Origin of the sequence: Pyxidicoccus sp. MSG2, from assembly GCF_026626705.1 — a bacterium.
Taxonomy (GTDB): Bacteria; Myxococcota; Myxococcia; order Myxococcales; family Myxococcaceae; genus Myxococcus.
On record NZ_JAPNKC010000001.1, the window covers coordinates 5772121 to 5828488 of the forward strand.

General features: G+C 70.9%; 48 protein-coding genes (2 of these 48 running past the window's edge). 23 read left to right on the plus strand and 25 right to left on the minus strand.

All coding sequences use genetic code 11. The features are described 5' to 3' along the window. The 4 genes from OV427_RS22535 to OV427_RS22550 form a co-directional block, all read right to left on the minus strand. Positions 1–836 carry the beginning of an efflux RND transporter permease subunit gene (locus tag OV427_RS22535; protein WP_267858205.1) on the minus strand. Its footprint begins 2326 nt before the window's first position, so only the first 836 of its 3162 coding nucleotides appear in the window; its start codon is at positions 834–836; its stop codon lies beyond the left edge, outside the window. Positions 837–845: 9 nt separating this feature from the next. Beyond that, the gene (locus OV427_RS22540; protein WP_267858206.1) at positions 846–2036 is read right to left on the minus strand and encodes an efflux RND transporter periplasmic adaptor subunit; all 1191 of its coding nucleotides are present in this window, start codon (positions 2034–2036) and stop codon (positions 846–848) included. Beyond that, positions 2024–3547: a TolC family protein gene (locus OV427_RS22545; RefSeq protein WP_267858207.1), complete on the minus strand. Its 1524-nt coding sequence runs from the start codon at positions 3545–3547 to the stop codon at positions 2024–2026. Before OV427_RS22545 ends, OV427_RS22540 begins: the two co-directional genes overlap by 13 nt. 227 nt (positions 3548–3774) lie before the next feature. Next, on the minus strand, positions 3775–5844 hold the full coding sequence (locus OV427_RS22550) for a HEAT repeat domain-containing protein (RefSeq protein WP_267858208.1): 2070 nt from the start codon (positions 5842–5844) through the stop codon (positions 3775–3777). Positions 5845–6116: 272 nt separating this feature from the next. Here OV427_RS22550 and OV427_RS22555 point away from each other — a divergent pair, with 272 nt between their 5' ends. From OV427_RS22555 to OV427_RS22565, 3 genes are all read left to right on the plus strand, one after another. Next, a complete protein-coding gene (locus OV427_RS22555) occupies positions 6117–6509 on the plus strand; it encodes a hypothetical protein (RefSeq protein ID WP_267858209.1) in 393 nt (130 codons plus the stop codon). A gap of 460 nt (positions 6510–6969) precedes the next feature. Continuing rightward, the gene (locus OV427_RS22560) at positions 6970–7296 is read left to right on the plus strand and encodes a hypothetical protein (RefSeq protein WP_267858210.1); all 327 of its coding nucleotides are present in this window, start codon (positions 6970–6972) and stop codon (positions 7294–7296) included. A gap of 116 nt (positions 7297–7412) precedes the next feature. After that, positions 7413–8363, plus strand: a complete 951-nt coding sequence (locus OV427_RS22565; protein WP_267858211.1) for an oxidoreductase — start codon at positions 7413–7415, stop codon at positions 8361–8363. Here OV427_RS22565 and OV427_RS22570 read toward each other — a convergent pair. Together OV427_RS22570 and OV427_RS22575 are read right to left on the minus strand one after the other, a co-directional pair. Then, a complete protein-coding gene (locus OV427_RS22570) occupies positions 8353–9201 on the minus strand; it encodes a helix-turn-helix transcriptional regulator (RefSeq protein ID WP_267858212.1) in 849 nt (282 codons plus the stop codon). The genes OV427_RS22565 and OV427_RS22570 overlap by 11 nt on opposite strands. A gap of 115 nt (positions 9202–9316) precedes the next feature. Next, entirely contained in the window at positions 9317–11095 is a 1779-nt protein-coding gene (locus OV427_RS22575) for a M4 family metallopeptidase (protein WP_267858213.1), read from the minus strand. Between the two features lie 244 nt (positions 11096–11339). On the opposite strand from OV427_RS22575, the gene OV427_RS22580 reads away from it, so the two are divergent. The 3 genes from OV427_RS22580 (at position 11340) to OV427_RS22590 (ending at position 13952) form a co-directional block, all read left to right on the plus strand. Then, positions 11340–12575: an AAA family ATPase gene (locus OV427_RS22580; RefSeq protein WP_267858214.1), complete on the plus strand. Its 1236-nt coding sequence runs from the start codon at positions 11340–11342 to the stop codon at positions 12573–12575. Between the two features lie 129 nt (positions 12576–12704). Then, positions 12705–13532 carry an alpha/beta fold hydrolase gene (locus OV427_RS22585; protein ID WP_267858215.1) on the plus strand — a complete coding sequence of 276 codons (828 nt, stop codon included), beginning with the start codon at positions 12705–12707 and terminating at the stop codon, positions 13530–13532. Positions 13533–13667: 135 nt separating this feature from the next. Then, complete coding sequence (locus OV427_RS22590) at positions 13668–13952, plus strand: DUF427 domain-containing protein (protein ID WP_267858216.1); 285 nt, start codon at positions 13668–13670, stop codon at positions 13950–13952. A gap of 4 nt (positions 13953–13956) precedes the next feature. Here the strand turns inward: OV427_RS22590 and OV427_RS22595 are convergent, their stop codons facing one another. Genes OV427_RS22595 through OV427_RS22610 form a run of 4 tightly spaced genes read right to left on the minus strand, consistent with a single transcriptional unit; the run spans position 13957 to position 21446 of the window. Then, complete coding sequence (locus OV427_RS22595; RefSeq protein ID WP_267858217.1) at positions 13957–16851, minus strand: HEAT repeat domain-containing protein; 2895 nt, start codon at positions 16849–16851, stop codon at positions 13957–13959. Next, on the minus strand, positions 16844–18055 hold the full coding sequence (locus OV427_RS22600) for a VWA domain-containing protein (RefSeq protein ID WP_267858218.1): 1212 nt from the start codon (positions 18053–18055) through the stop codon (positions 16844–16846). The genes OV427_RS22595 and OV427_RS22600 overlap by 8 nt, the downstream gene beginning before the upstream one ends. Further along, the gene (locus OV427_RS22605; RefSeq protein WP_267858219.1) at positions 18052–20361 is read right to left on the minus strand and encodes a DUF5682 family protein; all 2310 of its coding nucleotides are present in this window, start codon (positions 20359–20361) and stop codon (positions 18052–18054) included. Before OV427_RS22605 ends, OV427_RS22600 begins: the two co-directional genes overlap by 4 nt. Continuing rightward, complete coding sequence (locus OV427_RS22610) at positions 20361–21446, minus strand: ATP-binding protein (RefSeq protein WP_267858220.1); 1086 nt, start codon at positions 21444–21446, stop codon at positions 20361–20363. The genes OV427_RS22605 and OV427_RS22610 overlap by 1 nt, the downstream gene beginning before the upstream one ends. A gap of 191 nt (positions 21447–21637) precedes the next feature. Here OV427_RS22610 and OV427_RS22615 point away from each other — a divergent pair, with 191 nt between their 5' ends. After that, positions 21638–22489: a hypothetical protein gene (locus tag OV427_RS22615; protein ID WP_267863465.1), complete on the plus strand. Its 852-nt coding sequence runs from the start codon at positions 21638–21640 to the stop codon at positions 22487–22489. Positions 22490–22536: 47 nt separating this feature from the next. Next, positions 22537–23058, plus strand: coding sequence for a GNAT family N-acetyltransferase (locus OV427_RS22620; protein ID WP_267858221.1), 522 nt, complete (start codon positions 22537–22539; stop codon positions 23056–23058). Positions 23059–23071: 13 nt separating this feature from the next. On the opposite strand, the gene OV427_RS22625 is transcribed toward OV427_RS22620, so the two are convergent. Both OV427_RS22625 and OV427_RS22630 read right to left on the minus strand, forming a co-directional pair. Further along, the gene (locus OV427_RS22625; protein WP_267858222.1) at positions 23072–23422 is read right to left on the minus strand and encodes a DUF3088 domain-containing protein; all 351 of its coding nucleotides are present in this window, start codon (positions 23420–23422) and stop codon (positions 23072–23074) included. Between the two features lie 60 nt (positions 23423–23482). Then, complete coding sequence (locus OV427_RS22630; protein ID WP_267858223.1) at positions 23483–24166, minus strand: alpha/beta fold hydrolase; 684 nt, start codon at positions 24164–24166, stop codon at positions 23483–23485. A 170-nt stretch (positions 24167–24336) separates the two neighbouring features. Here OV427_RS22630 and OV427_RS22635 point away from each other — a divergent pair, with 170 nt between their 5' ends. After that, on the plus strand, positions 24337–26289 hold the full coding sequence (locus OV427_RS22635) for a DUF4185 domain-containing protein (protein WP_267858224.1): 1953 nt from the start codon (positions 24337–24339) through the stop codon (positions 26287–26289). A 2-nt stretch (positions 26290–26291) separates the two neighbouring features. On the opposite strand, the gene OV427_RS22640 is transcribed toward OV427_RS22635, so the two are convergent. Then, positions 26292–28523: a hypothetical protein gene (locus OV427_RS22640; protein ID WP_267858225.1), complete on the minus strand. Its 2232-nt coding sequence runs from the start codon at positions 28521–28523 to the stop codon at positions 26292–26294. Continuing rightward, the gene (locus OV427_RS22645; RefSeq protein WP_267858226.1) at positions 28520–29278 is read right to left on the minus strand and encodes a hypothetical protein; all 759 of its coding nucleotides are present in this window, start codon (positions 29276–29278) and stop codon (positions 28520–28522) included. The genes OV427_RS22640 and OV427_RS22645 overlap by 4 nt, the downstream gene beginning before the upstream one ends. Positions 29279–29546: 268 nt before the next feature. Between OV427_RS22645 and OV427_RS22650 the strand changes: the two genes are divergently transcribed. Continuing rightward, entirely contained in the window at positions 29547–30155 is a 609-nt protein-coding gene (locus OV427_RS22650; RefSeq protein ID WP_267858227.1) for a DUF6891 domain-containing protein, read from the plus strand. Position 30156: 1 nt separating this feature from the next. Here OV427_RS22650 and OV427_RS22655 read toward each other — a convergent pair whose 3' ends face one another. Further along, positions 30157–30486, minus strand: a complete 330-nt coding sequence (locus OV427_RS22655) for a winged helix-turn-helix transcriptional regulator (RefSeq protein ID WP_240360112.1) — start codon at positions 30484–30486, stop codon at positions 30157–30159. Between the two features lie 86 nt (positions 30487–30572). Between OV427_RS22655 and OV427_RS22660 the strand changes: the two genes are divergently transcribed. Continuing rightward, complete coding sequence (locus tag OV427_RS22660) at positions 30573–31127, plus strand: carboxymuconolactone decarboxylase family protein (RefSeq protein ID WP_267858228.1); 555 nt, start codon at positions 30573–30575, stop codon at positions 31125–31127. A gap of 3 nt (positions 31128–31130) precedes the next feature. Here the strand turns inward: OV427_RS22660 and OV427_RS22665 are convergent, their stop codons facing one another. Continuing rightward, positions 31131–31922, minus strand: coding sequence for an ABC transporter ATP-binding protein (locus OV427_RS22665; RefSeq protein WP_267858229.1), 792 nt, complete (start codon positions 31920–31922; stop codon positions 31131–31133). Between the two features lie 294 nt (positions 31923–32216). Here OV427_RS22665 and OV427_RS22670 point away from each other — a divergent pair, with 294 nt between their 5' ends. After that, on the plus strand, positions 32217–33230 hold the full coding sequence (locus OV427_RS22670) for an ABC transporter ATP-binding protein (protein WP_324289981.1): 1014 nt from the start codon (positions 32217–32219) through the stop codon (positions 33228–33230). Between the two features lie 6 nt (positions 33231–33236). Here OV427_RS22670 and OV427_RS22675 read toward each other — a convergent pair whose 3' ends face one another. Both OV427_RS22675 and OV427_RS22680 read right to left on the minus strand, forming a co-directional pair. After that, positions 33237–33743, minus strand: a complete 507-nt coding sequence (locus tag OV427_RS22675) for an aminoacyl-tRNA deacylase (RefSeq protein WP_267858230.1) — start codon at positions 33741–33743, stop codon at positions 33237–33239. A gap of 19 nt (positions 33744–33762) precedes the next feature. Beyond that, positions 33763–33960 (minus strand): hypothetical protein, encoded by a 198-nt coding sequence (locus OV427_RS22680; protein WP_267858231.1) that lies wholly within the window; start codon positions 33958–33960, stop codon positions 33763–33765. A gap of 234 nt (positions 33961–34194) precedes the next feature. Here OV427_RS22680 and OV427_RS22685 point away from each other — a divergent pair, with 234 nt between their 5' ends. From OV427_RS22685 to OV427_RS22705, 5 genes are all read left to right on the plus strand, one after another. Beyond that, a complete protein-coding gene (locus OV427_RS22685; RefSeq protein WP_267858232.1) occupies positions 34195–34521 on the plus strand; it encodes a DUF2171 domain-containing protein in 327 nt (108 codons plus the stop codon). Positions 34522–34693: 172 nt separating this feature from the next. Next, on the plus strand, positions 34694–35944 hold the full coding sequence (locus OV427_RS22690; protein ID WP_267858233.1) for a Kelch repeat-containing protein: 1251 nt from the start codon (positions 34694–34696) through the stop codon (positions 35942–35944). A gap of 59 nt (positions 35945–36003) precedes the next feature. Further along, positions 36004–36369 (plus strand): hypothetical protein, encoded by a 366-nt coding sequence (locus tag OV427_RS22695; RefSeq protein ID WP_267858234.1) that lies wholly within the window; start codon positions 36004–36006, stop codon positions 36367–36369. A gap of 517 nt (positions 36370–36886) precedes the next feature. Next, on the plus strand, positions 36887–37198 hold the full coding sequence (locus OV427_RS22700; protein WP_267858235.1) for a DUF6968 family protein: 312 nt from the start codon (positions 36887–36889) through the stop codon (positions 37196–37198). Between the two features lie 60 nt (positions 37199–37258). After that, entirely contained in the window at positions 37259–38665 is a 1407-nt protein-coding gene (locus OV427_RS22705; protein WP_267858236.1) for a M24 family metallopeptidase, read from the plus strand. Between the two features lie 46 nt (positions 38666–38711). On the opposite strand, the gene OV427_RS22710 is transcribed toward OV427_RS22705, so the two are convergent. Further along, positions 38712–39896: a cytochrome-c peroxidase gene (locus OV427_RS22710; RefSeq protein ID WP_267858237.1), complete on the minus strand. Its 1185-nt coding sequence runs from the start codon at positions 39894–39896 to the stop codon at positions 38712–38714. Positions 39897–40023: 127 nt separating this feature from the next. Then, positions 40024–40434 (minus strand): hypothetical protein, encoded by a 411-nt coding sequence (locus tag OV427_RS22715; RefSeq protein ID WP_267858238.1) that lies wholly within the window; start codon positions 40432–40434, stop codon positions 40024–40026. A 453-nt stretch (positions 40435–40887) separates the two neighbouring features. Here OV427_RS22715 and OV427_RS22720 point away from each other — a divergent pair, with 453 nt between their 5' ends. Next, positions 40888–41346 (plus strand): DUF2267 domain-containing protein, encoded by a 459-nt coding sequence (locus OV427_RS22720; protein ID WP_267858239.1) that lies wholly within the window; start codon positions 40888–40890, stop codon positions 41344–41346. Between the two features lie 149 nt (positions 41347–41495). On the opposite strand, the gene OV427_RS22725 is transcribed toward OV427_RS22720, so the two are convergent. Together OV427_RS22725 and OV427_RS22730 are read right to left on the minus strand one after the other, a co-directional pair. Then, positions 41496–42164: an outer membrane beta-barrel protein gene (locus OV427_RS22725; RefSeq protein ID WP_267858240.1), complete on the minus strand. Its 669-nt coding sequence runs from the start codon at positions 42162–42164 to the stop codon at positions 41496–41498. 197 nt (positions 42165–42361) lie between these two features. After that, positions 42362–44098 (minus strand): S8 family serine peptidase, encoded by a 1737-nt coding sequence (locus OV427_RS22730; protein ID WP_267858241.1) that lies wholly within the window; start codon positions 44096–44098, stop codon positions 42362–42364. Between the two features lie 465 nt (positions 44099–44563). On the opposite strand from OV427_RS22730, the gene OV427_RS22735 reads away from it, so the two are divergent. Further along, positions 44564–47020, plus strand: a complete 2457-nt coding sequence (locus tag OV427_RS22735) for a serine/threonine protein kinase (protein ID WP_267858242.1) — start codon at positions 44564–44566, stop codon at positions 47018–47020. A gap of 35 nt (positions 47021–47055) precedes the next feature. Here OV427_RS22735 and OV427_RS22740 read toward each other — a convergent pair whose 3' ends face one another. Next, entirely contained in the window at positions 47056–47727 is a 672-nt protein-coding gene (locus OV427_RS22740) for a hypothetical protein (RefSeq protein ID WP_267858243.1), read from the minus strand. A 627-nt stretch (positions 47728–48354) separates the two neighbouring features. Here OV427_RS22740 and OV427_RS22745 point away from each other — a divergent pair. Then, complete coding sequence (locus tag OV427_RS22745; RefSeq protein WP_267858244.1) at positions 48355–52458, plus strand: two-component regulator propeller domain-containing protein; 4104 nt, start codon at positions 48355–48357, stop codon at positions 52456–52458. A 7-nt stretch (positions 52459–52465) separates the two neighbouring features. On the opposite strand, the gene OV427_RS22750 is transcribed toward OV427_RS22745, so the two are convergent. Continuing rightward, positions 52466–53440 carry a PDR/VanB family oxidoreductase gene (locus OV427_RS22750; protein ID WP_267858245.1) on the minus strand — a complete coding sequence of 325 codons (975 nt, stop codon included), beginning with the start codon at positions 53438–53440 and terminating at the stop codon, positions 52466–52468. A 436-nt stretch (positions 53441–53876) separates the two neighbouring features. Between OV427_RS22750 and OV427_RS22755 the strand changes: the two genes are divergently transcribed. From OV427_RS22755 to OV427_RS22765, 3 genes are all read left to right on the plus strand, one after another. Next, positions 53877–54524: a hemerythrin domain-containing protein gene (locus OV427_RS22755; protein WP_267858246.1), complete on the plus strand. Its 648-nt coding sequence runs from the start codon at positions 53877–53879 to the stop codon at positions 54522–54524. A 178-nt stretch (positions 54525–54702) separates the two neighbouring features. Continuing rightward, positions 54703–55461 (plus strand): SIMPL domain-containing protein, encoded by a 759-nt coding sequence (locus tag OV427_RS22760; protein ID WP_267858247.1) that lies wholly within the window; start codon positions 54703–54705, stop codon positions 55459–55461. Between the two features lie 187 nt (positions 55462–55648). Beyond that, positions 55649–56200, plus strand: a complete 552-nt coding sequence (locus OV427_RS22765; protein ID WP_267858248.1) for a hypothetical protein — start codon at positions 55649–55651, stop codon at positions 56198–56200. Positions 56201–56228: 28 nt separating this feature from the next. On the opposite strand, the gene OV427_RS22770 is transcribed toward OV427_RS22765, so the two are convergent. Further along, a protein-coding gene (locus OV427_RS22770; RefSeq protein ID WP_267858249.1) for a putative Ig domain-containing protein crosses the window boundary here: on the minus strand, positions 56229–56368 show its end. 3937 nt of this gene lie beyond the right edge of the window; 140 of the gene's 4077 nt are visible here — the last part of the coding sequence; its start codon lies beyond the right edge, outside the window — the gene reads right to left on this strand; its stop codon occupies positions 56229–56231.

The window sequence follows — 56368 nt, forward strand, 5'->3', positions numbered from 1 at the left end:
TGCCCGTAGTTCTCCGCGCCCAGCTCCGCGCGGCCCACGTCCTTGAGCCGCACCAGCGAGCCGTCCTGTCCGCGCTGCACGACAATCTGGCCGAACTGCTCCGCGGTGGTGAGCTGTCCCAGCACGCGCACGGTGAACTGGTACGTCTGGCCCGGAGGCGCGGGGTCCTGGCCCACCTGGCCCGCGCCCACCTGCACGTTCTGCGAGCGCAGCGCATTCACCACGTCCGTCGCCGCCAGCCCGCGCCGGGCCAGCTCCGTGGGGTCCAGCCACAGGCGCATGGCGAAGCGGCGCTCACCGAAGATGCGCACGTCGCCCACGCCCTTCACGCGCAGGAGCGCGTCACGGATGAAGACGTCCGCGTAGTTGCTGAGGAAGCCCGTGTCGTAGCGGTTCTCCTTGTCGAACAGGCCGAAGGCCATGAGCAGCTGCGTCTGCGCCTTGTTGACGGTGACGCCCAGCGCGTTGACCTCGGCGGGCAGCTGCGGGGATGCGGTGGCGACGCGGTTCTGCACGTCCACCGCGGCGAGGTCCAGGTTGCGCCCCGGGTCGAAGGTGACGGTGATGCTGCTCACCCCGGTGTTGCTGCTGGTGGAGGAGATGTAGCGCATCCCCTGCACGCCGTTGAGCTGGCGCTCCAGCACGGTGGTGACGGCGCTCTCCACCGTTTCCGCGGACGCGCCGATGTATGTCGCCGTCACCTGCACCACGGGCAGCGACAGGTCCGGATACTGCTCGATGGGGAGCGAGGGGATGGAGATGACGCCCACCAGCGTGATGATGATGGACACCACGCTGGAGAAGACGGGCCGGCGGATGAAGAAGTCAGTAAACATGCCGCCTCCTCACTGCGCCGGTGTCGAGCTGCCGCCCGCGTCCGTGCGCTGGGACTGTCCGTCGCCGCTGCCGCCCACGCCGTGGGAGTCCCCCTGGGCCGCGGGCTTCGCGGGCGTGGGCTGAATTGGCTGGCCGTCTCGCAGCAACTGGATGCTGCTGACCACCACCTGGGTGCCGGCGTCCAGGCCGCCCATCACCTCGTAGGCGTTGCCGGAGACCTGGCCCAGAGTCACCGGGGCGCGCCAGGCCACCGTGCCGCCGTCGCCCTGGCCCACCACGTAGACGAAGGACTGGCTGCTGATGCGCGTCACCGCGAAGGTGGGCACCTGCAAGGCGTCACGCGTCTCGTACACCACCTGCGCGCGCACGAGCTGCCCGGCTCGCAGCCCCACGGTGTTGTCGAAGACGGCCTTCACCTCGACGAGCTGGGTGGCCGGGGCGGGCGTCGCCGCGATGAAGAAGACGGGCGCGGATACCACCAGCTTGCCGTCCGCGTCGAGCACCTCCACCGGCGTGCCGCCGACCTTGATGTCACGGGCCCGCTCGACGGGCACCTCCACGGACACCTCCAGCGCGCGGCTCTGGTCCAGTTGGGTGAGCGGCGTCTGCTGCGTGACGAAGTCGCCCACCTTCACCGGGTAGTTGCCCACCACGCCCGCGAAGGGGGCGCTCACCTTGTAGAAACCGAGCTGAACCTCCTGCGCCTGGATTTGCGCCTCGATGGACCGTGCGCTGGCCTCGGCCTGCTCGGCCTGCGCCACCGCCTGGTCATAGTCCTGTTTGCTTTGCAGTCCTTCCTTCAGGAGCTGTGCGCTGCGCCTGCGGGTGCTCTCGGCGAACTCGCGCTGGGCCTCGGCGGCGGCCTTCTGGGCCTGGGCGGCGCGCAGGCCGGCGCGCTGCTGGCGGGGGTCCACCACCAGCAGCACGTCGCCCTGCTTCACCTGGGTGCCGGGACGGACGGGAATCTCCTGCACGTAGCCGGCGACCTGCGGGAAGACGGTGATGCTGCTGCGGGAGATGAGCGTGGCCTGGTACTCGCTGGTGTCGCGCACCTGTCCCGGGGCCAGCGCCTGCACCTGGACGGGCATGGCCCTGCCCGCACCGGCCTGGCCGCCCTGGGGGCCGTCCTCCGGTGAGCCCTTGCACGCCGCCAGCGCCAGGAGCATGAGCCCCGCGCTCCAAGTCCTCACCACTCGCATGACGCCTCCGCCAGGAATGCCTCGACTCGCGCCTGCTCCAGCTCGAACTCGCGGACCACCAGCGCCAGCTCCGCCTGCCGCAGTGCCGCCGCGGCATCGATGAGCTCCAGGCTGGTGCCCGTGCCCACCTCGAAGCTGCGCCGGGTGAGGCGGTCGTTCTCCTCGGCCAGGTCGCGCTCGCGCGAGGCGATGTCGCGGGCCGCTGACGCCACGTCCACCCCGCGCCGCGCCTGCGCCACCTCTACCGAGACGTTGCGCTGCAACTCCACCACGTCCTGCCGGGCCACCTCCGCCTCGGCCCGCGTCTGCCGCAGCCGGCCCTCGCGCGCGCCGCCTTCCCAGAAGGGCAGCACGAGGGTGGCGCCGATGTTCCACGCCGGCACCTCCGCGAAGTCGTCCTCCACCGTGAGGGCCACCGCGGTGCTGCCCAGCGTCAGCGTGGGCAGGTAGCTCCGCTTCACCTCCGATATCTGCAGCTCGGCCACGGTGAGCCGCGAGCGCGCCGTCGCGATGTCCGGCCGGCTGTCCAGGTCCGCCAGTCGCTGGCAGTCCTTCTTCGCGCTCAGGAGCAGCGTCTCCAGCTGGACGTCCCGCGCGAGCCCCACCGCGCTCGGAGTGCCCAGCGTCAGGCCGAGCGACTCCCGCGCCTGCCGCAGTTGCTCGTCCCCCGTCACCACCAGCGTGCGAGCGGACTCCGCGTCCTGCTGCGCGCGGACCACGTCGAGCCGGGTGCCCGCGCCCAGCTCCAGCCGACGCTGGGTCAGCGCCAGCCGCTCCAGGGCGTTGCGCAGGTTGACGCGGTTGACCTCGGCCAGCCGCTCCCGTGCGGACACCAGGACCAGCGCCTGGGCGAGCGCGCTCGTGAGCTGGCGCCGCGTCTCGGCCAGGGAGAGGGCCGCGGTGCGCCGGGACTCGTCCGCGGTGTGCAGCACGGCGAAGGCCTGGAGGTCGAGCAACGGCATCGACGCGGTCAGCGTGCCCAGGAAGGGTGGAGAGGTGGGACGCAGGCTGTCCGTTCCTCCGCTGCTCACCCCGCCGCTGACGCCTCCACTTCCGCCGCCGAGGAACGTCGTCGCGTCGGGGTTGAGCACGTTGTACTGGGTGGCCACGGTGCCGGTGAGGGTCGGCAGCAGGCCCGCGAGGGCGATGCGCCGCTGCCCCGCCGCGGACTCCACCTGGGCGAGTGCGGTGCGCAGGTCCGTGGAGCGCTGGCGCAGCAGGTCCAGCGCCTCCTTCCACGAGGACACCCGCATGGGCGCGGGGGGGATGGGCTCCAGCATCGGGTCCGACACCTGGAACTGCGCGGGTGGCGGTATGTCCCCGGGTTGCGCCTCCGGAGCGGTGCGCGGAGGCCCCGTCTGGACTCCCGGGCTCGCGGGAGCGGGGGGAGGGGGCGTGGCGGGCGCACCGGAGGTCGGCTGCCGCACGGTGCCGGGGTCCGCCTGGGCGAGCAGCATGCCGGGCAGGACGCCGGAGCGGGAGAGCAAGGCTGCGAGCAGCAGGGCATTCATGGGGGCGCGCCCAGAGGTACGAGGCGCGCATCCCGGGGACCACGTCCCCATGGGCAACCCTGCGTCTGGTGGACAAATGAAGCGCGCGGGGTGCTCAGCAGTGGATGAAGTCGCGGCTGGCAGGAGTCATGCCAGGGACGGAGTCGCGACTGTGTTGCGAATGCAACGCCGCGTCCCGGGGCGCCGGGCTCATTTCCGCCCGTGCCCGGTTGTCGACGGGGAGCGGCTCACCGCCCCTGGCGGAGCATGTTGAGCCGCTGCTTCGCGGCCTTGCTCTGCGGGTCGAAGCGCAGCGCCTCCTCCAGCCGCTCCTGGCCCTTCTGCGGCTGGCCCTGGACGACGTACAGGTCGGCGAGCCGCACGAGGGCCTCGGCGTTGTAGGGCTGGAGGTCCAGCGCGCGCTCGAACTCGCGGGTGGCGGTGCCCAGGTCCTTCCGGCGGACGGCGAGCTGGCCGAGCATGATGTGCGGCTGCACCAGTCCGGACGTCTCCGGCCGCGAGGCCAGGGACTCCAGCGTGGAGATGGCACGCGGGTCTCCGAGGCTCGCCAGCGTCAGCGCGGCGGCCTGCCGCACCCAGAGGGAGGCATCCGCGAGCAGCGGCACCAGGTCATTCGCGGCCTCGCGCGCGCCCGCCGTTCCGAGCCCGTCGATGACGTCCGAGCGCAGCAGGCTGTCGGTGGTGCCCTTGAGCGCGGCGCGCAGGGCGGGCACGGCGTCGTGCTTGAAGCGGCGGGCCAGCAGCTTCGCGGCGACCCCTCGCAGCGAGGGTGCCTCCGCCGTGTCCGCGAGCACGGCCTCCAGCGCGGGGCGGCTGGTGGCGGCCGTCTTCTCGTCGAAGGCCTCGGCCAGCGTCAGGCGGCGCTGCTGGCGCGTGGCGGCCTGGGGCCACCACTTCGTGAGCGCCTGCGACATGGCCGCGGGGGTCTCCTTGGCGTGGCAGGTGTTGCAGGCGTTGGGGATGTCGTGGTGGGTGGTGTTGTCCGGGGCGGGCACGTCGATGGCGTGGTCGGCGAACTTGTCGAGCACGCCGGAGACGACGGCCGGCATGTGGCAGGACAGACAGTCATTGGCGGCGCGGGCGGTGTGGTGCGTGTGGGCCTTGCCCTGCGCGAAGACGTCCTCGTGGCACTGCTGGCAGGTGGCGGCGCTGGCGGAGACGTGGGCGGCTGTCTTCCCCGGCTTCGGAATCTCGAGCTCGTTGGCGCCGTGTGGCTCGTGGGGGGCGGTGTGGCAGGTGAGGCAGGTGGCGCCGCCCTGGAGGTGGCAGCGGGATTGGATGAGGGCCTGGTACTCGAAGCTGGAGGTGCTGGGGCGGCCGTCGGTGAAGTAGTCGCCGGAGCGCTCATTGCCGACGAGGAGGACGATGGGCTGGTAGTGGTCGTCGTAGCGCTGGCCGGGTTGGAAGCGGTGGGCGCCGTCGAGGATGGGGAACAGCGGGCGGCGCGGGCCGTGGCACTGCGCGCACACGGCCATGGCCTGCGCGTTGTTGAGCTTCGCGGGCTGGACGATGTCCTTCGGGTCCTGCGTGTCGGCGTGGCGGGCGCCGGGGCCGTGGCAGCTCTCGCAGGCGACACCGGCGTCGGTGAAGCGCGTGTTCCAGGTGTGCGAGGCGCGGTCATAGCTCGCGTCGAGCCCGGTGACGTGACAGTCGAGGCACGCGTGCTGGGCGCTGCGGCGGAAGTTGGCCCAGAAGAAGGGGTGGTCCGGGGTGAGGGCGCCCTGCTTGGTCTCCGAGTAGTCCACCCACTCGCCCTTGCCGGTGACGTGGAAGTAGATGGGCAGCACCTGCCAGCGGCCGTCGGGGAGCATGGTGATGGGGTCCTGCATGCGCTTGCCGCCGACCACCCAGTTCACGGGGAACTCGGCGAGCTCGCCGTCCGCGCCGCGGGTGCGCATGAGGTGCTTCTCGGCGTCGCGGCGCATCCACGCTTCGCTGGAGTCGCCCTTGAAGTGCGTGTTGCGGAAGTTGCCGACGACGAACTTCGACGTGGCCGGGGAGAGCGCGCGGGAGTGCCAGTCCTTGCCCCAGGCGGCGTGCTCGTCCTCGTGGCACTCGCTACAGGCCTCGGAGCCGGCGTAGGCGCCCACGGGAGGGTGGGAGTCCTTCACGGGCGCGGGTGCGGGGCTCGCGGGGGCACTCGCCGTCACGGTGGGCGCGGGTGCGGGCGCGGCGGCGACGGGCGGGGAGGGAGGCACGGGCTCCGGGGAGGAGCGCAGGGCGATGGTGATTCCCGCGGCCGCACCGAGCACGGCGAGGACCACGAGGGCGAGCAGGGCGGGGCGAGAGGGGCGCATCGGAGTTGTCATGGGATGCTGCCCCGGGGGGCGACGCGACACAAGCAGGGCTCCTGGCCACTCCCGACGGATATGACCTGGACGGTTGCTTCGTTGCCGGAGCTCCGGTCCTCACGGCGGATGGTCAGCGCCCCATCGGGGAAGTAGCAACTGAGCACCGGGTGTGGGCCTGGGACGAAGAAACGAAGGAGTCAGGCTGGCACCGAGTGGTACGAACCTTCGTCAAGTACGGCAGCCCGAGTAACGAAATCTTGGTTGTGCGGAGGGATTCCATGACATCGTCCAGCATCTTCGAGCGCTTGCGCAAATCTCCAGGGCTGTTCCTGCCTTCCGTTGATTATGACGTGGCAGTGGCGTTCCTGCTTGGCTTCGATGCGGCGACGGAGGGCGGTTGCCTGATGGGCTTTCGTGAGTGGTTGGTGCCCCAGTTAGGAGGGGGGAACAATCTTCACTGGGCTGGGTTGGTCCTCAATCTCATGAAGCGGGAGACCGAGGTTCAGCGTTCCGAGGGAAACCATTCTGAGAAAGAGCGTGTCGAGTTCCTGCTCTCGACGCTTGATATGTTTCACCAAGAGCGCACCTCTTCGGACGGTCTTCGGGCCATCTATCTTCGTTATGAGGCATGGCTGAGAACCCAGAGTTGGTACACGCCCCCGTCGGCCTGACGGGCTCCTCCAGGGAGTCCTCGCAAGCGCGTAGAACGCGAACCAAAATAGGCACGCCGCAGTTGAATTGCGCCAGGGGCAACCCGGTCCCGCAAGGTTCGTCGGCATCCACGCCGCCAAGGTGGGTACCGGCTTCGAGGCTCTCAAGCCCATCACCGGACCGTGGACCTGCTTGCTGGTGACGACCCGCGAAGACCCGAAACAGGGTCGATTCCTATTTGCAATCTACAATGCCTTGCGCATCTTTGATCAGGGCGTGGCCTCTATTCTTTTGGTTGAAGGGCAGCCACGTGAGCACTGGACACCGCTTCGCGACTGGACGGCTTCACAGAATTGATTTCGTTGTTGGCAGCGCTCGTGCACTACCGCACCAGGCGGGTGGTGATGCGACGACTGGGGACGTGATGGACTTCTTTGACCTCTTCGGGGAATGACTGAAGGGGCAGGAGGCGACATGGGGATGACGAAGCAAATCGCCGATGAGTTCCTCGGATGGTGGATCGACCCAGCGAGCAACCCAGATTTCTCAAGGCGATTTGCCCATGGGTTCACCTACCGGAAGGAGCCAGTAGGACTGGCTGATTCAGGCGCGGTTTGGTTCATCGAACAGAAACTGCCTTGGTCCAAGGTGGATGTGAGGTCGCAAGAGGTCGAGGGAGACACGGCGCTCATCGTCATCGAGGGGGTCGACCCGGTGACGGACCTTCGCCATGAAATCAGCTGGGAGCTTGTCGTCCGGGGGGAGCGAATCGTGTCCGTGGTTGAGCGTGTTGACATCATTGGGTAGGCCCAAGTCCTTCTGTCTGGCGGAGTAGGGGCGCTCTCGAGCGTCATCCTGGTGGTCCGGGTCATAGGATGAATTCACGCCCTTTTCCGGTGGCCGCGAGCCGCTAGTTATGGGCCATGACCACGAAACAAGAGCCCCTGAATTCTGGCTATGGCGCGCGGACGACGGCGCGTGAGGTACTTGGCAACCGCAGGCTCGATGGAGCCCTCGCAGTGGTGACGGGCGGGTATGCGGGCGTCGGGCTGGAGACCACGCGCGCGCTCGCGGCCGCCGGTGCGACGGTGGTCGTCCCCGCGCGAACGCCCGACAAGGCACGCGCGGCATTGGCCGGCCTGGAGCGCGTGGAGCTGGAGCACCTCGACCTGAGCGAGCCGGCGTCGATTGACGCATTCGCCGCCCGCTTCCTGGCGTCCGGCCGCCCCCTCCACATGCTCGTGAACAACGCGGGCATCATGGCGACTCCGCTCGTGCGGGACTCGCGCGGGTTCGAGTCCCAGCTCGCGACCAACCACCTCGGCCACTTCCATCTCACGGCGCGACTCTGGCCCGCGCTGCGAAAGGCCCACGGTGCACGCGTGGTCTCCCTGTCGTCACGGGGGCACCGGCGCGCCTCAATCGACTTCGAGGACCCCCACTTCGAGCGACGCCCCTACGACAAGTGGATTGCCTACGGCCAGTCGAAGACGGCGAACGCGCTCTTCGCGCTCGCGCTCGACGCACGGGGCGAGCCGCAGCGCATCCGTGCGTTCTCCGTCCATCCAGGGGCCATCATGACGGAGCTGGTGCGGTGGATGTCCGACGAGGAGCTTCACGCCATCCGCTCCGCGAGCGCAGCGGACTTCTACAAGAACACCGAGCAGGGCGCGGCGACGAGCATCTGGTGCGCCACGAGCCCCCAGCTCGAAGGACTCGGCGGCGTCTACTGCGAGGGCGTGGACATCGCGCAGGCCGTGCCCGCCGACTTTCCCGAGCAACGCGGTGTGAGGCCGTGGGCGATGGACCCGGACCTGGCCGAGCGGCTGTGGACGAAGAGCGAGGCGTGGACCGGCGTGACGCTCACCGAGTGACGTGCCGGAACAGCTTCCGTGCTCGCGTGGTGCTCGTCCCGGGCCGTGGCGAGTAGAGCGTGACGCGGAGCTGGTGCCCGTCGGGCTCCGAGTGCATGAGCGCGACGTGCTCGAACTCGATGACGCCCAGGTCCGGGTGGTCGATGACCTTCAGGCCCTCGGGGCGCTCGACCACGTCGTGCTCGCCCCAGAAGCGCGCGAACTCCGGACTGACGCTCGCCAGCTCCTCGACGAGCGCATCGAACTCCGTCCGGTCGGCGGCGCGCGCGGCGTCGAGGCGGAAGCCCGCCACGGCCCTGCGCGCGTCGGCTTCCCAGCCCGGCATGCGTGCGCGCCGGTCCGGGTTCATGAACAACGACCACAGTCCGTTGCGTCGCTCCGGGGGCAGGAGTCCGAAGTCCCCGTAGAGGACGACCGCCGGTGCGTTCCAGGCGAGCACGTCCCACCGCCGTGTCGAGACCAGGGCCGGAAACGGGTAGTCGTCGATGACGCGCTGGAGCGCTTCACTGACCCTGGCGGGAGCGATGGCGGGACGCGCCGCCGGCCGCCCGTGCGCCAGCTCGAACAGGTGCGCCCGCTCCGTCGGCGTCAGTCGGAGCGCCCTCGCGAGGCGCTCGAGCAGCGGCTCCGACACGTGGATGTCCCGGCCCTGCTCCAGCCACGTGTACCAACTCACCCCCACGTCCGCGAGGCGGGCGACCTCCTCGCGCCGCAGGCCCGGGGTGCGCCGCCGGGTGCCGGCCGGCAGGCCCACCTCCGCCGGACGAACGCGTGCACGACGGGTGCGGAGGAACTGCGCGAGCTCGGCGCGCCGTGGAATGCGTGGCGTACTCGTCACGAGGCCGCACGTTACGTGAGCGCCGAAGGAGGCACCACGCCCACCCAAAAAGACAACCGGCGCGGCTGCCGAGGAGTGGCAGCCGCGCCGGCATGAAACACAGCCCTACCGCGAACTACTGACCGGAGCTCACCGTGTAGGTGACGCCGGAGAAGGCCGTGTAGCCCTTGATGAGGACGTAGTACGTGCCCTGCTTCGCACCGTTGATGGTGCAGGACTCCGTGGCGGTGGCGCTCCCGGAGATGCAGTCGTAGCTCGTGGTGGTGGGGGCGCTGCCGAACTTCACGTACAGGTCCGCGTCACCCGTGCCGCCCGACGTAGCGAACTTCATCGCCGTCGCGCCGGCCGGCGTGACGTGGCTGTAGGTCGTGGAGCTGCTCTTCGCGCCGGACACGTTGCTCACCGTGGAGATGACGGTCCACGTCGGAGGAGCCGCCACGCCCACCGCCGTCCAGCCCGCGTTCACCGAGGCCGCCGCGGCCGCGCCGTACAGGTCCTGCGCCGCCTGCGCCGTGGCGCCGCGCGCCTCGGAGAAGGTGCTGCTCGGGGTCAGGTACACCGTGTTCGCACGGTAGAAGATGGCCGCGCCCTTCATGATGCTCGTGAAGGCGTCCGCGTCGAGCGCCGTCACCACGGTGGTCGTCTTGCCGCGCGGGTGCGTGCCACCCGTCACCATCAGCTTGAACGCCAGGTTGGCGATACCCGAGTTCCAGTGCACGCCACCGTTGTCCGAGGTGCCGGTGTAGCGGGTCGGGTAGTAGTCATAGTCACCCGCGATGGCCGGGTCGTTCATGTAGCGGAGCGCGTCGCCCGCCGTCCCCGGCGTCCAGCACTCCTCGCCAATCTTCCAGGTGTTGGCCGAGACGGCCCCATCCCGGAACGCCTCGATGGAGGCGCCGAAGACGTCGGACATCGCCTCGTTGAGGGCGCCGGACTCACCCTGGTAGATGAGCTCGGACGACGTGTCGGTGACGGCGTGGGTCAACTCGTGGCCCACCACGTCCAGCACGGTCAGCGGGCCGGACTGCGTGCCGTCGCCGTCGCCGTAGACCATTTGCGTCCCGTTCCAGAACGCGTTCACGTAGTTGCGGCTGTAGTGCACCGACGAGATGAGGTTCGTCCCCAGGCCGTCGTAGCTGTCACGCCCGAACTTGCTGAAGTAGAAGTCGTACGTGAAGCCCGCGTTGTCGTGCGCCGCGTTCAGCGTCGCGTCGCTCGTGGCGGCCTGGCCCTCGCTGCGCGTCAGCGTGCCGGGCAGCGTCGTCCGGTTCTTGGCGGTGTACGTCTTGCGGTTGCGCTGCGTCTTGATGTTGTCGAACGACAGCGCCGTCTCGCCGGTGTGCGCGTCGACGAACACGTTCGGCATCGCGGGCTCGCCCTCGGCGGAGACCGTGTCGAGCTGCACCCGCCACGTCAGCCGGGCACCCTTGCCGGTGTTGTTGGGGAGGATCTGGAGGTCCGCCTTCGGAGCGCCCACCAGGACGCTGCCGGCGGGCATCTGGGCGACGGCGGCCTGGATGGCCCGGCTCGACCCGAGGCTGGGACGGGTGTCGACCTTCAGGTCGCGCGCCAGCCGGTCGGTGATGGAGGCGAGGCTGCCGTCCTCCTTCAGGTGGACGATGGCCTGGGCGCCGAACACCGGCACGCCGCTAACGCTCTGCGTCAACCGCTCATGGGCCTTGCCACCGCGCTCCGACAGGGTGCGCTTCGCGGCCAGCTCGCCCGTACCACCAAGGAATTCAGGCTGTTGCATCTTGACCTGACGCAGGCCCTGGCCCGTCTGGCCAAGGGTCTGCAGGTCCTCCGGGGACTGCGTGTCGGCGTCCAGGGTCTCGACGCCGCAAGCACTTCCGAGGAGCAGGGGGAGGATGGAGACAAAACGAGTCAAGCGCATGAGGGACTTCCTCCAGAACGGCCAGGTGGCCGAGCGCTTTAGTTCTCACAAAATTAAAAGTTCAGTCAAACTGTATAAGTGTAACTCACTTGCATCTATGGAACCTGAGTGATTCCGGTTATTTACGTTCGTATTAATTGACTCCCAGTCAATTCCTGTTTTCGCGGTGTGAGGGCAGGCGGGCGTGGCGGGTGGGCCTTCCCCGGGTTGACGCTGGCGGCAGGCGAGAGGAGCCTCCGGGCCGATGCTCAAGCTCCAGTGGCTCCAGGTCCACCAGTTCCGCTCCGTGCAGCCCGGGACGCGGCTGTCGTTCAGCCCGTCCCTCAACGTGCTCCTGGGAGAGAACGGCACCGGGAAGACGATGCTGCTGGAGCTGGTCGCGGCCGTCGCCAGCTCCGACTTCAGCGCCCTCAAGGCCGAGTCGTTCGACCTCGAATACGAGCTGACCTCCGACACCGGCCGCATCACCGTGCGCGTGCGCAACGAGGCGGGGGAGGGCGGCACCGGGCTCGTCATGGACCTGGTCGTCGCGCCGGGGGACATGGCGTGGCCGCTCGTCATCCACCGCGAGGGACAGCAGGTCACCGTCTCCCGCCAGGACGACACCTCGGACGTCGTCCACGAGCGCATTGCCCCCGAGGTGGGTGGGCGGCTGTGGCTCGTCCTCATGTCCGGCGGCATCGCCTGGGTGGAGAAGACGGGCGAGGGCGCCGCCGCCGTGGAGCCGCTGCTCGCCATGGCCCGCGAGGTGTCCGCCCAGGCTGGCCTGGGCCGCTTCGACGAGGGGCTCGGCTACTTCGACCAGCTGTACCAGGTGGAGCTGCGCCTCTCGCGCCGCGCGGAAGGGGTGCTCGCCACCGGCACCGGCCTCGCGTCGGAGGACCTGCTGGACGGGCTGCGCAAGGTGGCCGCCGCGCAGTGGGGCTCCGCCCGGTATGTGCTCCCCGCCGAGAGCATCCCCTTCCTCCGCGACGCCGCGCGGCTGCTCGGCTTCGTCTCCGCGGAGGCGCTCCTGGCCCCGCTGGAGTCCCAGCCCCAGGGCCGGTACGAGACGCTGTCGCTTGGCCACCTGGAGCTGGTCTTCACCGGGCCGGGTGGGAAGCGCGTCTCCGCGCGGGAGCTGGGCTACGGCCAGAAGCGCTTCGTGGCCTTCCTGCACTACCTGGCCCATGCGCGCGCCGTGGTGGTGGCCGACGAGCTGGCCCACGCCCTCCATCCCCGGCAGCTCCGCGCGGGCCTCGAGCAGCTCGGTGCCCGGCAGGCCTTCCTCACCAGCCAGAGCCCGCTCCTGCTCGACAGCCTCAAGTTCGACTCGGCCGAGCACGTGCGTGGCACCTTCGTACGTTGCCGCCGCGAGGACGGCACTGGCGTGCTCGTCTGGGAGGACCTGTCCCCCGATGCCGCCGAGGACTTCTTCACCGCGTACCGCGCCGCCTCCCAGCGCGTGGGCGAGCTGCTCCAGGCCCGCGGGCTCTGGTAGCGCCGGCAGGCGCGGGGCTCTGGTAGCGCCGCCAGGCGCGTCCGTCGCCCGGATGACGTCCCGTGCCACTTCGGGTGGCACGTCGCGTCACGGACTGGCCTATCCTTCCGGGTGGGGAGGGAACCGCCAATGCCGATGCTGTCCGTCAATGGAACCGAGCTCCACTACGAGGACACAGGGGGCTCCGGGCCGCCCATCATCTTCAGCCATGGGCTGCTGTGGAGCACCCGGCTGTATGACCCGCAGGTGGACGCGCTGCGAGGCCGCTACCGCTGCATCGCGTATGACCACCGGGGGCAGGGCCGCAGCGCGGTGCCGCCGGAGAGCGTCATCGACATGGAGACGCTGTACCTGGATGCGATTGGCCTCATCGAGAAGCTCGGCGTGAAGCCGTGCCACTTCGTGGGCCTGTCCATGGGGGGCTTCATCGGCATGCGGCTGGCGGCGCGCAGGCCGGACCTGCTGCGCTCGCTGGTGCTGCTGGAGACGTCCGCCGACCCCGAGCCCCTGGCCAACGTGCCGCGCTACACGCTGCTCAACCTCATCGCCCGGCTCGCGGGCGTGCGGCCGGTGGCGGACCCGGTGATGCGCATCATGTTCGGCAAGGGCTTCCTGAGCGACCCGAACCGCGCCGAGGAGCGGGCCCTGTGGCGTGCGCGGCTGCTGGAGAACCGCAAGGACGTCTGGCGCGCCGTCAACGGCGTCATCAAGCGCCGCGCCGTGAGCGCCGAGCTTCCCAGCATCAAGGTGCCCACGCTCGTCGTCGTGGGCGAGGAGGACGTGGCCACCGTCCCCGCGAAGGCCGAGCGCCTCCACCAGCTCATCCCCGGCTCGCGCCTGGTGCGGCTGCCGCGCGGGGGACACTCCGTCACCGTGGAGGAGCCCGCGCTCGTCAACGCCACCCTGGGCACCTTCCTCGACGCGCAGTCCGAGCAGTCCGCGGCGCAGGCGGGCTGAGCCGGAGCATGCGGTGCACACGGCCACGCGGGCCGTGGAGCACCTGACAGGACGCGCGGCGGGCGTGCTTCCGTGAGTGCGCCCCCGCGCGTTCGCCGTTATGCCGCACCTTCGAGCCTTGGAAGGAGGGTCGTCATGCCAGTGGCGAAGTGGAACGGGGTGGTGATTGCGGAGAGCCCGCGCTGCGAGAAGGTGGAAGGCAACTGCTACTTCCCGGTCGAGGCCATCCGCCGCGAGTACTTCCGCACGAGCGACACGCACACCGTCTGCCCGTGGAAGGGGACGGCGAGCTACTACGACGTCGTCGTCGACGGGCAGGTGAACAAGGACGCGGCCTGGTACTACCCGGAGCCGAAGGCCGCCGCGTCCAACATCACCGGCCACGTGGCCTTCTGGCGCGGAGTCACGGTGGAGGGCTGAGCGCCTAAGTCTTCACCCCCAGCAGCTTCTTCGCCGTGCGGGACAGCGCCTTGTCCGCGGCCACCTCGGGCACGCCCAGCATCACCTGGGCCACGTGCTTCCCGGCGCCGTGCGCGTTCTCCGCCGCGAGCTTGAGGTACACCGCGCACCGGGAGAGGAACTCCGGGTGCTCGCGCGAGGCCCTCATCCGCTGGAGCAGCTCCTCCGCCAGCGCGTCGCCGGGGAACTTCTCGAACAGGTTGCGCAGCGCCTGGCGCTCCACCGCCTCCGGGCGGATTTCCGCCAGCCGCACAGCGGGCCCGAGCATGGCGAGGCCGAACGTCTTCAGCGACTCGGACACCACGCCCGGCTTCCAGCCGTCCACGAAGGCCGCCAGCAACGTCTCCGCCCCGCGCACGTCGCCCAGCACGCCGAGGGCATACGTCGCCGTCTTCGCCTCCTCGTCGTCCCCGCCGCGCGCCTCCACGCTGGCGACGAAGCGCTCCAGCACCTCCGCGTCCCCCAGCCACGCCAGGGCCATGGCCGCGCGGTTGCGCACCTCGCGTGCCGGGTCTCCGTACAGCACCTGCCGCAGCACCGGCCACGCCACCGTCAGCCCCACGCCCTCGAGCTGGTCCACCGCCCCCCGGCGGGCCTCCTTCGTCGGCTCCGTCAGCGCCCGCTGCGTATACGCGTGGATGCGCTCACGGCGCGTCTTCAGCAGCGTCGCCACGGCCTCCGGGCCCGCCTCGCGCGCCCGCACGTCTTCCAGCACCTCACGCGCGAACAGCCGCAGGCCCGCGTCGTGCCCCTTGCGCGTGAGCGCATCCAGGAGCTGCCGCGCTTCAGTGCCGCCCAGCATTCCCAGCACGCGAATCGCCGTGCGGCGCACCATGCGGCTGTGGTGCTCGGCCAGGGCCGTCTTCGCCACTGCCAGCGCCTTGTCCCGCGAGCCCTGCGCCACCGCGCGCGCCACGAAGGCACTGGCCGCGCCGTCGCTCCAGGCCGGGTACAGCTCACCCAGCAGCGCGTCCGGCTTCATGCTCGCGTAGAAGTGCGCCGCGTGGGCCGCCGCCTCGTAGCGCGTCAGCTCGCGGCGCGCCCGCTTCAGCAGCGCCTCGCCTGGAGGCAGCGGCACCTCGGGCCTGCGCACGTGGATGCTCGGGTGCGTGGGCACCGGCTGCAGCGCGCCGCCGTCCACCTGCACCGCGCCCGCCAGCCGCACCAGGGCGATGCCGAGCACCTGATACACCTTGATGAAGTCGTCCAGCCGCTCCCCCGCGTCGGGCCTTCCGGCCAGCGTCTCCAGCAGCGCCCCCGGCTTCTCCAGCCCCAGCTCCCGCAGCCGCGCCACCAGCGGCTCCACCGCGCGCGTGGACAGCGCGGGCAACCCGTTGGCGAACTTCTCCGCCAGCTCGTCCCGCACCTCCGCCAGGGCAATGGCCGCGCGCGACGCGCCCGCCGCCCGCGCCGCGTCCGACCACCCGCTCCGGGGCACCGCCACCGGCGCCGCCGCCGGCTTCGAGCCACCCCGACGGCGCGACGTGAAGGCCTCTCCCTCCAGCCGTCCCAGGCCGCGCAACTCCAGCCCCTCCGGCGTCTCCACCACCACCGCGAGGGGGAACAGCGTGGGCAGCGCCGCCTCCAGGCCCACGTCTCCCAGCACCACCTTCAGCTTCGCGCCCTCCAGCGCCGCGGCCAGGGGTTCCTCCAGCGCCGCGTCCCCCGGGAGGAACAGGCCCCGGTCCCCGGAGTCCACCAACTGCGAGCGCTGTCCGCTGGCCAGCAGCGTCTCCACCCGGAGCGTCACCGGCAGCAGGTCCGGCGCGAAGACGTCCTTGCGGTGCTCCTGGAAGGCCGCCAGCGCGGCGCCCACGTCCGGCAGCGCCACCTCCACCAGCCGCCGCAGCGCAGCGCCGTCCAGCGGCAGCTTCCGCGCCTCATCGTCCAAATCCAGCCGGTGCGGCGCGAAGCCCGGGTACTGGCCGCCCTTCGCCCCTTCCAGCACCAGCCCCGCGTGGCTCTTCTTCGGCTCCACGCTCTTGAGGAACGCGGGGAGAATCTGCTTCTCCGCGTAGTGCTTCCCGGAAGCGAGGTCCACGAAGCGGCTCTCGCGCACGAGGAAGTTGTCCGGCGTGGTGCGCGTGGTGAAGGCGTACTCCACCAGCGTCAGTCCCTCCACCGGTGCGCGGTCCTTCTTCGTCCACGTCTTGCCAATCAGCTCCTCGACGTAGCGGTCCTCCAGTGTCTCGCCGCCCAGGTGCTTCTCCACCTTGCGCACGGTGAGCAGCATGTCCGCCACCAGGTCCGCGTACACCGGCGCCTCGAAGGTGCCCGTGCGCGCCACCGCGAGGTCCAGCAGCCCCGCCACCTCCACCGTGCGCGCCGCCAGCCGGCGCAGGCCATTGGCCCGCAGCACCTCTCCGAGCTGGCGCACCTGCTCCGGCCGGTCCGCGCCCAGCGACACCACGCCCGACAGGCCCAGCTCCCGCACCAGCGTGGACACTTGCGCCACGCCTGCCTTCATCAGGTCCGCCGCCTCGGCCTTGCCCTTCTTGACGCTCTTCTTCTTCGTGCCGTCCGAGCCGCCCGCGGGCGCCGCGTCCGTGGTGACGAAGGCCTCCGGCGCGCGGGCCCACGCCACCAGCAGCGCCGCCGCGTGTTTGCAGAAGGGCCGCGAGCGCGCCGCCATGCACGAGCAGCGTCCCTTCACCTCGCGCCCGTCGCCGAACACCAGCGACACCTTGTACGGCGAAGCCCCCGAGCCCAGCGCGTCCGCGAAGAGCCGGTTCTCATACCGGGACAGATTGGAGAGCTGCTTGCCGTCGAAGAGCTGCGCGCCCTTCGCCAGCTCCGCCCGGTCGCTGATGATTTCCGTCAGCCCTCCGAGTCCCCCCGTCAGCTTCCGCACCTCAGCCATGGCGCGACTCCTTGTCGGCCGACACGAGCGGCCCCAAATCCTGGTTGCGCATCACCCGCTCCACCACGTCCACCAGCTTGCGCGGCGTGCAGCCGAAGCACGGAATCCCCAGCGCGGTGAGCTTCTCCGCCATCGCATGGTCATACGAGGGCTTGCCCCCGTCCGACAGCGCCAGCAGGCACAGCACCTTCGCCCGCGAGTCCACGAGCTGCCGCAGCCGGGCCACCAATTCCTCGGCGTTGCCGCCCTCGTACAGGTCCGTAATCAGGATGAAGAGCGTCTTCTCCGGCCGCTGCACGTGGTTGGCCTGTGCGTACGCCACCGCGCGGTTGATGTCCGTGCCACCGCCGAGCTGCGCCGTGAAGAGCACCTCCACCGGGTCCGCCAGCATGGGCGTCATGTCCACCACCTCGGTGTCGAACAGGACGAGGCTGGTGCGCAGCACGTCCAGCGACGCGAAGATGGCCGCCATCACCGAGCTGTAGACGACGCTCTCCGCCATGGAGCCGGACTGGTCCACCACCAGCGTCACGTCCCACTCGTGGTGCCGCCGCTGGTTGGGCCAGAAGTAGAAGCGCTCCGGAATCAGCCGCTTGCGCTCCGCGTCCCAGCCCTTCAGGTTCTGCCGAATCGTGCGCTTCCAGTCCATGTTGCGCGCAATCGGCAGCGGGCTCGTCCTGTCCCGCTTCAGCGCTCCGAACACGGCCGTGCGGACGGACGCCTCCAGCTTCCTACGCAGGTCATCGACGACTTCGCGGACGATTTGCCGGGCGATGTCCTTCGCCTGGTCCGGAATCAGCCCGCGCGCGCTGACCAGCGTCGTCACGAGCTCCACGTTCTTGTCGAGGAAGGGCAGCGTCTCCGGCTCGAAGAGGAGCTGCGTCAGCCCCTTCTTCTCAATCGCATCCTTCTGGACGAGCGCAATCACGTCGTCGCGGAAGAAGCCTCGCAGCGCGCCCAGCCACTTGGGGATGTACGGCCGTGAGCCCGACGCGCTCGCGCTCTTCTCGCCGTAGACGAAGGAGAGCGCGTCATCCAGTTCCTCCAGGTCGGACTCGCCGACGCCCACCGCGCCCGCGCCGCCGGCCAGTCCTCGCAGCGACGGGCACGAGCCCGTTTTCTCCGCCGCCGGGCCCAGCGCCAACCGCCAGCGCAGCAGCGCATCCCGGTCCTTCTCCGACAGGTCCTTGGGGTCCACGCTCATAGCAGGTCGTCCAGGTCATCGAGCGCCTTGCCCAGCTCCGCGCTCATGTCCTTGAGCTTCTCCTTGTCCTTCTCTTCGAGGACGCCCTTCACCGCCTGCCCCTTCGTCCCGAGCTGCCGCAGCGCCACCACGTTCTCCATCAGGTAGCGGCGCTCCGTGGGACCCAGCGCGCCCAGTGCTCTTCTCAATACCGGTAGGGTCTGACGGAAGCGCTCGGGCTCCACGCTGGTGAGGAAGTCGTCCAGCGCTTTCACCACCTCGCGGCTCTTCACCAGCACCAGCGCATTCACGTGGAGGAAGCCCTCCAGGTATGCCGCGCCCGCCTCCGGCTCCACCGCCAGCGACAGCCGCCGCCCCACCTCCAGCGCCACATCCGACTCGGCCAGTTCCTGCGCGAGGTACAGCAGCCCCGTGGCAAGCCCCGACGTCGACGGATGCACGGCGTGGCTCTCCATCAGCCCGCGCGCCTCCGCCAACCAACCGGCCTTGTCCGCGCGAGGCTGCGCCAGCGCCACCTCGTGCAGCGTGCGCAGCGCCTCCAGCACCGGGCCCACCGCGTCCGGCGCGCAGGCACTGGCCTCGCGCACGCGCAGCAGCGCGCGGCCGAAGGTCTTCTCGCACAGCACCGCCACCGCCTCGTCGCCCACGTCGGCGTGCGCCCGGGACGTGCCGTACGCCACCAGTCCGGACAGGGCTCGCGCGGCGGAGGCGAGCGACGGCAAATCGGAGTCCGTGGCCGCGTGCGCATCACAGGCCCGCAGGGCCGCCGCCACCGTCTGCGAGCAGCCGGTAATCACAGACTCCAGCAACACGTTCGCCGCGTCGGCGGTGGACTTCGCCTCGGTCAGGCGCTCCTGGAGGATGCGTGTCGTCACCGCCTCCAGCGTGTCGCCGAGGACGATCTTCTCTATCAGCGCCACGTCCGTGGACGGCGTCCACTGCGCCTGCCAGGACTCGCGCACGCGGGTGAGCGCGGAGTAGCCCCCGGCCTCCTGCGGCGGTGCACCTCGCTGCTGCCCCGCGCCCTGGAGCGCCGCGTATGGAATCCCCGCCACGCGCAGCCGGTGCAGGAAGACGGAGGAGCCCACCTCCACGTCGTTGTTCAGCCGCAGGGAGAACGTCTCCGGACTGTCCGAGCGCGGCAGGCGGCGCGCGTCCACCTCGCGCCAGAACTCCGCCTGGAGCGAGTTCTGCCCGATGCGGCTCGCCACCCGGCCCACCTGGTGGCCGATGACGCTCTTCCACAGGAAGCCGTCCACGTGCGTCGCGTCCCCGCGGCACAGCGTGGCCACCGTGGCCTCGCGCAATTCGTCCAGGCCCGGAGCGCTCTTCTCCCGCATGTCCGCCAGCGTCAGCGCCAGCCGGTACGCCTCCAGCACGTCCGACAGCGACGCGGTGAAGCCTCGCGTGCGCAGGTGCCCCGCGAAGTCGATGAGCACCTCCAGCGTCGCGCGCCGGAAGTCGCACTTCGCCTCGTGGGCCTTCTGGTAGAAGTGCGGCGCCCGGTTGCCCGCGCCATACCCGAGCTGCTCCGCCAGCCGGGGGAAGCTGTACGGAATCACCGTCACCGCGCAGGGCACGCCCTTGGGCAGCTTCGCCTCCAGCGCCTCGTCCACGTCGCCCGCGATGAAGGCCGCCACGTGCGCGGCGCCCGCCACCACCGCCACCTTCTCCGGCGGCACACCGCTGGCCACCACCTCCAGCACCTTGCGCGCCATGAAGGCGTCGCGCCAGCGGTGGTAGTCATTCCTCGGGCCCGCGTTCAACACGTCCGCCCAGGCCAGCAGCACCGGCCGGAAGCCCTCGGGCGTCCAGTCCGGCGCCTCGAACATCGCCTCCCACAGCTCCTCGAAGGAACGGTAGCCGCGCTCCTTGGCGAAGCGCTCCGAGATGGGCTCCTCGGGCTCGTGGGTGACGGCCGTGGCGGCGGACTCCGTCTCGACGCCGGGCTCCTCGGCGTCCTCGCGGTCCACTTCCAGGCTGACGCCGACGGGGATGTCGATGAACTCCGCGCGGGCCTTGTTCGACTTCGCCCAGCGCAGCGCCGCGTACTCGGGCGAGTACTCCGCGAAGGGCCACAGCGCCGAGCGCGGCGTGCCGTCCGTCCGGTAGCCCAGAATCGCCACCGGCGGCTTCGTCGCCTCGTCGCACAGCACGTCCACGAGGCCCGTCGCGTCGCACGGGCCTTCCACCAGGATGACTTCCGGCCGGACACGCGCCAACCATTTGCCAAGCACCGCCGTGGTGCGCGGCGAGTGGTGGCGCACCGGGAACAGGTGCACCTTGGAGAGCAGGGCGAGGTCCATCAGCCCCTCAAGAGCTTCTTGCTCGCGGTGTACAGCTCCTTCCACGCGCCCGTGCGGCTCTTGGCCACCGTCTCCATGTACTCGCGCAGGGCCTTCACGTCGTCCTCCTGCTCCTTCACCACCGCGCCCACCAGCGACGCCGCCAGCTCGTGCGGCGTCACCTTCCCGCCGCCGAACTGCTCCGCGAGGATGGAGCTGTTGAACAGCACGCTGATGGCCTCCGCCGTGGACAGCACCGCGCCCGGCGTGCGCACCTTCGTCTTCCCGTCCTTCGTCACGCCCTTGCGCAATTCCTGGAAGAGCGTCAGCAACAGCCGCGACAGCTCCTCCGGCGGCGGCACGCCGACCTGGTAGTCATTGCGCAGCTCGGCCTCGCGCCTGGTGACGATTTGAATCTCCTGCTCCAGGTCCTCCACCACCGGCACGGTGACGAAGTTGAAGCGGCGCTTGAGCGCGGCGCTCATCTCGTTCACCCCGCGGTCTCTCGTGTTCGCGGTGGCGATGAGGTTGAAGCCCCGCTGCGCGCTCACCACGTCGCCCAGCTCCGGAATGGAGACCTGCTTCTCCGAGAGGATGGAGATGAGCGCGTCCTGAATCTCCGGCGACGTGCGCGTCACCTCCTCGAAGCGGGCGAACTTGCCCGCCTTCATCGCGCGCAACACGGGGGAGGGGACCAGCGCCTCCGGTGACGGGCCCTGCGCCAGCAGCAGCGCGTAGTTCCACGAGTACTTGAGGTGGTCCTCGCTGGTGCCCGCCGTGCCCTGGACGATGAGGGCCGAGGTGCCGCTGACGGCCGCGGAGAGGTGCTCGGACAGCCAGCTCTTCGCGGTACCGGGCTCGCCCACCAGCATCAGCGCGCGGTCGGAGGCGAGCGTGGCGATGCACACCTGGATGAGGCCCTTGTCACCGACGTACTTGGGCGTAATCGGCACGCCTCCGACGGGCTTGGGGCTCCCGAGGATGTACATCTCCACCGCGCGCGGCGAGAGCGACCAACCCGGTGGGCGGGGCTTGTCGTCGTGGGCGGCGAGGGCTTCGAGCTCGGTCTTGTACTTCGCTTCGGCGGGCAGGCGGATGTCCGGCATGCAGGGAACGCTATCCGCCCGGTCTGACACACGGCAATCCGTGGAGTGGCCTCGCGGGTGGGATGAAAGACAACCCTGGAGGTGACGTCACGCGTCTGTCTCCAGCGCTGTCAGGCCCTCGGGATTCGCGGCGTCAACGGCTGCCCCGCCGCAGGATGTGAACCCCGTCGAAGGAGGTCTTCTTGGCCCTCGTGATGGCGATGTTCTACGTGCTCCGTCCCACGCAGGCGCTTCTCCAGTGGTTGGAAGAGCAGCAGATTCCCTGGTGGGTGTGGTCGGTCCAGCCCCGTGTCTGGAGCCAGATGGGAGAGGACGACCATGTCTACCCGGGCCAGGAGGAGAACGCCCAGACCTTTCTCAAGCTCGCCATCCTCGCCCACTTCCAGTGGGAGCTGGAGTGCGCCATTCGGTCTGGCATGACGGAGCCGGTGGACTACTACGCGGTGACGCGGCGGGTGCTCACGGGGCTGCTCGGCCCACCGCCGCTGACCGTGGAGGTCTTCGACCGCTGGTGGTCCCTGGAGCGCGCCGACGGAATGAACAGCGTCGAGTCCACCCTGGCCCACACGCCCGTCGCCACGCTGCGCAAGGTGCGCGGCCCGGAGAAAGTCAGTCCCGCGGTGATGGCCCATTCATGCACCAGGAGGTGCAACCGCCCAGTGGGGGAATGGTGGAGGGACGCCATCGAAGAGCGCGAGGAGCACCTGCCCTGCCTCCAACTCGCCGTGACGTGGATTCTGGCACGCCTCGCGGAGATGACGCCGCACAGGACCTGTGCCATCCGGACGCAGGCCCTTTCGCTTGATGCGCCCGTCGAGGAGGTACTCCACGTGTCGGGCTGGACGCTGCAAGGCCGCCCCTACATGCTGCACGAGGGCATCAGGCTCAGACTCCATGAATACGACCGGTACTCCAATGCGTGGATCTTCACGTACCAGGTGGTCGAGGGAGAGCGCCGGCCCGTGTCGAAGGGCACCGCATCCCTCCAGCTCGAGAAGAAAGAGGACGGCTGGACGGTCCGCTCCGGCACCCTGGAGCCTTGAAGAATTGCCTGTGGCGCGCGGGTCCGCGTCTGCGCAGATTACCGGCCATGATTCGGACCTATCCACGCACGGTGACGACCGAGCGGCTGCTGCTCCGCCCCTTCCGCGAGAGCGAAGTGGAGGTCATCCTCGCCCTCCACGGGGACCCGGAGACCAACCGGTTCAACCCCAGCGGGCCCATGCGCACCCTGGACGACGCGCGAGAGCGGCTGGCGCTGTGGCTGGGCGACTGGTCCCAGCAGGGCGTGGGGTACTGGGCGGTGGAGCGGCTCGAAGCCCCTGGCGTCGTCGTGGGCGTCGGCGGCGTGCGCCACAAGGAGCTCGAGGGACAGACGGTGCTGAACCTCGCCTACCGCTTCGCTCCCGAGGCGTGGGGCACGGGGTATGCGACGGAGGTGTCCCGCGTCGCGCTGGAGCAGGCGCGCAAGCACATCCCCGAGGTCCCCTTGGTGGCCATCATCAACCAGGTGAATGCGCCGTCCATCCGCGTGGCGGAGCGGCTCGGGATGCGGCTGGACAGGGTTATCGACTACCTCGGCGTCCCGAGCCGCGTGTACATGCCCGGGTGAGCCTCACCGCGCCTCACGGGTGCGGCGAGGCGATGCCGAAGCGCGCGGAGAGCCATCGGGCGATGGCCGCCTTGCCGGAGATGAACCGCCGCCCCTCGTGGGTGCCCGTCGCGCAGCCGTGGTCGTTCGAGCCCTCGCCGAGCACCAGCAGCGGGAGCCACTGGTTGTGCTCGCCCACCAGCTCCACCACCGCGGTGCGGGGCCGGGGCCAGGGGATGCGGCGCACGTCCAGCGCGCTCGCGGCCTGCGGGTAGTAGTTCAGCACTCCCTCCAGTTGTGCGCAGTGCTCGCAGTAGAAGCGCTGGCCGGGGTATGCCGGGTCCTCGAAGCCGGGAGACAACAGAAACAAGGTGTCGGATGGCATGGTCACCGAGCTAAGCCTCGTTCAGTCCGGGAGCCAGGGCAAATCGACCACGGGCGCCCCTCAATGAACAGCGAGCAGGCGCCGCACCGCCGCCGCGATGGCATCCGGACGATCTCTGGGAATGTGATGGCCCGTCCGCTCGACGACCTCGACTTCGCCGGGCGCACCTCCGGTGACGAGCTTGATTTGCGAGGCCAGGTTCTCCTCCCAGCCCGGCTCGCCGCGGTGGTCCGCGACGAGCGCGAGAACCGGCACGCCGTGTGGAAGCTCCACGGACGTGGCATCTCGGAAGCTGCGGACCCAGTCGATGTGCTGCCGCTCCGACACCGGAGCGGCCTGCGCCGGGTCGAACAGGTCCTCATGCACGGAGTCCACGAAGACGGCGCCGGCCAGTGCGTCGGGCTCGGTGGCCGAGGCCACGCGCACCACGAGCCCGCCATACGAGTGCCCCACGAGCACCCAGCGCTTTGCCTGTCCCTTCAGTGCGTCGAGCAGCAGCCGCGTGTCGCTGCCAGCGGTGCGAGGCCCCGAGTGCGGTGGCTCCCACGCGCACGTCCGCACATCCGGGTCCAGGGCCGCGCGCACCGCGTCCCAGTCCGCCGCGCCCCGCGATGCGCCCGCGATGAAGACCACCGCGGGCTCCCCCGCGTTGCGACAGTCGAGGTGCCCCACGTCGGTGGCGGGCGCTGGACGGACGGTGGAGCAAGCGGAGAGCAGGAGCAGGGCGGGGAGGAATCGGCGCATCGGATGAGTCTATGGGTTCATTCCCGCCCGTCTGTGAACGGACAGCTCGCGCCTTCGCGCGCTGTGCCCGGAGGGGGCTCCCGATGTTGATTCTGGTATGTCTCGGAAGACATGGATTCCTGTTCTGGACTCCAGTTTGAACCGACATGCCCGAGAGGCGGACCCGAGCGATGAGACGCACGACGCGCTGGAAGTGGACCCTGCTGCTGCTCGCCTTCACGGGGAGCGCCCACGCGGTGACGCCGACGGGCGTGACGAAGGTGTCGCGCGTCACCGGGGCGACGCCGGCCGGGGAGTCCATTCCGAATCCCAACCAGACGCACACCAACTACGAGGTGTACGGGACGGACCTCGGCATCATCTGGGACAAGGGCGGCGGTGAGGTCTTCCTGGTGTTCGGCGACACGTTCGGCGTGGGGTGGTGCGGCAACGGCGGCTGTGGCGGCGGCTGGCGCAGCAACGTGCTGGCCCGTTCCTCCGATACGACGCTGTCGAACGGACTCACGTTCACCACGATGATTCAGGACGCCACCCGGCACGCGAAGGAAATCCTGCCGTCGAAGAAGGTGAACAACGACGAGATGACGGTCATCCCCACGGCCGGCGTCACCGTGGGCTCGCGGCACTACCTCCACTACATGTCCGTGAACCACTGGGGCGAGGCGGGCCTCTGGTACACGAACTACTCGGGCATCGCGTACTCGGACGACAACGGGCAGAACTGGGTGAAGCACCCGAGCGCGCGATGGCAGAACAACGCCTCCTGGACGAACAACTTCCAGATGGCCGCCTTCGTGAAGAATGGCGGGTTCGTCTACATGTACGCGACGCCGAACGGGCGCCGCGGCAACGTGCACCTGGCGCGGGTTCCCGAGGGCTCGCTGCTGGATATCAACGCGTATCGCTACTGGGATGGGAATGGCTGGTCCGCGTCCCAGGCCGCGGCGCGGCCCGTCGCCATCGGCATCGCGAGTGAGCTGTCCGTCTCGTACAACGCGGCGCTCGGCCGGTTCCTGATGACGTACCTGAACGAGCATCGGCAGGCCATCGTCCTTCGTGACGCCGGCACGCCCACGGGGCCGTGGAGCGGGGAGAAGGTGCTCGCCAGTGGCAGTGCGTTCCCCGGGCTCTACAACGCGTTCATCCACCCGTGGGGGAGCACCGCCAACGAGCTGTACTTCGTCATGTCCCAGTGGACGCCGTACAACACGTTCCTGATGCGGGCGACGCTGACGGGTGACTCGGAAGGGGACAACCTGCTCTCCGAGCCCGGCTTCGAGACGCAGGCGGCGACGCCGGTGATGGCGCCCTGGTGGGTGGAGGGCGGTGGTGGCGTGGACCGCAACCTGGGCGGCGCGCGGACGGGACAGGACAACGGCTTCGTGCGCGCCAGCAGCGGCTGGAATGTGCTGAAGCAGGGTGTCGTGGTGCAGCCGTATACGGACTACACGCTGCGGGGCTGGGTGCGCACGTCCGCGAACAACACGGAGGCGTACTTCGGAGCGAGGGGACCGGGCAACGGGCCCATCCTGGGCGAGCGGCCCTTCGGCTCGCTGCCGGGGTACACGGAGCAGGTCGTGAGCTTCAACTCCGGAGCGAACTCCGTGGTGGAGGTGTACAGCGGACTGTGGGCGAACGGGGACACGTGGCTCCAGCTCGATGACGTGAGCCTGCGCAAGGGGGCCAACCTCGTCGGCCACGCGGGCTTCGAGCAGCAGCCGTCCGCGAGCGCGACGTCACCCTGGTACGCCGAGGGCAATGCGGGCATCGACCGGGGCCTGGGGTACTCCCGGACGGGGGCGAACAACGCGTGGGCGCGGAACACGGACGGGTGGAATGCCATCAAGCAGGAGGTCGGCGTGACGCCGAATACGAGCTACACGCTCACTGGCTGGGTGAAGACGGCCGGGGCGCACACCGAAGGCTATTTCGGTGCGCGCATGCTGCGTGGTGGCCCCATCCTGAACGAGGTCCAGTTCGCGCAGCCGCTGGGCAGCTACACGCAGCTGACGGTGACGTTCAACTCCGGAGCGAACCACAGCGTGGAGCTGTTCGCGGGGATGTGGGGCCACGGCACGGACACCTGGATTCAGGTGGATGACGTGAGCCTGACGCGGAACTGAGGTCAGTACACGCGGGTGGCCTTCTTCGCCCAGGGGCTCTTCTTGTAGTGCTCGTGCAGGTAGCGGAAGGCCTCCTTGGCTTCCGCCGTGCCCTGGCGGCAGCCGCGCCGGCTGGCCCTCACGACGCGGAAGAGCGCCTTGGGCGAGCGCGGGTCCTCGGGATGCGCCTTCGCCCAGTCGAGCGCCACGCGCGCGAAGTACGGCACCGAGTCCCCCGCGTCGATGAGCGCCTTCCACTCGGCGGCGGAGGTCTTCTGCTCCGCCTCGCTCGCGAAGGGGAAGGGTTGCACGGGCTCGCCCGCCTTGGGCGCGCACCACCAGTTCGTTCCGGACACGTCCAGCGTCAGGTCGAACTTCGGGTCGTCCGTCGCCAGCCGGGACACCCAGGGCCCCAGCCGCGCCGACACCGCGGGCAGCCCCATGAGCAACATCTGCGCCTCGAACCGACGCTCCTCGGGCGTCGGCTTTCCGTCGATGGCGAGCAACTCCGCCTTCGCCGCGGGCTCCTTCGCGGCGAGCGACTTCGCCGTGGCCCGCATCGTCTCGTCGTCGCCCACCACGGTGGCGCGGGCGAAGGCCGTCCAGCCCACCCACCGGTGCAGGGCCGGGGACAGGGCGTCGCTCGCGGCCAGTTCGGCCATCCGACGCGTCGTCAGCCGGGGCTCCAGGATGGGGAGGACCTCCTCACCGAAGGACACCGGCCGCGCATCGGGCGGCATGTCCACCGCGTCGCTGAAGCTCTCCATGGACTGGATGCCGGCGAGCCGCCGCGTCGAGTTGCGGAACAGCTCCTCCCAGCTCCGCGCCGTCGCGAAGCGCTCCTCGCGCAGCAGGTTGTCGGTGGACACCTGCTCCCTCGTCAGCTCCAGCGGCACCGTCGCGAGCCGCGCCTGTGCCCCCTTCACGTCCCCCCGCTCGCGCAGCAGGTGCGCGGAGCGGTACGCCAGCGTCACCCCGGCCGGTGAGGCGACAGGCACCTTCGCCGCGTCCGCAAGCAGCGCCGCCAGTCCCGCGGAGTCCGGCCGCGCCTTGAGCAGCGCGGTGACGAGCCACGGCACGTGCGCCGACTTCTTCCAGCGGGCCACGGCCGTGTCGTACGCCTGGAGGCGCGCGTCCTCCTCCGACTGTCCGGGCTTCGTGATTCCCCGCGTGGCGACGAGCCACTCGGACAGCTCCGCCGCGGGAGCGGGGAGCCCCGTGCAGCGCTCCGCCTGCCAGCCCACCAGGTCCAGGTCGCCCAGCTCCGCGCCGAGCGACGAGCCCGTGCCCGGCTGGAGCACGCGCGAGAGCAGCTCGCAGCCCCAGGTGTCCGGCCGCAGGCGCACGCGCACCAGGCTCTGCAGGCGCCGCGCGGGCCCGTGCACCTGCGCCCACTTCGGCGTGGCCAGGACCTTGTCGATGACCTTGTCCGCTTCGGTGAGCCGCGCGACGAACTCGGGGTCCGTGGCCGGGTCACCGAGGAAGGAAGCTTCCTTCCGCCCGAAGAGCGCCTGGCGCACGCGGCTGCGCGCCACGAGGTACGCACCGAGCGCCTGGTACGGCGAGTCCGCCGACTGGGAGATGCCCTGGAAGGCCTCGGCCGCCCCGTCGTAGTTGCCGCAGTAGAAGGAGGCGGCGGCTTCCTGGTAGGCGTGCTCGGCGGTGCGGCGGGCCTTCTGCGCGGGCTTCAGGCCCTCGTCGAGCTTCGGCTCCAACTCCTGCACCACGCCGCACGCACTGAAGACGGCGTCCTGGTTGCTCACCCACTCTTCCACCAGCGACGGGTGCTCCTTCCACTCGCGCGCGAGCGTGCGCGCGGTGTCCGCGGCCTTCAGGAAGGCATCGCCCTGGATGCGCGCGTACTGGGCATAGTCGGTCTCCCCCACGGCGTGCGGCGCGGAGGGCGGTAGCGCGGGAGCCACCTCCGCCCGGACGGCGAGCCAGAGCTTCAGCTCCTCCTCCGTGCCGGGAAGCGACACGTCGCCCTGCTTGCGCGACCACATGTCCACGAGGTGTCGCTGCTCGTCCGCCGTGGTGGGCACGCCCATCATCGAGCGGTACGCATAGGCGAGGTACATGTGCCGGTACGTCTCGCGCAGCACGCCCAGGCGCCCCGCGGCGAAGGACGTGAAGGGCCGGTCGGGATGGGTGCGGTGGACGTGGATGGGCGAGCCATCGTCGGTGGCACAGGCCTCCGCGGAGGACGGAGGCACGAGGAGCGCGAGGCCGAGCGCGGCCGGGAGCAGAATCTTCATGGCTTCATTCCCACCACCGCTCGCGCGAACGCATCGGGCGTCCACGGGCGGGGGCTGAAGAGGTAGAGGGTGGAGACGCCGGGAGGCACGGGCTGCCACTCGTCGAGCGCGAGGCCCACGCTTCCCTTGCACGGCAGTGGCAGCCCGCGCGCGAAGCGGGCGCGGAAGGCGGGGGCCTCGGCGCCCATGCGGAAGAGCTGGGGCACCACCTCGTCCACCGGCGCGCGCGTGAGCCAGCTTCCCGCAACGCACCAGGAGGCCAGCCCGGTGATGGACAGGGGCAGGGCCGGAGGCAGCAGCCGGCGCGTCTCCTGGAGCAGCGTGACGTAGGCGTCCTGCTCCGACTCGCGCGCGTCGAAGTCGAGCTGCAACGCCGTCACGTCGGGGCGGTGCGCGAGGGTGGCGAGGCGCTCGGCCAGGGCGCGAAGGCGCTCGGGGGAAAAGTCCGCGAGCGAGGCTCCCGGGTGCATCTCCAGGCGCACGGTGGCCTTCAGCGAGACTCCCGGTGGCAGGTGCAGCGGCTGGCGGCGCGGGTGCACGAGCACGTCCGTCCCGGTCAGCTCCAGCGTCGCCAGCAAGAAGGCCACGTCCACGGCCTGGCCCGCGAGGAAGCGGAGGTCCTCCGGCCGCTCCCAGGCCCAGAGGACGACGCGCGGGGGCTCGGCGGCGGGCGTGCAGGCCAGGAGGGTGCACAGCAGCAGCGCGGCCCGGTGGCCATGGCGTGGCGGGGCGGCCTCGGAGTCCTTCGGGCGCATGGCGGTTGTCGGGCCACATCCGTCGACGGCCCGGGCTGTTCGGCGCGGCAGGATGGCCTCGGGCGGTAGGGGATGCGCTGGGAACATTGAGTGGATGCCGGACGCCGGTGGCCCGGCGGCACGACGGCATTCTGCAATGCCAGCGCCAGGGATTCATCCCGGGGCGGGTCAGGGTGTCCTGGGGTATGCGCGCCCCGGTCTCGCGGTGCGGGTCCGGGCAGCGGCGTGGACGCGCCCGGACACGGGCGCCCGGAATAGAGTCCCGCGCATGAGCGACGATGATTCCCGGAAGCATCTGTTCGCCCGCGTCGAGTGTGCGGTGCGCGGCGGCTTCGAGGACGAGGAAGAGCTCCTCGAGAGCCTGGAGCAGTGGGTGGAGGACGAGCTGGGCGAGAGCAGCGGCGTGCTGACCGAGCAGTTGCAAGACCACGCCCGGAAGCTGCTCCAGGAGCAGCGCGTCCGGGAGGCGGGCTGGAGCGAGCCGACGCTGAATGATGCCATCGACAGCGCCTTCGACGAGCTGAACCAGCGTGGCATCGTCGCGCTGGAGAACGCGGGCTACACGATGTCCGACGGCTGGTCCGACGTGAATGAGGTCGCCAGCTACCAGGACACTCCGCCGCGCGGGGCCGTCTTCTACCACGGGCAGGATTTGGAGCGCGGCGTCGCGGGCCAGGGGCTGATGCTGGCCTTCGGCGCCTACGAGAACAACTCCGCGAAGCACGCGGCGGCGAGCCTCGCCATCGGCCGCGAGGTGTGTGAAGTGCTCGGGCGCCATGGGGTGAAGACGGAGTGGAACGGCTCCGTGGAGGAGCGCATCCAGATTCCCCCCTTCGAGTGGCGCAAGCGCCGGTGGAGCGAGCTGGCCCGGGCGTAGCTCAGCCGCGCTTCGCCCAACGCTCCGCCCAGTCCACGAGCGGGAGGAAGCGCTCCAGCAGCTCCCGTCCGAGCGGGGTGAGCACGTAGCCCTCGGCCTCGTCGAGCGTCACCAGGTCGCTGTCGCGCAGCTCCTTGAGACGCGTGTTGAGGACCGAGGGGCTCACGTCGCCGCAGGCCTCGCGCAGGGCGCGGAAGGTGAGGGCGTCCCCCCGCAGCTCCCAGACGATGCGCAGCGCCCACCGCCGGCCGAGCAGGTCCAGCAACACCATGACCGGCCGGCCGGTGCGGGAGCCTCGGGCGGCGGAGCCGGGTCTGGGCGTTCGTGCCACGGTGTCTCCCTTGCGCTACGGAAAGCGTAGCGTTAGAAGGTGGGTGCTACGGAATACGTAGCATCCCGAAGACGAGGAGGCGAGACATGAACGGGGCCCGAATCGCGCCCATGGAGCCGCCGTACTCCGAGGCCGTCACCGCCGCGCTCGCGCGAATCATGCCGGAGGGGGTGCCGCCCCTCGGGCTCTTCCGAACGCTGGCGAAGAACGAGAGGGTCTTCAGCCGGCTGATGGCGGGCGGGCTGCTGGACAAGGGCAGCGTGAGCCTGCGCGAGCGGGAGCTGGTCATCGACCGGACGTGCTGGCGCTGCGGCTCCGAGTACGAGTGGGGCGTCCACGTGGCCTTCTTTGGCGAGCGCGTGCGCCTGACGCCCGAGGAGGTCCACGGCCTGTGCACGGAGGACGTGGAGGCCACGCCGTTCAGCCCGCGCGAGCGGCTGCTGCTGCGGCTCTGCGACGCGCTGCACGCGAGCGCCACCGTGCCGGACGCGCTCTGGACGGAGCTGGCGCGCGAGTGGAGCGAGGCGCAGTTGTTGGAGTTGCTCGTGCTGGCGGGCTACTACCACGCCATCTCGTTCGTCACGAACGCGCTGCGCCTGCCGCTGGAGTCCTTCGCCGCGCGCTTCCCCGGCCCGCCGTGACGCTCAGGCCTGGGACTTGCTCTTCGCGCGGCGCTGCAGCCAGTTCTTGATGAAGGCCTTCACCTCGGGGTGCTGGGACTCGCGGAACTTGTCCGGGGGGCCGTATTCGACGATGAGGCCCTCGTGCATGAGGGCGAGGGCGTCGGCCATGCCGAAGGCGGACGCCACGTCCGGCGTAATCACCAGTGAGGTGGCGCCGAGCTGCTGCTTGCCGGTGAAGATGATTTCGTTGACGGCGGCGGTGGTGAGCGGGTCCAGACCGGCCGTGGGGTCGTCGTAGAGGAGGATTTTCGGCTGGAGGATGGTGGCGCGCGCGAAGCCCACGCGCTTCTGCATGCCGCCGGACAGCTCGCCCGGGAAGCGCGTGGTGGCGTGCGACAGGCCCACCTTGGCCAGCGTCTTGTCCACCGTCTCCTTGATTTCCGCCTCGGACATCTTCGTGCGCTCGCGCAGCGGGAACGCCACGTTGTCGTAGACGTTGAGCGAGTCGAAGAGGGCGTTGGCCTGGAAGAGGATGCCCTGCTTGCGGCGCATGTTGTTCAGCGCCGTCTCATCCATCTGCGCCAGGTCCTGGCCCTCCACCAGCACCGCGCCCTTGTCCGGCTTGAGCAGGCCCATGATGTGCTTCATCAGCACCGTCTTGCCCGAGCCGGATACGCCCATCAGCACGCAGGTGGTGCCCTCGGGGACGACGAGGCTGACGCCTCGCAGCGCCTCGGTGGCGCCGAAGGACTTGTGGATGTCCCTGACCTCGATGGCCGGGGGACGCGCCGGCTCGCCGCTCGTGTTGCTCATGGCGGCTCCACCATAGTGCGCGGGGCTTCCCTCCGCTGCCCCAATCCCTTCGTTCTCGGGAGGGCGTACCCCGGGTGCGCGGCGTCTCCGGCGGCTGTGTGGGGGATGCACTCCGGTGTCCGGGCGGCGTCCCCAGGCGTGTCTGTGGGGGGCGCGGGATGTCCGCGGGTGCACGGCGGCGTGACGGAGTGCTTGCCGTGCAGGCAGGGGAAGGGATGCTCCGAGCCATGCGGACGTCGATACGGTGTGACGCGCGGTGGGCCCGGGGTCCGGGCACCGGGGAGGTCTAGCCGCGTGGCAACGGTGACCCTGCAGGACGTGCGCAAGGTGTACCGGGGCGGAGTGGCCGCGGTGAAGGGCGTGACGCTGGACATCGCGGACGGCGAGTTCGTGTCGCTGGTGGGGCCGTCGGGCTGCGGCAAGTCCACGACGCTGAACCTCATCGCCGGGCTGGAGGAGCTGTCGGGCGGGACGCTGCGCATCGACGGCACGGTGGTGAATGGGATGTCGCCGCGCGAGCGCGACATCGCCATGGTGTTCCAGAGCTACGCGCTCTATCCGCACATGGACGTGGCGAAGAACCTGGCCTTTCCGCTGGAGGTGGCGGGGCTGGGGCGCGCGGACATCGACGCGCGGGTGCGCGAGGTGGCGGCGGTGCTGGGGTTGGAGGCGCTCCTGGCGCGGAGGCCGAAGGAGCTGTCGGGTGGGCAGCGGCAGCGCGTGGCGCTGGGGCGCGCGCTGGTGCGCAGGCCGAAGGTGTTCCTGTTCGACGAGCCGCTGTCCAACCTGGACGCGGCGCTGCGCGCGCAGATGCGTGGGGAAATCAAGAAGCTGCACGAGCAGCTCAAGGCGACGTTCATCTACGTCACGCATGACCAGGCCGAGGCGATGACGCTGTCGGACCGGGTGGTGGTGATGCACCAGGGCGAGGTGCACCAGGTGGCGCCGCCGCGAGAGCTGTATGACGCGCCGGCGAACCTGTTCGTGGCGGGCTTCTTCGGCTCGCCGCGAATCAACCTGGTGAAGCCGGGCACGCTGGGCCGGCCGGACGTGGACGTGGTGCTGGGCCTGCGCCCCGAGCACCTGGAGGTAGGGCAGGGCGCGGCGCCGGCAGGAGCGCTGGAGGGCCGCGTGTACCTGGTGGAGCCGATGGGCGCGGAGAGCTGGGTGACGGTGGAGGTGGCCGGCGAGCGCATGGTGGCGCGCGCGGCCGGAGACTTCCGTGCGCCCACCGGCAGTCCCGTGTGGCTGCGCTACGACGCGGCGAGGTTGCGACGGTTCGATGCGAAGTCGAGTCGGGCGATGTGAGCGGCGCTACGCGTGCAGCTCCGCCGGTGCGTACGCCAGCTCCCTCGGACGGTCCCTGACGATGTGCCCGAGCAGCGGCTCCTCCAGTTGGAGGAAGTCCTCGAAGCGCAGCTCGATGGCCTCCGTGTGCGAGCCCGCGCGGAACAACAGTCGCCCGGCGTGGCGCAGGTGCTCGTCCACCACCACGGGCAGGCCGTAGAGCTGGCCGAAGGGGGGCTCGGCGCCCGGCTCGCACTGCGGGAAGAGGTCGACGAATTCCGACTCCTCCGCCAGCCGCAGCCTGCGGACTCCGAGCATCTCCGCGACGCGGCCCAGGTCCACGGTGTCCGGCGCGCTCACCACACAGAGCCACAGCCGGTCCGACGCGTGGATGATGACCGTCTTCGCCACCTGGAAGCCCGTGACGTGCAGCGACGCCGCGAGTGACTGCGCGCGGAGGGCCCGGAAGTGCGACCGCCGCTCGAAGGGGACGCGGTGGCGCTGGAGATACTCGATGATGGAGTCCGGAATCATGCGAGCCGCTGCGCCGGACTCAGGCGTAGACCTGATTCCCTTCGAGCGTCATCTCCAGACGCCGTGTGAGCTGTTCCATCCGGTCGTACCGCTCTCGCAGCATGTCGCGATACGCGCGCTGGTCGGCATGGGCAATCTCGTCCAGGAGCACGCGCAGCGCCGAGTCCAGCGCCTGCTTCAGCTCGCGCGCCTCTACCGCGGACAGTTCCAACAGCATGAAGCACCTCCTGCGGCGAACGTTAGGCACCGACGCGAGTGCCGGCCCCGCGTGCCCGCACGGGGCCCACGTTGCCCGTCTGCCTGACGCCGCATCCCTCTCCGCTTCCTCGTTGGAGCAGTGGAGCGCTCCTCCGGCCGTCTCCCCCGACGGTGCCGCCCGCCGCGCGAGCCCTCACTGTTCTTCTCATGAGGGCCCGGAGGGTCCGGGTGCCACGAGCACGAGGAGGCCCAGATGGTTCAGGTCGGGGATGTGCGCGAGGGGATGACGGTGCGGACCGCGGACGGGCGCGTCGTGGGGCGTGTGGCCGCGATAGGAGACATCCACTTCGAGCTGGAGCAGGGGCTCGTGCCCATTCCGCGGCGCGACTACCTGGTGGAGTACGGCGACGTGGACTTCATCCGCGACCAGGACGTGTACCTGGCGAACGCGGACCACCCGCTGCTCACGCTCGAGGAGGACGACGACGGCAGTGCCCTGCCACCCCGCCACTGCCAGGGCATGGACGCCGAGCCCGTGAATGCCGCCTCCGACATGGAGGTGGAGCCCGTCCGGCACTGACTGATGCGCTGCGCCAGCGCCCCTGGCCCAGGCCCCCGTCACGAACCCGCTTTGCTGGAATTCCGACCCGCGGGGCGGTGTAAGCGTCGGGAATCACTCAGGTGGGATAGCCCAGAAATGTCAGACCGTCAGGCTAAACGAGTCCTCTTCGACCAGCCATCCGGGTGGGCTCATGCGACGGTTCTCGACATCCTGCGTTACCGCGGCGCTCTTCGCGCTGGTGTTCTCGTGCAGCTCTGATCCACGTGCCGAAGAGGGGCACGTGGACGCGGCCGCGCGGCCGCTGGCGTTGGCCACGCCGCGCAAGCTGCTGCCGTTCGTCTCGCTGGCGGATGGGCGGGTACTGGCCGTGGGAGGGCATGACGGCAATCGCACGCTCGCGAGCTGCGAGGTGTTCGAGCCGGGGTCGGGCCTGTGGCACGTGACGGGTTCCCTGCGCACGGCGCGGCGCAACCACGCGGCGGTGCGGCTGGCGGACGGGCGCGTGCTGGCGGTGGGCGGCACGCACGGCGCGGCGATGGGCGCGCTCGCGAGCGCCGAGGTGTACGACCCGGCCACGGGCGCGTGGACGGACACGGCATCGATGGCCGAGGCGCGCAATGACCCGGCGATGGTGCTGCTGCCGGACGGGCGCGTGCTGGTTGCGGGAGGCACGGACGTGGACCGGCGGCCGCTGCGCTCGGCGGAGCTGTACGACGCGGTGACGGGCACGTGGAGCGCGGCGGAGGCGTCCGGCTTCGCGCGCGGCGGTGCGCGGACGGCGGTGCTGCTGGCCAACGGCAAGGCGCTCTTCGCGAGCGGCCTGCAGGCGGAGCTGTACGACGCGGCGACGGGCCACTGGGAGAAGGCGGGGCCGGCGGGTGGCGCGGCGGGGACGCACCGGTTGGCGCACACGGTGACGCTGCTGCCGGACGGGCGCGTGCTGGTGGTGGGCGGCACGACGGCGCGCGCGGCGGGCACGGCGGAGGTGTACGCGCCGGACACGGGCGAGTGGACGCTGGTGGCGGCGCCGGCGGTGCCTCGCGAGCACCACGCGGCGGTGGTGACGGCGGACGGCGCGGTATGGGTGCTGGGTGGCGAGCACTACACGACGGGGGCACTCGCGTCGGTGGAGCGCTTCGAGCCAGCGACGGGGACGTGGGCGTCGGTGCCGGCGCTGGTGGAGCCGCGCGGGAAGCTGGCCGCGGTGGTGCTGCCGGACGGCGCGGTGCTGGTGATGGGCGGTGGAAACGAGGTGGAGGGGATGCTGTCCGTGAGCGAGCGGTACGTGCCGGGCGGATGCGTGCCGACGGTGTGCTCGGCGCGCGAGGGGATGTGCGGGCCGGTGGCGGATGGCTGTGGTGGGACGCTCGACTGCGGGCCGTGCGGCGCGGAGGTCTGCGGGGCGGGGGAGTGCCGCGCGGAGGGGTCGGGCGTGCCGTGAGCGGGCGGGCATGCGGCGCCGTGGATGACGGCGGCGCCGCGCCCGGGTGAGATGCGGGCATGAGGCGATTCCTGGTGGTGGGCGTGCTGCTCGCGGGCTGCGGAGGCTCGGAGGAGCCGCAACTCAGTTACACCGAGCTGGCGGAGCGCACGGCTGCGGCGATGTGCACGTACGCGGAGCGGTGTGACGGGAGCACGGGGCCTTATGAGCAGTGCGTGGCGGAGGTGCTCGCGGCGTATGCGGCGGTGGAGCCGGAGCTGAACGGTGGTGTCTCGGGAGCGAAGTCGGGCTGCGTGCAGTGCATGCGCATCCGCACCGAGGAGCTGGAGTCGGCGCTGGCGAGCGAGTGCCAGCGGGCTCCGGATGCTGCGCGGGTGAGCGCGGTGTGCGGCGTGGATGACTCGGCGTGCGCGGGGGCTCCTTGAGGTCCGTGTCCGTTTCCTGACGCGCGGTAGCTCGGCGCGCTCCTGGCTGCGGAAGAGAAGTCACTATCGTGTCCGGCAGCAACGGTCCTCGTCGGAGGCACGATGGATATGAAGCTCTGGCTTCGACGAGTCGGGCTGTTGCTCGGAGTGGCAGGTGGGGCAGTCATCCTGCTTTCCTGTGGAGCGCACCCTGTTGGCTCCCGCTCCATGCTTCGAGCGGATCATCCGCGTGGACCCGGGAGCTTCTGTGCGCTGAATCCAGAGGGATGTCCGCCTCCGGCCGCTGCTTCCGTGAAGCCTGGGGCCTTCAACCTGGACACGTGCCTCAAGGCTTGTGATGCCGGAGGCGCGGTGCTCGAGAGCTTCTGTCGGGGACTGTCGGAGGCCTGGCAGCGTGAGCTGTGTTGGGGTGCTGTTTCCGGCACGAAGGTCGCGTGCAAGAACATGTGCTACCGCGTGCATGTGTGTATGGACGATTCGGCCCGGTGTCCCGAGCGGACCGAGTGAGAGGAGCCTCATGGCTGGATGGCTGCCGCAGCTCACCTCCATTGATGACCCGATTGCCGACGACTACTGGTCCTTCGAAACGGATGAAGGGCAGAAGCGCTTCGTCCGCATCACCGTCGGCCGGCCCGTCCCGATTCCGGGAGACCCGAACGGGGATTGGTATTGCCCGCTGCTCATCGAGCACCCGCAGCATCCCGACTTCTACTCGGTCGTGGGTGTCGGCCCCGTCGATGCACTGAGGAACGCGATGCGAATCGTGGACGATGGGTTCCGCGACATGCGCAAGGTGAGCCCGCGCGCGAAGCCCCCTGCCGTTCCCTGACTTTCACGTCCCGTGCGTCACAGCGGCACCGCGCCCCGGCCCGTGACAGACTGCGCGCCCATGCGCACCCGGACCCTGCTCGTTGCTCCGCTGCTCCTGTCCACCGCCTGTGCCACCGCCCCCGCCGCATCGCCGGGGGAGCCGCTGGCCGTCGCCGCCACCCGCGCCCCCGCGCCGGAGCGCCCCTTCGGCACCCTGCGCGAGCAGGCCCAGCGTCAGCAGGCCTGGCTCAACGAGCGCATGGAGAAGGCCCTCCCCCAGCTCATGCGCCAGTACGGCATCGAGCTGTGGGTCGTTCCCATGCGCGAGTACAACGAGGACCCCGTCTTCACCGCGCTGTCCGCCCCCACCACCTTCGCCGCCCGCCGCCGCACCATCTACGTCTTCCACGACCGCGGCCCGGAGAAGGGCGTGGAGCGGCTGGCCCTCGGCGGCGGCTCGCAGGGCGGCGTCTTCACCCCGCGCCGCGCCCAGCGTCAGGTGGACGGCGGCGGCGTCAGCCGCGAGGCCGAGCTGTGGGGCCCCGAGCAGTGGCAGGTCCTCAAGCAGGTCCTCCAGGAGCGCAACCCGAAGGTCATCGGCATCAACGTGTCCCGGACGTTCGCCTTCGCCGACGGCCTCACCCACGGCGAATACGAGGGCATGGCCGAGGCCCTCGGCCCCGATTGGGTCAAGCGCTTCAAGCCCGCGGAAGGGCTCGCCGTGGACCTCATCGCCTGGCGCTCCGCCGACGAGGCCCGCTTCTACGAGGACATGACGAAGCTCGCGTGGAACATCATCGAGCGCGCCTTCTCCAGCGACGTCATCACCCCCGGCACCACCCGCGCGCACGACGTGGAGTGGTGGATGCGGCAGCGGCTCACCGACCTGGGCCTGGACACCTGGTTCCACCCCTCCGTGGACGTGCAGCGCCAGGGCGCCACCGAGGCGGAGCTCGGCGAGGACCCCGTCATCCAGCGCGGCGACGTGCTCCACTGCGACTTCGGCATCACCGCGCTGCGGCTGAATACGGACACGCAGCACATGGGCTACGTGCTGCGCGAAGGGGAGACGGACGCCCCCGAGGGCCTCAAGGCCGCGCTCAAGGCGTCCAACCGCCTCCAGGACATCGTCTTCGAGGAGCTGCGCCCCGGCCGCACCGGCAATGAAATCCTCCGCGTCGCGCGCGAGCGGATGAAGGGCGAGGGCCTCGACGGCACCATCTACTCGCACCCCATCGGCCTGCATGGCCACGGCGCGGGGCCCTTCGTCGGCCTGTGGGACCGTCAGGAGGGCGTGCCCGGCAACGGCGACCACAAGGTCATCGCCAACCAGTGGTTCTCCATCGAGCTCCAGGCGACGAGCGCCGTGCCCGAGTGGAACGGGCAGCGCGTGCGCTCCGCGCAGGAGGAGGACATCACCATCGACGCCCAGGGGAAGGTGCACTGGGGCTGGCAGCGCCAGACGGCCTTCCACCTGGTGCGCTGAGCGGACGTCGCGGGGCTCCCACCCGGCGGGAGCCCCGGAGCCGTCGTCAGCGCGCCGCGCCGGTCATCGACTTCAGCAGCGCCACCAGCGCCTGCTTCTCCGCGTCGGTCAGGTCCAGCTTCACGATGGTGTCCGTCCTGCGCCCCGTGAAGGAGCCCGCCGGGTCACCGCCCTCGTTGTAGAAGTCGACGACGTCCTCCAGGGTGGCCTGAGCTCCGGTGTGCATGTACGGCGCCGTCAGCGCCACGTTGCGCAGCGACGGCGTGCGGAACGCCCCCTCCATCTCCTGCTGGTTCGCCTCCGCCCGCAGCGTCTTCAGCCGCACGGCGTCCGTGCCCGCCGGCGCGTCGCTGAAGGCGCTCGCGGCGTTGAACTCCCAGTCCAGCAGCGGCTCCAGCGCCGCCCACTGTCCACCCGCGCCGCTCCCCGAGTCCTCCACGCCGATGTTGTGGAACAGGTCGTCACTCAGCGACGGGCTCTTGTGGCACACCACGCACTGGCCCTTGCGCACGAAGGTCTTCAGCCCGAGGTACACCGGGTCGTTCTCCGCCGTCCCGGCTTCCGCCGCGGCGATGAAGCGCTTCACGTCCTCGTCGAAGGGCGCGTCGGTGCGCACCAGCGTCCGCTCGTACGCCGCCAGCACCTTGCCCACGTTGGCCAGCAGCGTCGGGCCCGTCTCGTCCTCCGGAAACCTCCCGAAGAGGGCCTGGTACTCACCCCGGTACTCCTCCGCCGCCAGCCGCGCGCCCACCACCGTCGCGTCCGAGTTCATCTCGTCCGGGTTCGTCAGCGGCAGCACCGCCTGGCTCCAGAGCCGGTCCGCGCGCCCGTCCCACATGAACCAGCGGCTGTAGGCCACGTTCAGCACCGTGGGCGGGTTGCGCACCGTGCGCTTGCCGCCGCAGCCCTCCGCCGTCGCCGTGTCCACCGTGCGCCCGTCGCCGCCGTGGCAGCTCTGGCACGACACCGTCCCGCAGCGCGACAGCTTCGGGTCGTGGAAGAGCAGGTCTCCCAGCCGCTCCGCCCGCGCGACGCCGTCCACCCGGTTGGTGACGTCCTTCGGGGGCTGCCGGGCCTGGGTGTGGAGGCTGCGGAGCTGGTCCAGCTCGTCGACGTTGGGAAACGCCTCCTCGGAGTCACAAGCCAGCCCCAGCCCGCCCAGGGCCAGGGCGAGCGCGGCGGTGCGCAATCGGTACGGGGTCTTCACCGGGTCGTCCTTCTTCACGTCCATGGCGGCCCCGGCCCTCGCGGTACCTCGAGCCACCCCTGGACTTCGAACCGGCAGCTTCGCGTTCCCTCCCGCGCGAATCAATCCCCGCGTCCCCCCCGACGGGAGAGGGGACGCGGACCCGGCGTCATCAGGCGCCGCAGCTCAGCGTGAAGTCCCGGTTCGAGGTGCCGTAGTCCTTCAGCTTCACCGCCGACGGGGCGGGCGTAATCGTCGGCGCGGCCCCGCTCTCACACTTCAGGCCCGAGTCCGCCGCCAGACCTACCTGCAGGTCCATCTCGCTGGGCAGGCTCGACACCGTGAACGAGCAGCGACCATTGCGGCTGGGCTTCACCATCGCCCGGCCCAGCGCGTCCGCCGGCGTGGCCGGCGACGACACCACCACCTTCAGCTGGTCGCACGCGCCGTCGGTCTTCATCCCGCTCTGCGGCAGGCTCACCACGCCCGCGACGGTGGCGTTGCCCTCGCGGCTGCCTCCGCCACCCATGGTGGCGCAACCGGTGGCGGCAAGGACGAGGGCGGCAATGGCAATCCGATACATGAATCCTCACTTCGTGGGGTAACGAGAAGGCGGCTCGGCCGCGGTACAGGCGACCTACGGCGCGGCCACCCATACAATTGCGTAGGGAATTCATTCCACTGCTTTTGTGCCACCCCACCGGTACGGGGTTTCTGGAATTCTCCAGGAATTCCGCCCGGTTCCGGACGCTGTGTCGCCCCGGTGAACACGCGCTGTATCGGAGAATCAGCCGGCTTCATTGGTCCAATCAAAGACAGACATGACACGGTGCGGGACGTCCCGGGAATGGACACACGCGTCCCACTTTCGCGAAGCCGGGAGGCCGCTTGCTCCCCCCGACGAGGCTCCGGTGGCGCTCCGGTGACGCTCCGTGACGCTCCGGTGACGCGGAGCAAACGGCCGGGACGATGGCCCTCCGCCTGCTGCCAGCCGCTGCCGCCGCCCCCACGGTGAAGGCCAGGAGAGGAGACGCGCATGTCGATGCAGAAGCAGGATCAGACGCAGTCGTGGTCGGGGCTGGGGGTGGGGACGGACCGGAAGTCCTTCCTCGACAAGGTGTCGGCGCAGATTCCGGACTACGAGGCGGAGCGCGCCGCGGAGGCGGTGTTCTGTGCGCTGTCGGAGCGGCTGCCTGGAGGCCTGGTGCGGCAGCTGCGCGAGCAGCTCTCGCCGGACGTCCGGGAGATGATGGGCGCCTGCCACCGGCACCGCGGCGAGGAGCCCGCCAACCTGGACCGCGACGACTTCTACCTCATGGTGGCCAACCACCTGAACGCCGAGCCGGAGAACGTGCGCCTCGTGCTCCACGGCGTGTTCGCCGCGCTGCACACGCAGATTGTCGAGGCCGAGGCCCGGAAGATAGAGGGCCAGCTCCCCAAGTGGCTCCAGGGCACGTGGGCTGCCGCGCGCCTGCAGATTGACCGCCCGGCCTGAGCCGTCCCGTGCCCGTCGGGGCGGGAGGGCCGGTGTCCTCCCGCCCGGCCCTCCCCGGAGTACGGCCCCCCGGAAGCAGGCGCGGGCGCCCGGAGCATGCTCGAGTCCGGACGCCCACCGTCACCCGCGGCCCCCGTGCAGGCGGGCGCTCAGTAGGTCCCTCCCACCGACAGCGTCGCCGAGTAGCGGCCGTCCCCCACGCCCGGTTGCAGGGTGCTGGGGGCGAAGTCCTGGTCGAACAGGATGTTGTAGGCGACGCGCGCGTCGGCGGTGATGAGGCCGCCCAGCTGGTAGCGCAGCCCGAGGCCCGCCGGGACGTAGCCGCTGGTGTCGTCGTTGAAGCCGAGCGCCTCGCCCCTCCTGTCGCTGCGGACGTTGTAGGTCTCCACTCCGACGCCGCTCACCACGTACGGCTGCAGCTTCGTGTCCGTCATGTTGCCCACGAGGAGGGCCTGGCCGCCATTGCGGACGAGGTCCGGGCCGTTGGCGATGCCGCCGCCGTCGGCCCGGTTGAAGTCGACGTCGCTCACGCCGCCGCTGTAGCCCAGCTCGACTCCGAAATAGGGCGAGGGGCGGTAGCCCAGCGTGGCGCCATAGGACAGGCCGGGGTTGATGGTCGGTGCCAGCTGCCCGGTGTAGCCCTCCGCGCCACCGCCCAGCATGGCGTAGATGCCGGTGTCGGCCCGGTTCGTCCGGGTGTCCACCTGCACGGTCTCCAGCTCGACGCTCTGCGCGGACGGCCGGTAATCCTCCTGGGCTCGCGCCGCGCCACCCCAGAGCGCCGCCGCGCACAACCCGCTCAGCACGAATGCCTTCATCGCTCGGACTCCTTTTTCCTTCGTCCGAAAGGCAACGTGCTCCGCGTGGGTAGTCCCGGCAACGTCCCGGCGCCGGGGGATGCGCCCGTCCTTCCCTCCCCGCGGGGCGGGGCGGCCCCTCGGGCACTCCATGCGCCCGGCCTTCCCACCCCGCGGGGCGGGAAGGCCTCATCCCGAGGGCGGCCGGAGCGCCCGGCTCACGGCAGCTGCGACATCGAGTCCAGCGCGGCCTTCGCCTGCACCAGTCCCTCGCCGTAGTCCGTGTCGCGGTCCTTGGTGCCCAGGTCCTCCGCGGTATCCAGCAGGGCATTCTTGACCTGCTCCGGCGTGGCGGTCGGGTGGGCGCTGAAGAGCAGCGCGGCGATGCCGCTCACGTGCGGCGCGGCCATGGACGTCCCGGACATGTACGTGTAGTCCGCCCGGTTCACGTCGATGCGCACGGGGTAGTCGAACCGCTGGTCCAGCATGGTGCTGCCCCCGCTGTTGATGGTGACCGCCGGCACCCACGTGCCGCCCTGGGGCAGCGAGAGAATCTGCGCGCCATCCTCCACGTCATCGGTGGAGAAGATGACGGCCCTCGCGCCCTGCCTCATCACGTTGACCATGGCCTGCGCCGCGGAGACGCGGCCGGGGCGCACGTAGGCGATGAAGCCGCTGCACACGCTGCCCGCGCACGAGTCCATCGTCTCCGCCGCGCCGCAGTCCACCAGCTTCTGGTTGTACTCGCCCGGGGGCGCGTACAGCAGCGCGCGAGACAGCATGTCCGTGCCGTCCGCCTCCATTTTGGATAGGGTGCCCCAGCCGCGGGGGAAGGTGGACAGCACGTCCACGCCCGGTGCCACCAGGTCCAGGTCGCCGCCGCCGGCGGAGAACCGCGCCCGCCGGTCCTGCGCGTCCACCGCGCCCACCGCCAGCACGGACGGGTCCGACGCGGGGTAGGACACCACCTGGCTGCCGTCGTTGCCGGACGCGGCCACCACCAGCATCCCGCCGGTGTACGCCGCCTTGAAGGCCTGCAGCGTGGTGCGCGAGGCGAAGCCGCCGCCCAGTGACAGCGAGGCCACCTTCGCCCCCTGGCTCGAGCAGTACTCCAGCGCCGCCAGCACATAGCTCATCTGCGTGCTGCCGTAGACGTCCAGCACCCGGGCGATGACCAGCTCCACCTCCGGCGCCACGCCGATGAGGCCGCGGCCCCGCGGCAGCTCGATGCCGGCCTCGGCGCCTCCGCCCGCCCGCGCGGCGATGATGCCCGCCACGTGCGTGCCATGGCCGGTGCCCCACGCCTTGAGACTCCCGTCCCAGGGCTCGTCGTCACCGTCCAGGAAGTCGTGTCCCGCCACCACCGCGCCCCGCAGCTCCGGGTGCTCCAGGTCCAGCCCGCTGTCGATGATGCACACCCGCACGCCCCGGCCCGTGGGGCGCCCCGGGTCCGGCTGTTCGTCTCCGTCCAGGTCCCATACCTGGTTCGCCTGCACCCGGAGCAGCCCCGCGGTGTACTCGCTGGAGATGCTGCCCTTCACCACCGAGGAGGCGAGGGTCCGCGCCGGCATGGTGGCCGGCCCCAGCGAGTGCCAGACCTGGTCCGGCTCGATGCTCTCCACTTGCGCGTCCCTCGCCAGCGCGTCGCGCTCCTGCTCCGACAGGCGTGCGGCCACGGCGGGCACGCTGCGGTACGTGGACGTCACCCGGCCGCCCAAGCCCAACTGGTGCACCTGGGCGGCGGCCGATACGCCGCCGTCCCGGAAGCGGACGATGTACGACTTGCGGCCGTCATCCCCGGGCGTGGCCGGGGCGCCAGTCTGACCCGGCGGTGCCACTTCCAGCGCGCCCGCCGAGATATTCGGGCACACCCCGCCCTGGGCGTCCTTGTACGAAGTGTTCTCCGGCGCGCATGCCACCATCGCCACAAGCCCGACGAGTCCCCAGCGCTTCATGAGCCACTCCTTCCGTCACCGCCACCCGGCGAGACACCCACACGCAGCGGGCCGGATGCCTCCGGTCCGCTGATCGGGCATGCCTCCAGGGAGTGCATCCCCTCGCGCCTCCGCAACGGTTGCGGGAGGCCGGGGCAACGGGAGGTGTGGAGGTTCACATCCCGTCTGTTGGGGGCCGGAACCGCTGTGCCGGACCCTGCGACGCCCCTGGAACCGCGGTTACGGCTCCGCGCTCCGGCCGCCCACCCCGACCGACGGGTGGGCCCCGGACTCACTCGTGAAAAGTCTCAACGACGCGGAGCCGTGGACGTATTGGCGGTTTCACGGACAGTCTTGACGGATGGGTCTGACACCTCCCCGGGGGAGGGGCTTTCCGTTCAGGGCGCCAGCGGTGTCCAAAACCACTGGAAGTCCCCCGCCTGCTTGATTCGTCCAGTGGCGGGTGCTTCGCTGCCGGGAGAAGCCATGAGCACCGCACCTACAGAGTCCCCACGCTTCCTCGGGCGTTACGAGCTCGTCCACCCCCTGGGCCAGGGCGGCATGGGCGAAGTCTTCCTGGCGAAGATCAGCGGCGCGGCCGGCTTCGAGAAGCCGTGCATCGTCAAGACGATTCTCCCGGCGCTGCTGAAGGACCGGCAGTTCCTGGACCGCTTCCACCACGAGGCCAAGGTGCTGGTGCACCTCGTCCACTCGTCGATTGCCCAGGTGTACGACATGGGCGAGGCGGACGGCACCTACTTCATGGCGCTGGAGTACGTGGCCGGCGTGGACCTGGCGTACCTGCTGGAGCAAGCGCGGGCGCAGAACGTCCAGGTGCCGGTGCCGGTGGCGCTCTTCCTCGGCCAGCGCATGGCGGAGGGCCTGGGCTACGCGCACCGCAAGGCGGGGCCGGACGGCACGCCGCTGGGCATCGTCCACCGCGACGTGTCCCCGCACAACGTCATGGTGTCGTACGAGGGCGAGGTGAAGGTCATCGACTTCGGCCTCGCCAAGTCCGCGGCGCGCAGCAAGTACACGCTGCCGGCCACGGTGATGGGGAAGCTGGGGTACATGTCCCCGGAGCAGGTGCGCGCCGAGGCCCTGGACCACCGCAGCGACATCTACTCGGCCGGCGTGGTGGTGTGGGAGATGCTCGCGGGCCGCTCGCTGATTCCCCACGGGACGGTGGGGGAGATGATGGCGGCCATGTCGCAGCCGGTGGTGCCCTCGCTGACCGAGGCCCGGCCGGACGTGGACGCCGCGCTGGACGCCGTCGTGCGGCGCGCGCTGGAGGCGAAACCGGACGCGCGCTACGGGCGCTCGGATGAGTGGGCCCGCGCGCTCAACGGGGAATTGGTCCGCACGGGCGCGGCGGTGGGCGCCGAGGAAGTGGGCCAGTTCGTCCGCGCGCTGTGCCCGGAGGCCTTCGCCTCGCAGCGCAAGCTCATCTCCAAGGTCAGCTCGTCTTCAGGCCACCACCGCACCCCCGCGCCGAGCACGGGCACGGGCGTGTTCGGCACCGGCCCGCAGCCGCCGGCGGCGGAGGAGGATGTCTCCGGCTACGGGTCCACGATGGTGCGCAGCGGCAGCGACAGCCAGCTCGCGCGCCAGTCGGGAGGCATGGCCCGGCCCGACGCCGTGTATGCGGACGGTGACGACGCGGACCTGGGCGCCACCACGGTGCGCCAGCCCTCTGGCGCCGCGCCGGCTCCCGCGCGTGCGCCGAGTGGAAGCCAGGGCGTGCGCAAGCCGTCGCGCCCGGTGCCCGCGGTGGAGGTGGACGCGGCCGCCGCCGAGGAGGCGCTGGAGGAGCGTGCGGCCCGCAGGCGCCCGACGGGGCTCTACGCCGCCATCGCCGTGCTGCTGGTGATTGCCACCGCCGCCAGCACCGCGCTGTTCATCGGCCGGACGGGGGCTCCGGTGGCGCAGGCCCCGGCCACTCCGGTGAAGGACACGCCAGCCCCCACGGCGAACAGCGCGAGCGCGAAGGGACCCGAGGCGACGACTGGCACCTCGGGCACGGTGGCCGCGGGGACTTCGGGCACGGCCCCCAATACGGGGACCGCCGCTGCCGGGACTCCGACCGCTGGGACCGCGGACGCCGGGGCCGTGGTGGCCGCCACGGGACAGGGCGCTCCGGCGGCAGCGGCCGTGCCGTCCTCGGCGAGCGTCGCCGCTGGCAGCGTGACGCCGGGCAAGACGGAGCCGGTGGAGCCCGTGGCGCACCCGGCGCCCACGACGACGGCGAAGACCCCGGTGAAGAAGAAGCCAGCCACGCCGGCACCCGCCGCGCCGACGGTCCGGTACGTCTCTCCCTCCCTGGTGCTCAAGGTGGTCGAGGAGGGGGAGAACCACTACGTCGAGCGAGGCTTGGCCGCGGGGCTCGTCCCGGGTGCGCAGGTGATGGTGGTGGGGCCGGCGAAGAACGGCCAGCGGCCCGTGGTGGGGTCCGCCACCGTGCAGAAGCCCGCCAGGGGGCTCAAGGGGTTGAAGAAGCTTCGCAAGACATACCTCGTGCTGGAGCCAGCGGACCTCGCCTCCGCTGGAGACATCTACGTGGCCGTGCCCGAGGGCTCGGCCCCCGCTCCCGACAAGGCCGAGGGGGACACCGACACCGAGGAGCCGGACACCGCCGAGGAGCCCGTGAAGCCCGTGAGGGAGGCCCTCTATGCGGACATGTCGCTGCCGAGCGTGTTCGAGCAGGTTGCCAAAGTGGCCATCAAGGTCCGTAACCAGGGCACCACTCCATGGACCGGGTGCTCGGTGGTGATGCCCGTGCGCAGAGTGGCCTCGGTGGGCAAGATCGCGGCAAACGAGGAGCGGGCGGTTCCCGAGAGGCTATTCAGGCCCAACCAGGAAGCGAAATTCGACCTGGGCTCCAGCAAGCTGGGCATCTTCTGCAACGAAGGTGAATACACCGTGGAGAAGAAGCTGGTGAGGTAGCCAGGCTCCAGCGGAGCAGGCCGGCCCCGTGCCCCTCACTCGTTCAGCCGGTCCACGGCCACGGGACAGTCGGCCACCAGCGCCTTCGCCTCCGCGTCACCGCCGCGCGCGTTGCGCACCAGCCGGTCCAGCGAGCGCCGGCACTCCCACGTCGCATCCCGCGTGCCGTGGCAGCAGTGCCAGCCGGTCAGCGTCTTCCCCAGGTACTTCAGCGCCTCCGCCTTCGTCGGCGTGATGAGCAGCCACACCGCGCCGGCCAGCACCCCCAGCCACGGCAATTGCACGGCCACGCCCTTCAGCCGTGGGCCCGCGCCCGGCGCCACCGGCTGGGCGTGCAGGCCCAGCTTCGCGTCCAGCGGACGCCGGTGCAGCACGCCCGTCAGCAGCAACTCCACGGGCGCGGTGGCGGCCCGCGCCAGCCCGAGCGGCAGGCCCGGCGCCGCCTCTCCCCGCACCAGTCGCACGCCGGCCACCTGACGCCACAGCGTCCGGCCGGTGAGCCCACCCACCGCGGACGCGACGAGCCACGCCAGCGCCATGGCGAGCAGCAGCGTCCCCGCTGTGCGCTCCACCTCCAGCAGGCGCAGCGCGGCCCAGCCGACCAGCGCCGCCGTCGCCAGGTCCAGCAGGTCCGCCAGCCAGAGGTGCCACTGGTACCGGGACTCGGGTCTCACCGAGTCCGTCGAGAACAACGCCCCGTCGCTCATCCACCCTCTTTTCGGGAAGGGGAAGCATAGACCGGCCCGAGACGCCGGGCCGCACGGACATTCCGCCGTGACAGACGGGGAACACCTCGCGCGTGCCGCCGTGTCTCATCGGGGAGGCGCCCCGGGCGCGAGCCGCGCTGAAGCCTGAAGCCCCGGGGGCGGGGTGCCCGCGACTCCCGGACGATGCCGGCCCGCCGCCGCGTGTCCACCTTCCCCACCCTCCCCGGATGAAGGTCTCCCGGCCGCGAGCGGAGGCAGCCGAGGCGGGAGGCGCCCGGTGTGTCGTCTGGTTCGACCGGAGGACGTGCCTCGTGTCGCCTTCTCGCAGTGGCGTCAGAGGGGAACGGCTCTCATCTTGAGTCCAGCGCGATGCGGCGAAGCCTCCACCACCACCGGGGCTTCGTGCCGGCAGGCGCGGGCTCCTGGCCAGCTGGAAGCCGGGAAGGCCCCCTGAGTGGTGGGCGGTGGCGGGCGGGGCGGCAGCGGCGGGGGCGGTGGGGGGCTGTACAGGGGATGGAGGTCGCGCCCCCGCCGCTGCCGCCAAGGCTGCACCACTCAACGTTCCACCTGGGGTGAGACGTACCGCGTTTGGCCTCCCGACCGGTTCTGCCGGACACTAGGGGCCTCATGTGCATTCCGGGGTACAGACCCCACGCCGGGTGGCGTGGGCTCATCGGGCTCTTCTTCCTCGCGGGGCTCCTCCTCGCGAGGCCGGGCATGGCCCTGGACCCGGAGCGCCGCGTCTCGCAGTTCAGCCAGGACTCGTGGCGCAGCGACGACGGGCTGCCGCAGAACAGCCTGCTGTCGCTGGCGCAGACGCGCGACGGCTACCTGTGGCTGGGCACGTGGGAAGGGCTGGTGCGCTTCGACGGGGCGCGCTTCGTCGTCTTCGACAAGCGCAACACGGAGGAGCTGCGCAATCACACCATCAAGGCGCTCGCGGAGGACGCGTCGGGCACGCTCTGGGTGGGCACCGAGCAGGGCCTGGTGGCGTACCGCGACGGCCGCTTCGAGCGCGCTCCGGGCGCGGCCGCGCCGCTGGACGGCGTGAAGGTGGAGGAGCTGCTGGTGGGCGAGGGCGTGCTGTGGGTGGGCACGTCCGTGGGCCTGTGGCAGGTGCCGCTGGGAGACGGGGCGGCGCGCCAGTACACCGTGGAGCAGGGCCTGCCGAACTCGAACGTCACCGCGCTGACGCAGGGCGAGGGCGGCTCGGTGTGGGTGGGCACGGCGGAGGGGCTGGCGCGGGTGGTGGGCGGCGAGGTGGAGCACGGCACCTTCGCCATTCCGGGGCCGAAGCCGCGTCAGGAAATCCAGGCGCTGAGCCGGGACTCGTCGGGCGTGCTGTGGGTGGGCACGATTTCGGGGCTCGTCTCGTGGAACGGGACGGTGGCCCGGCGCTTCACGACGGACGACGGACTGCCGGCGACCTCCGTCACCGCGCTGTTCACGGACACGCGCGGCACGCTCTGGGTGGGCACGCGCCGCGGTGGCCTGGTACGTCACTCCGCGGACGGCTTCAGCGAGCCGGTGCCCGGCACCGGGCTGGTGGAGGCCGAGGTGCTGTCCCTGCTGGAGGACCGGGACGGGCACCTGTGGGTGGGCACGTATTCGGGGCTGTTCCGCCTGCGTGACGGCTCGTTCTCCACCTACGGGCTGCCGGAGGGGTTGGACCCGGAGGGGACGGTCAGCGCCGTGCTGGAGGACCGGCGCGGGACGATGTGGATTGGCACCGTGGGCGCCGGGCTGTACCGCCTGGAGAACGGCGTCCTCCGCCACGTGGGCGCGGAGGAGGGGCTGGCGGAGAAGGTCATCCCCGCGTTGCACGAGGCCGCGGACGGCACGCTGTGGGTGGGCACCGTCGGGGGCCTGTACCGGTATGACGGCAAGCGCTTCACGAAGCTGCCGCGCGAGCAGGGCGGGCCCCAGGAAGTGGTGACGGCCATCCTGGTGGACTCGCGGGGCGACACCTGGGTGGGGACGCAGTCGGGGCTGGTGCGCATCCACGAGGGCAACGCCACGCCGTACACCGCGAAGCAGGGCGTCACCCACCCGGTCATCGTCATCACCGAGGACGTGCAGGGGCAGGTGTGGTTCGGCTCGGAGGGGGGGCTCATGCGCTGGGAGGGAGACAAGAAGGGCTTCCGCCAGTACACGCAGAAGGACGGGCTGCCGGGAGACCTGGTGCTGGCGCTGCTGGCGGACGAGGACGGCACGCTGTGGGTGGGCACGGAGACGGGGCTGGGGCGGTGGCGCGACGAGAAGTGGGCGCGCTTCACCGTGCAGCAGGGGCTGTACGACGACGCGGTGTTCAGCCTGGTTCCGGACGGGGACGGGCACCTGTGGATGAGCAGCAACAAGGGCGTGTCCCGCGTGTCGCGGCGTGAGCTGGAGGAGGTGGCGGCCAAGAAGCGCCAGCGCGTGGTGTCGCTGGACTTCGACCAGCGTGACGGCATGCGCAGCGCCGAGTGCAACGGCAACACGCAGCCGTCCGGCTGGCGGACGAAGGACGGGCGGCTGTGGTTCGCCAACCTGAGTGGCGCGATTGTCGTGGACCCGGTGCGCGTGCGCGCGAGCCGTCAGCCGCCCGAGGTGCGGATTGAAGAGGTGCGGGTGCAGGGCCAGCCGGTGCCGGTGGAGGGGCGGGTGGAGCTGCCGTCGGGAGGCTCGCGGCTGGAGATTCGCTTCACCGCCTTCTCGCCGGTGGACGCGGCGCGGCTGCGCTTCCGCTACCGGCTGAAGGGGCATGACGACGGCTGGGTGAACGCGGAAGTCCGCATGGCCACGTACACGGGGCTGCGTCCGGGGAGCTACCACTTCGAGGTTCAGGCGGAGGGCCGTGACGGCGCCTGGTCCGAGCCGGTGGTGCTGGACGTGGTCCTGGAGCCGAGGCTCTGGCAGCGCACGGGGTTCTGGCTGCTGTGCGTGTTGGGGACGGGGCTGCTGGGCGTGAGCGTGTACCTCTTGCGCGTGGGGCAGTTGAAGGCGCGCGAGCGGTGGCTGGCGGAGCGGGTGCAGGACCGCACGCGGGCGCTGGCGCGGGCGAACGAGGAGCTGGAGGCGCACATGCGCACGCTGCGGCAGACGCAGGCGCAGCTCGTCCAGGCGGGGAGGATGGCGGCGGTGGGGCAGCTCGCGGCGGGAGTGGGGCACGAAATCAACAACCCGCTGGCGTACATCGTGTCGAACCTGGAGCACGCGAGCGAGGAGGCGGAGGCGCTCGCGCGAGAGCTGGGGGAGACGCGGGGCGCGGGGCCGAGGTTGCGCGAGGTGAGCCAGGCGCTGCGCGAGGCGCTGCACGGCGCGGACCGGGTGCGGCGAATCGTCCGGGACTTGAAGACCTTCTCCCGGCCGGACGACGAGAAGCAGGGGCCGGTGGACCTGCACGCGGTGCTGGACTCGGCGGTGAAGATTGCGATGGCCGAGCTGCGCCCGCGCGCGAAGCTGGTGCGGGAGTACGGCGACGTTCCGAAGGTGGAGGGCAACGAGGCGCGGCTGGCGCAGGTGTTCCTGAACCTGCTCATCAATGCGGCGCAGGCGCTGCCGGAGGGGCGGGCGGAGGAGAACGAGGTCCGGCTCGTCACGCGGCTGGCGCCGAATGGGATGGTGATTGCGGAGGTGCGCGACACGGGCATCGGCATCGCCGCGGAGGCGCTCGGGCGCATCTTCGACCCGTTCTACACGACGAAGCCGCCGGGGGTGGGCACGGGGCTGGGGTTGTCGCTGTGCCACGCGTACGTGTCTGCGATGGGCGGCACCATCTCCGTGGAGAGCGAGCCGGGCCGGGGCGCGGTGTTCCGCGTGACGCTCAGGCGAGCGCCCGCCGAGTCCACGGCGGTGCCGGCGGCGCAGGTGCCGCGCGGGACCCGCGAATCAGGGGTGCTGCCAGCGGTGCAGGTGCAGGGCCCCGCGCTGGAGCCGAAGCCGGTGCAGGTGCAGGGCCCCGCGCTGGAGCCCAAGCCGGTGCAGGTACAGGGCCCCACGCGCGAGTCGCAGACAGTGCCCGCCATGCAGGGCTGGAGCACCGCGCGCGAGTCGCAGTCCGTATCCACCACCGTGCCGGGGCGAGGCACCGCACGTGATTCGATGTCGCCGCCCGCCGTGCCGGTGGCCACCACTCCCCCCAGCCCTCCCCCCTCGAGCGTGGATGCCGGAGCCACCGCGCCGCGGACTTCGGGCTCGGCGGCCGAGGTCGCCCCCTCCGCGAGAGCCCTCCACGAAGTGGCGCGAGCGCAAGCTCCGGGCGTGCAGGGGCCTCCCCGCGAGTCCCGCACGGACACGCCGCCGCCAGAGTCCACTGCGGGACAGGCCCTCGGCGACAGCCCCGAGCCGGCGCGTGGCCGCGTGCTGGTGGTGGACGACGATGCGCTGGTGAGCGGAGCCATCCGCCGCACGCTGTCGCGAGAGAACGACGTCGAGGTGCTGGTGAGCGCGAGGCAGGCCCTGGCGCAACTGACGGGGCCGGAGCTGCGCTACGACATCGTGCTCTGTGACTTGATGATGCCGGAGATGACGGGCATGGACCTGTTCGAGGCCCTGCAGCGGTCGGCACCGCGAGTCGCCGAGCGGGTGGTCTTCATCACCGGCGGGGCCTTCACGCCGGCCGCGCGCACGTTCCTGGAGCGGGTGGAGAACCCTCGCGTGGAGAAGCCCTTCGACCCCGAGGCCCTGCGCACGCTCATCCGCTCCGAGGTCGCGCGCGTCCGTCGCGCGGCCTCCGAGCGGGCCGCGTAGCCCGCGGCTACAGGTCCAGCACCAGCCGCTTGGAGCGGGCGCGAGACACGCAGACGAGCATGCGCTTGTCGCCCGCGGGCTCCTGCTGGAAGAACGTGTCGCGGTGCTCGGGCTGGCCGTCGCAGACGCGGGTGAGGCACGTGCCGCACGAGCCGGCCTCGCAGTCACTCTCCACGCGCACCCCGTTGCGGCGCAGCACGTTGAGCACGGACTGCCCGGCGGGCACGTGGAGCACCTGGCCGGTGCTGCGGATGGACACCTCGAAGTCGGAGTCCACCTGGCCGGTGGCGGCGCCGGTGCCCTCGGCGGTGAAGGACTCGAAGTGCACCTTCTCCCAGGGCCAGCGGTGGTGCGTGGCGGCGTCGCGCACGGCCTTCATCAGGCCCGTGGGGCCGCAGCAGTACAGGCGCGCCCCCGGCCCGCGAGTGGCCAGCAGCGCCTTCACGTCCAGGCCCTTCGAAGGGTCTCCACCGTCGAAGTAGAAGCGCACGCGGTCCGCGAAGGGCGCGGTGGAGAGCAGCTCGCGGAAGGCGGTGCGCTCGGGCGTGCGACAGCAGTAGTGCAGCGTGTAGTTCGCCCCGGTGCGCTCGAGCATCCGCACCATGGCCAGCATCGGGGTGATGCCGATGCCGCCCGCCACCAGCACGTAGCTGCGTGCGAAGAGCAGGGGGAAGTTGTTGTTGGGCGCGCCCACTTCGAGCACGTCGCCCACGTGGACGCGCTCGTGCATGGCGCGCGAGCCACCGCGCCCCCTGCCATCCAGGTGCACGGCGATGACGTAGCGGTGCGTCTCGTCCGGGTCATTGCAGAGCGAGTACGAGCGCACGAAGTCGCCCGGCCCTGGCACGCTGACCTGAAGGTGGGCACCGGCCTCGAATCCGGGCAGCGCGCCTCCGTCCTCGGAGACCAGCTCGTACGACAGGATGTCCTCTGCCTCGCGAGTGATGCTCGCGACCCGCACCCGCAGGGTGTCATTCGCCACGGTGTCTCCCCTTCCCCTTGCTCGCCGCCGGCGGGACGCCGCCACCCGGTCAGGGCGCCCCGGACATTGGTCAGCGGCCGTCCGAGCGGTGATTGCACCAGGGTACAGGGTGTTCGTCCGCTTCAAGGCGCTGCAACTCCTTGAGGGCCCGTGAAATGGGCTGAAGACCCCGCTGCTCGTGGAGCCCGGCGCGGAGCGCGGCACGCCTGCGTGACACCCGCGCCTCCCGGAGGGGCACGCGGGGCCGGTCTTGGAGGAGGGTGGATCGGAAGGGTGCCGCCCGGCCGCCTGCCGGGCATGCGGAGCAGCGGGCCATCCCCGAGCCACCCCGGCATGCGGGAGGCGCCATCCCCACCATCCTGGGCGTGCCGCGCTGCGCCAGGAGTCCTGCGCTCGGCGGGGGGATGCGCGGCCTCACGACTTCAAGGAGGTTTCCATGGATGCCATCGCGTTGCTGAAGGCGGACCACAAGACGGTGGAGCAGCTCTTCCGGAAGTACGAGAAGGCGGGCCCCAATGCCCACAAGCTGAAGCGGAAGCTGGTGGACCAGCTGGTGCACGAGCTGTCCGTGCATGCCGCCATCGAGGAGCAGGTCTTCTACCCGGCGGTGCGCGCGCGCGCGGAGGAGCTGGGGAGCGACGTGCTGAACGCGCTGGAGCAGCACCACGTGGTGAAGCTGGTGCTCGCGGAGCTGGACGCGATGCCGCCCGAGGCGGAGCGCTTCGACGCGAAGGTGCACGTGCTGATGGAGAGCGTGCGCGCGCACGTGGTGGAGGAGGAGAGCGAGCTCTTCCCGGCCGTGAAGAAGGCCTTCCGACCGCAGGAGCTGCGGACGATGGGGGACGTGCTGGAGATGGCGAAGAGGGCGGCGCCCACGCGGCCGCACCCGCTGGCGCCGGACACGCCGCCGGCCAACCTGGTGGCGGGCGCGGTGTCGGCGGTGATGGACATCGGCCGGGACGCGCTGCGGGCCGCGCGCCGCAAGGCGACCACGAAGGTGCGCTCGGTGGCCGGGCTCGGTCCGAGCCCGAAGCAGGAGCCTCGCCCGGCGTACGAGGCGGGCGGCGACGCGGCGAGCCCGTGAGCGGGAGCCGGGCGGATTGCTGAGACGCGCGCCATGGGCCGGCGGTTCCGGCGCGTGGCCGCACGCATGGGGCAGGCATGTGGAAGGGGGCACCGTGGCGGAGTGAATGCCGCGCGGTGTCCTGCCGTCCCATGGGGTGAGGACGTCGCATCACGACCCCCACGCCCGAGGAAGCGCCATGCCTGCTGCCCGACCTGTCCGTTCCCTGTTCCTCACCGCGTTGCTGCTCACCAGCCTGGTGGCCTCCGCGCAGCCCGAGCCCGTGTCCCAGCCGCGCCCGCCGGTGGACACCGCCGTGCGGACGATTCGAGTGGAGGGCACGGGCGAGGTGAAGGCGCAGCCGGACGAGGCCTTCATCGACCTGGCGGTGGAGACGGTGGCGCCGAACGCGAAGGCGGCGGGCGAGCAGAACGCGAAGCGGATGGAGAAGGTGATTGCGGCGCTGACGTCCGCGGGGATTGCGCGGCGGGAAATCCAGACGCGCAACTACTCGGTGTACCCGGAGTACGCGCCGCCCGCGCCCAACGAGCAGGAGCCGAAGCTGAAGGGCTACCGCGTGAGCAACGTGGTCAGCGTGCACGTGACGGAGCTGTCGCGGGTGGGAAGCCTGCTGGACCAGGCGCTCGCGGCGGGAGCGAACCGGGTGGACCAGGTGCGCTTCGGGCTGAGCCGTGAGGACGCGGTGCAGGGCGAGGCGCTGCGTCAGGCCGTGGCGCGGGCGCGCAGGTCCGCCGAGGTGCTGGCGGCGGCGCTGAACGTGAAGCTGGGCGCGGTGCTGGACGCGAGCACGGTGACGGAGCCCCCCAGGCTGTACCCGGCACGGCTGGCGATGGCGGAGATGGCGGATGCCCGCGCGACGACGACGCCCATCCAGCCGGAGGAGCAGACGGTGCAGGCGAAGGTGACGCTCATCTACGTCATCGAGTCCGCGAAGTAGTCGCGCTCACCGGGCGGGCGGCACGGTGCTCCACTGCCTGCCTGACCTCCCTGGGGGCCGGGAGGGATGGAGCACCTGGGTTCTCGGCCGCCTGGACCGTTCGCATCTTGCTGCGGAGGGGAGGGAAGCCGGGCCCGCGCGGGCCCGGGCCCTCGGACTTCTTGCACGGGCAGGAGGGCAGGGGACGATGACCGGCAGACGCGGCTGGATGTTCGTGGCGCTCGTGGTGGGCAGTCTGTCGCTGGGGTGCCGGAACGAGGCCGAGGGGCCGGCAGGTCCTTCGGCGGGCGAGAGAGAAGGACGCTCCGACGTCCTGCGGGGGCTCATGGCTTCGAAGGAACGGGCACCGGAGCCGGAGGACCTGAAGGGTCCCTCCGAGCTGGCGCCCCAGCCCGTCCCGCCCGAGCCCCAGCCGGAGCAGGGACAGGGAGGCTCGGGCCGTCCCGAGTCCGTGAAGAGTGTGCAGGGCCAGGTGGCGTGGGTCGGAGACGACGAGCTCCTCATCCGCGACGCGGATGGCAGGGAGCACGACTTCGAGGTGAGCCCGGACACGCGGCTCGTGATGGGGAAGGACGTCGTGCCGCTGCGCTCGATGCGCAAGGACGACACGGTCCGCGTGAGCTACGACGAGGGCCCCGGCGGTCAGGTGGCGCGCCAGGTGGAGGTGCTGCCAGCGCCGGACACGCGTCCTGGCCAGGGCCGCACGCCGCGGGGCGAAGAGGCCGCGCCGCTGCGCTGAGCGCCGTGTCTGCGCGCGGGGTGTCGCGTCAGAACGCGCCGCCGTCCGCGCGCCGGCCCGCGGAGGAGCCGAGTCCCGGGTTGAGCGTGGTGTGTGAAACCCAGCCCGCGTCGGGCACGGCGTCCGGCATCCGGTTGATGGACACGTTGTCGATGGTGCTGCCGTAGC

Excerpts from the sequence above, each read along its gene's own strand:
- OV427_RS22540 (WP_267858206.1), bottom strand. The coding sequence starts at position 2,036 with ATGCGAGTGGTGAGGACTTGGAGCGCGGGGCTCATGCTCCTGGCGCTG.
- OV427_RS22545 (WP_267858207.1), bottom strand. The coding sequence starts at position 3,547 with ATGAATGCCCTGCTGCTCGCAGCCTTGCTCTCCCGCTCCGGCGTCCTG.
- OV427_RS22550 (WP_267858208.1), bottom strand. The coding sequence starts at position 5,844 with ATGCGCCCCTCTCGCCCCGCCCTGCTCGCCCTCGTGGTCCTCGCCGTG.
- OV427_RS22555 (WP_267858209.1), top strand. The coding sequence starts at position 6,117 with ATGACATCGTCCAGCATCTTCGAGCGCTTGCGCAAATCTCCAGGGCTG.
- OV427_RS22560 (WP_267858210.1), top strand. The coding sequence starts at position 6,970 with ATGACGAAGCAAATCGCCGATGAGTTCCTCGGATGGTGGATCGACCCA.
- OV427_RS22565 (WP_267858211.1), top strand. The coding sequence starts at position 7,413 with ATGACCACGAAACAAGAGCCCCTGAATTCTGGCTATGGCGCGCGGACG.
- OV427_RS22575 (WP_267858213.1), bottom strand. The coding sequence starts at position 11,095 with ATGCGCTTGACTCGTTTTGTCTCCATCCTCCCCCTGCTCCTCGGAAGT.
- OV427_RS22580 (WP_267858214.1), top strand. The coding sequence starts at position 11,340 with ATGCTCAAGCTCCAGTGGCTCCAGGTCCACCAGTTCCGCTCCGTGCAG.
- OV427_RS22585 (WP_267858215.1), top strand. The coding sequence starts at position 12,705 with ATGCCGATGCTGTCCGTCAATGGAACCGAGCTCCACTACGAGGACACA.
- OV427_RS22590 (WP_267858216.1), top strand. The coding sequence starts at position 13,668 with ATGCCAGTGGCGAAGTGGAACGGGGTGGTGATTGCGGAGAGCCCGCGC.
- OV427_RS22595 (WP_267858217.1), bottom strand. The coding sequence starts at position 16,851 with ATGGCTGAGGTGCGGAAGCTGACGGGGGGACTCGGAGGGCTGACGGAA.
- OV427_RS22600 (WP_267858218.1), bottom strand. The coding sequence starts at position 18,055 with ATGAGCGTGGACCCCAAGGACCTGTCGGAGAAGGACCGGGATGCGCTG.
- OV427_RS22605 (WP_267858219.1), bottom strand. The coding sequence starts at position 20,361 with ATGGACCTCGCCCTGCTCTCCAAGGTGCACCTGTTCCCGGTGCGCCAC.
- OV427_RS22610 (WP_267858220.1), bottom strand. The coding sequence starts at position 21,446 with ATGCCGGACATCCGCCTGCCCGCCGAAGCGAAGTACAAGACCGAGCTC.
- OV427_RS22620 (WP_267858221.1), top strand. The coding sequence starts at position 22,537 with ATGATTCGGACCTATCCACGCACGGTGACGACCGAGCGGCTGCTGCTC.
- OV427_RS22625 (WP_267858222.1), bottom strand. The coding sequence starts at position 23,422 with ATGCCATCCGACACCTTGTTTCTGTTGTCTCCCGGCTTCGAGGACCCG.
- OV427_RS22630 (WP_267858223.1), bottom strand. The coding sequence starts at position 24,166 with ATGCGCCGATTCCTCCCCGCCCTGCTCCTGCTCTCCGCTTGCTCCACC.
- OV427_RS22635 (WP_267858224.1), top strand. The coding sequence starts at position 24,337 with ATGAGACGCACGACGCGCTGGAAGTGGACCCTGCTGCTGCTCGCCTTC.
- OV427_RS22640 (WP_267858225.1), bottom strand. The coding sequence starts at position 28,523 with ATGAAGATTCTGCTCCCGGCCGCGCTCGGCCTCGCGCTCCTCGTGCCT.
- OV427_RS22645 (WP_267858226.1), bottom strand. The coding sequence starts at position 29,278 with ATGCGCCCGAAGGACTCCGAGGCCGCCCCGCCACGCCATGGCCACCGG.
- OV427_RS22650 (WP_267858227.1), top strand. The coding sequence starts at position 29,547 with ATGAGCGACGATGATTCCCGGAAGCATCTGTTCGCCCGCGTCGAGTGT.
- OV427_RS22660 (WP_267858228.1), top strand. The coding sequence starts at position 30,573 with ATGAACGGGGCCCGAATCGCGCCCATGGAGCCGCCGTACTCCGAGGCC.
- OV427_RS22665 (WP_267858229.1), bottom strand. The coding sequence starts at position 31,922 with ATGAGCAACACGAGCGGCGAGCCGGCGCGTCCCCCGGCCATCGAGGTC.
- OV427_RS22675 (WP_267858230.1), bottom strand. The coding sequence starts at position 33,743 with ATGATTCCGGACTCCATCATCGAGTATCTCCAGCGCCACCGCGTCCCC.
- OV427_RS22680 (WP_267858231.1), bottom strand. The coding sequence starts at position 33,960 with ATGCTGTTGGAACTGTCCGCGGTAGAGGCGCGCGAGCTGAAGCAGGCG.
- OV427_RS22685 (WP_267858232.1), top strand. The coding sequence starts at position 34,195 with ATGGTTCAGGTCGGGGATGTGCGCGAGGGGATGACGGTGCGGACCGCG.
- OV427_RS22690 (WP_267858233.1), top strand. The coding sequence starts at position 34,694 with ATGCGACGGTTCTCGACATCCTGCGTTACCGCGGCGCTCTTCGCGCTG.
- OV427_RS22695 (WP_267858234.1), top strand. The coding sequence starts at position 36,004 with ATGAGGCGATTCCTGGTGGTGGGCGTGCTGCTCGCGGGCTGCGGAGGC.
- OV427_RS22700 (WP_267858235.1), top strand. The coding sequence starts at position 36,887 with ATGGCTGGATGGCTGCCGCAGCTCACCTCCATTGATGACCCGATTGCC.
- OV427_RS22705 (WP_267858236.1), top strand. The coding sequence starts at position 37,259 with ATGCGCACCCGGACCCTGCTCGTTGCTCCGCTGCTCCTGTCCACCGCC.
- OV427_RS22710 (WP_267858237.1), bottom strand. The coding sequence starts at position 39,896 with ATGGACGTGAAGAAGGACGACCCGGTGAAGACCCCGTACCGATTGCGC.
- OV427_RS22715 (WP_267858238.1), bottom strand. The coding sequence starts at position 40,434 with ATGTATCGGATTGCCATTGCCGCCCTCGTCCTTGCCGCCACCGGTTGC.
- OV427_RS22720 (WP_267858239.1), top strand. The coding sequence starts at position 40,888 with ATGTCGATGCAGAAGCAGGATCAGACGCAGTCGTGGTCGGGGCTGGGG.
- OV427_RS22725 (WP_267858240.1), bottom strand. The coding sequence starts at position 42,164 with ATGAAGGCATTCGTGCTGAGCGGGTTGTGCGCGGCGGCGCTCTGGGGT.
- OV427_RS22730 (WP_267858241.1), bottom strand. The coding sequence starts at position 44,098 with ATGAAGCGCTGGGGACTCGTCGGGCTTGTGGCGATGGTGGCATGCGCG.
- OV427_RS22735 (WP_267858242.1), top strand. The coding sequence starts at position 44,564 with ATGAGCACCGCACCTACAGAGTCCCCACGCTTCCTCGGGCGTTACGAG.
- OV427_RS22740 (WP_267858243.1), bottom strand. The coding sequence starts at position 47,727 with ATGAGCGACGGGGCGTTGTTCTCGACGGACTCGGTGAGACCCGAGTCC.
- OV427_RS22745 (WP_267858244.1), top strand. The coding sequence starts at position 48,355 with ATGTGCATTCCGGGGTACAGACCCCACGCCGGGTGGCGTGGGCTCATC.
- OV427_RS22755 (WP_267858246.1), top strand. The coding sequence starts at position 53,877 with ATGGATGCCATCGCGTTGCTGAAGGCGGACCACAAGACGGTGGAGCAG.
- OV427_RS22760 (WP_267858247.1), top strand. The coding sequence starts at position 54,703 with ATGCCTGCTGCCCGACCTGTCCGTTCCCTGTTCCTCACCGCGTTGCTG.
- OV427_RS22765 (WP_267858248.1), top strand. The coding sequence starts at position 55,649 with ATGACCGGCAGACGCGGCTGGATGTTCGTGGCGCTCGTGGTGGGCAGT.